Origin of the sequence: Neofamilia massiliensis (assembly GCF_001299475.1) — a bacterium.
GTDB lineage: Bacteria > Bacillota > Clostridia > Tissierellales > Peptoniphilaceae > Neofamilia > Neofamilia massiliensis.
This window is the reverse complement of record NZ_CYUJ01000003.1, coordinates 1-57,671: the sequence shown is the minus strand read 5'-3', so window position 1 is coordinate 57,671 and position 57,671 is coordinate 1. Positions and strand designations below refer to the sequence as shown.

Genomic DNA, 57,671 nt, shown 5'->3' with positions numbered 1-57,671 from the left:
TGCTCATGTTAAAGATGAAAAAGATGGCATAGGCTACGACGCTTTAAATGGAGAATATGTAGAAATGATTAAGGCAGGAATTGTAGATCCAGCTAAGGTAACAAGATCTGCTATCCAAAATTCAGCATCAGTTGCATCTATGATTTTAACAACAGAAGCAGCAGTTGTTGATATTGAAGAAGATGAGCCACAAATGCCAATGGGACCTGGACCAGGCATGTATTAATAAAAATGAATTTTTAGACGACTTAATTTATTTTAGGTCGTCTTTTTTCTCGCTTTAGAATTTTTACTTTTTGTTGTATAATAGAAAAGGAAGAAAGTGGATTTTTATAATATTACTAATAACAGCTTGCATTTATTGCAAAACTTTGTTATAATTTCACTTTGGAAAAATATTCCTTGCCCGTTATGGGCCACAAGACCACAAGGAGGTGACACGTATGAAAAATTATGAAGCTATAGTAATTTTTTATCCAGATCTTGAAGAAGAGGTTAGACAAGCTACAATTGATAGATTAACTAATATCATCGAAACAAATGGAAAAGTTGAAGACGTTGAACACTGGGGAGATAAGAAATTTGCTTACCCAATTCAATATCACAACCACGGATACTATACTCTATTCAAATTCCAAGCTGAACCTGAAACAGAAAAAGAGTTTAACAGAATAGCTAGAATTTCAGAATCTATTATTAGACAAATGACAATTAATCTTGATAAGTAGAATTAGGAGAATGATATGAATAAAGTAGTTCTAATTGGAAGATTAACCAGAGATCCAGAGTTAAGATACCTAACAACAGGTTCAAACACAGCAGTTGCAAGGTTCACTTTGGCTGTAGATAAACAATTATCTAAGGAAAAGAAGTTAGAAATGGAATCTAGAAATCAGCCAACAGCTGATTTTATAAATATAGTAGTTTGGGGCAAACTTGCAGAAACTTGTTCAAATTACCTAGCTAAGGGTAGACTTACAGCAGTAAGCGGTAGAATTCAAACTGGCTCTTATGAAAAAGATGGCAGAAGGATTTACACCACTGAAGTTGTAGCTGAAAATGTTCAATTCTTAGAATGGGGAGATAGCCCTAACAGATCTTCTAGAAATGACAGTTATGATAATTTAGACAACAATTATGATAACTCTAATTCTTCAGATGATATGTCTGATATAGAAGGTTTCTATACTATAGATAACGAAGATATTCCATTTTAAAGTATAGGAGGATAAAATGGGAAGAAGATTTAGACCTAGAAGAAGGGTCTGTGCTTTTTGTGCAGATAAAAACAACGTAATTGATTACAAGAACGTTGATCAATTAAAAAAATTAGTTTCTGACAGAGGTAAGATTTTACCAAGAAGAGTTACAGGAACTTGTGCTAAGCACCAAAGAGAAGTAACTACTGCTATAAAAAGAGCAAGACAAGTTGCACTTTTACCATATAGCGCAGACTAATTAAATAAATTTACTAAGAAAACCAAGAAGTCGTTCTTGGTTTTTTTGTAAGAAGAAAACCCCCAGTTAGACTGGGGGTTCAGTATAGCTTTAGCGATGAAAAACCAACAAAAAACCTCCTATGATATATAATTAAATTGTAGTTCGCCAACTGCAATAAAAAATATCAAGGAGGTAAGAAAATGTCATCAATAAATGACAAACATAGTTTATCACATACAAAATGGAACTGTAAATACCATATAGTATTTGCACCAAAATATAGGAGAAAAGAATTTTACGGAAGCAAAAGATTAGAAATAGGACAAATACTTCGAGAATTATGTAGCTGGAAATTAGTAAACATAATAGAAGCGGAAGTATGCCCAGATCATATTCATATGTTAGTAGAAATACCACCAAAACTATCAGTATCAAGTTTTATGGGATTTTTAAAAGGAAAGAGTAGCATAATGATATATGAAAGATGGGGAAATTTAAAATATAAATACAGAGGAAGACAGTTTTGGTGTAGAGGATATTATGTAGACACAGCAGGTAAAAATGCAAAAGCAATCCAAGAATATATCCAAAACCAATTAAAACAAGATCAGTTAAGCGAACAACTAACATTTGATGTAGTTGACCCTTTTAAAGGGTAGCAAGTAGAAGTTGCAAGTGGCGGACTAACCAACGCCATTGAGGCGTGGCTGGTAATACAGGCCCTTTGGGCCGCATGAGAAAAACCCCCGGCTACGCCGGGGGATGATTATTGTACATATTTTTCAAAAAGAAAAGTTTCTATTTTTCAATCTAAATAAGTAACTTTATAATAAATTTAATTTGTGTTAAAATTATAAAGAGGTGAAGAATTGGTTATTGAAGCAATTATTTTAGGAATTTTATTAGGTAAACTTAGGTCTGGAAAAATCTCAAACTTAGAAGACTTAAAATTTAAGGCTCTTATGCCCTTACTTGGAGTTTTCATTTTTGATTTAGTCCTAAGATTTTTTATTGTCAAGTCAACTAGCACCTTGGCAGCAAAACTTTTTTCCTTTTATCCCTACTTTAATTTACTCATATATCTTTTTATAATTTTTATTTTAGAAATCAACAAAAATCTAAAATACTTGCGAGTAGTTGAGGCAGGCTTTGTTCTAAATTATTTGCCAATGATAGCAAATGGAGGCAAGATGCCAATTTTAAAAGACGCTCTTTTAAGTATTAATAAAACCAGAGAAATTGATTTATTAATAAAAAACCAATTGTTGACTCATTCGCTAGTAAATGAAGCTACTAGATTTAAGGCTCTGTGTGACAACATTCCTATAAAATATTTCCTTCCTAAAGTTATTTCCTTGGGAGATATTTTTTTAGCCTTAGGCCTAGTTTTGTTTATTAGCTATTTTATGACTAGAGGCAGAGATTATGCTTAATAAAATAAAAATAATTTTGCTAGTAGTTTTACTTATACTTGGCTTATACTTAGGATTTTCATATTTGACCTACAAGAATTTCTCAACTGATATTGTACTTGAAAATAATAAAGTTGAAGAAAAAATTAAAGATCAAAATATTGAAGAAAACTCTTACGATAAAAAAATCGATGAAGAAGTCGAAGAAATTAAAGAAGATCTTCCTACTTTTAAAGAGATAACTATAACTGCTGCTGGCGATATTATGACTCACATGCCTATAATAAAAGCCCACTACACAGAAGGCCTAGGCTACGATTTTTCCAATCCCTTTAAGTATGTAAAAGATTTAAATACTGGTGCCGATTTAAAAATGGCAAATTTAGAAACAGTAATAAGAAATGATAGAGAGCCCCAAGGGTTTCCAACTTTTAATGCCCCTTATCCAATAATTTATGGCATTAAATCAGGAGGTTTTAATCTTTTATCAACTGCCAACAACCATTCCTATGACCAAGGAAGGCAAGGAGTTTTAGATACAATAGCTCATATAAAAGAAGCTGGCTTAGATTATATGGGAACTAATGCAACAGCTGAAGATGATAGGACGAGACTTTATGATTTTGATGGTCTAAAGCTTGGCCTTATGTGCTATACCTATGGTCTAAATGGTTTTACAGCAGAAGAAGACTTTCTTGTTAATATAATAAACTTAGACATGATAGCTGAAGATGTAAAACATTTAAAGGACCAAGGAGCTGATAAAATTATTTTATTTGTCCATTGGGGAGTAGAGTATAGGACAGAGCTTTATGATGAATTGCAAAATCTTGGCCACGAAATTTTAGACCTTGGTGTTGACTATATTTTAGGGTCTCATCCTCATGTCGTTATGCCAGTTGAAAGATTCGACAATGGCAAGTTTATTGTTTATTCTATGGGGAACTTTTTATCCAACCAGAGAAAAGAATTTATTCCTAGCCAAAATACTGAAGAAGGACTTTTTGTCCGCTTTAAACTAGAGAAGAATTTTCAAACAGAAGAAGTTTCTCTAAAGGATTTTGAATTAATTCCAACTTGGGTTAACAGATATTTTACAGACAAGTGGTATTATGAAATTATTCCTATAGACCAGGCACTTAATGGCCAAGTTCAGGGACTAGAAGTAGATGAAAATTTAAGAAATAAATTGATAGATGCAAAAACAAAGGTAGACAATATTTTAAACAAGTGATGGAGGCAGGTTATGACAGGCTTAATGAAAGCTATATCCCAAGTTAGGGTGCAAGATATTATAGATATACTAGTAATTAGCTTTTTTATTTATAGGTGCCTAGACTTTCTAAAAGAAACAAGGGCAGAACAGTTAATTAAGGGAATTGGACTTTTATTAGTCCTAACTAAATTAAGTGAATGGTTGCAATTATTTACAGTAAATTATTTGCTATCAAATATTTTAACAGTTGGAGCCTTTGCAATAATCGTTGTCTTTCAACCTGAACTGAGAAGGGGACTTGAATATTTAGGGAGGTCAAGAATTTTTCCAAAAAATATTGCTGATGCCCAAACTTCAGAGGCAACGAAGACAATTGAGGCAATTACATCTGCAGTTGCATCTCTATCTAGGCAAAAAATTGGAGCGATAATAGTAATTGAAAGAACAGTAGGTCTTAGAGATTTAATAGAAACAGGAACTGAAATCAATGGAATTGTCTCACCTGAACTTTTAATTAATATTTTTATACCAAACACCCCACTGCACGATGGGGCAGTAATAATTAGAAAAAATCAAATACTTGCAGCTGCATGTTTCTTACCTCTTTCTGAAAATATGACTATTAGTAAGGAACTAGGAACTAGACACAGGGCATCATTAGGTATTTCAGAAAAATCAGACGCTCTTTCAATTATCGTTTCTGAAGAGACTGGAGTAATTTCTATAACTGAAAATGCTGAGCTTTCTAGATACTTAGACATAGAAACTCTAAAGACAATTTTAGAGGGAATATATTTGCCAGAAAAAAACGAACAAAGTAACTTTTTGAACTTATGGAGAAATACAAATGGATCTAAAGGACAAGATAAACAAGAATAAAATTTATAAAATAGGTATATCTGTAGTTATGGCCATATTTTTATGGTCTTGGGTAATTGGTGTTGAAAATCCTGAAATTGAAATTCCCTATAGAGGCATTGACGTAGCCTTTGAAGGAGAAGGTTATTTAAACAAAGAAGGCCTATCAATAATTTCTCCAAAAAATCCTAAGGTGAATATTTCAATTAAGGGAAACAAGTCTGATTTAAACTCAATTGACAGTCACAACATTAAGGCTTCAATTGACTTACAAGGATTAAAAGCTGGAGAAAATAAGGTTCCAGTAGATTATTCTCTTCAAGGGCAAACTGGAAACATTAGAATTATAAATGTAGACCCAGCTACAATTTTAGTAAAGCTAGATGAAATTATTAGCGAAAACAAAAAAATTGATATAGAAATTTTAGGCGAACTTCCAGAATCTTATACCCTAGGAGAAACTAGGGCCTTAAATTCTTTTGTAAGAGTAACTGGGCCTTCTTCTGACCTGGCTCAAGTTGACAGGGTAGTAGCCTATGCAGATGTTTCTAACAAGACTGAATCTTTTATGGTGAAATCTAAATTAGCATTTTTAGACAAAAACGGCATAGAGCTAAATAACATTAAGACAAATGTTACTAGCGCTGAAGTTGAAGTCCCAATTTATAAGATAAAGTCTGTACCTATAAAACTTAAAACTTATGGTGCCCTAAAGCCTAATGAAAGATTGGAAAACATTAAAGCTCTTCCTGAAAATATTGTTATACGAGGATCAGCAGCCAATGTTGATAAAATTAAGGAAATAGAAAGTGAAAGTATAAATATTTCAAACCTAGTTGAAGATAGTAATTACAAGGTAAAATTAAAACTTCCAGATGGAATAAGTCTTCATGAAGATATTGATGTTAAAGTTTCTTTTGACCATATTGTAAACAAAGAAGAAATTAGAAAAATACCTATGGATCAAATAAATTTTGTAGGAAAAAACTCTAAGCTAAACTACGAAATAATATCTGATTTAAAAGAAGTTAATGTAACTTTACTAGGCACAGATGAAGATCTAAAGAACCTTTTAGATACTAATATTAATCTTTCATTTAATGTTACAGATCTTGAACTTGGTGACCGCTTAGTAGAAATTCAAGCTAATACTTTAGAAGGAATTAGAGTAAAAAGTATTGATCCAACAAGCCTTACAATTAGAATTACAAATGAACAAGCTATTGAAGGTGAACAAGTTGAAGGAGAAAATAAAGATTCTGAAGTTGATGAAAATTTACCAACTAACCAAGTTCCATAAGGCGAAAAATTTAATAAAGCCTTGATAAAAGATAGAATTGGGAATAGAATAAGAGTATTAAGATTTTTTGGAGGTAATCAATGAAATTTGTAGGAGAGGGACTAACTTTTGATGACGTACTGCTTTTACCAGGACCATCAGATGTCATGCCAAGGGACGCTAACTTAAAGACCTATTTAACAAAGAAAATCCAATTAAATATTCCACTAATGGCTGCAGGAATGGACACAGTAACTGAAAGCGAAATGGCTATATCAATTGCCAGACAAGGTGGTATTGGAATCATTCACAAAAACATGACTATTGAAGAACAAGCTAGACAAGTTGATAGGGTAAAAAGATCAGAACATGGAGTTATTACAGATCCATTTTATTTAAACAAGGATGATACTTTACTTGATGCAGATAAACTAATGGGTCACTTTAAAATTTCAGGTGTTCCTATTGTAGATGAAAATATGAAGTTAGAAGGTATATTAACTAACAGGGACATTAGATTTGAAACTGACTTTAGTAAAAAAATTGACCAAGTAATGACCAAGGAAAACTTAATTACTGGTAGTGTTGATATTACAATGGAAGAAGCCTTAGAAAAAATGAAGGCACATAAAATAGAAAAATTACCTTTAGTAGATGAAAATTATATGCTTAAAGGCCTAATTACTATAAAGGATATTTCTAAATCAAAAGAATATCCAAACTCTGCAAGAGACTCTAGCGGCAGACTTTTAGTAGGAGCTGCAATTGGTGTAACTGCAGATATTCTTGATAGGGTACAGGCTTTAATCGATGCGAAAGTTGACGTACTAGTTATTGATACAGCCCACGGCCATTCACAAAACGTAATCAACCACGTAAAGATGTTAAAAGAGCACTTCCCTGACATTCAACTTATTGCAGGTAATGTTGCAACTGGTGCTGCAACAAAGGCTTTAATTGAAGCAGGAGCTGACTGCGTAAAGGTTGGTATTGGACCTGGATCAATTTGTACTACAAGAGTAGTTACAGGTATTGGTTCGCCACAACTAACTGCAGTTATTGAATGTGCAAAAGTTGCTAATGAATATGGTATTCCAATAATTGCTGACGGTGGTATAAAATATTCAGGAGATTTAACTAAGGCCTTAGGTGCAGGTGCAAATGTGGTAATGGTTGGATCGCTTTTAGCAGGAACAGAAGAAGCACCAGGTGAAGATATAATTGTTGAAGGTAGAAGATTTAAAACTTATAGGGGCATGGGCTCATTAGGAGCTATGGACTCAGGATCTTCTGACAGATACTTCCAAGACAAAAACAAAAAATATGTACCAGAGGGTGTAGAAGGAAGAGTAATTTATAAGGGCAAAGCAGAAGATGTAATTTACCAACTTATGGGTGGATTAAAATCAGGTATGGGTTATGTAGGCGCAAAGGATATTCCAGACCTACACGAAAAAGCTACCTTTATAAAAATTACAAATGCAACATTAAAAGAAAATCATCCACACGATATTACAATTACTAGAGAATCTCCAAATTATACAAACAAATAAAGGAGGCACTATGAACTCAGTAGGAAAAATAATATCACTTATTATTTCTATAGTCTTATCTGTATGGATTATAAAAATGGCTTTTAAAGTATTGGGAAATATAGTAGGAGCCATTGTTGGGGTAGGAGTTATAGTTTTACTAGTATTCTTACTAAAAAAACTAAATGAAGATAGACAATAATAAGTTCATTCTTTAAAAAGATTTTAATTTACAACAAAGCAGGTTTTTAAGCCTGCTTTTTACATATTTTTAATTATAGAAAGGACTGCTAATGGAAACTTATGAAAAGAATTATTTAAAAATAAAAAGTGACTTTCCAATTAAAGTATTAAACTCTTCAGCAACCGATGAAGACTTAATTATTAATCTTGATTCAAGAGTAGTAAACTTAAGTTTTGCAGGGCTAGAAAAATTTTCTGTAAGTAGATTTCAATTAACTGAAGTAAAAAACATATTAATTAGACATTCTCTAAAAGAAAATTTTAAACTTGGAACTATTCATTTTTTAAGAGTCATTGATCTAAATAGTTCTCTTTTAAACTTTTCTATTGACCTAAATGAATTTGAAATATATATAAGTGAAAAACAATTTTATGTTAAAGTCCAAATAAAAAAGGCCTTAAATAGACCTTAATTTAAACAATACATTTCTATAGCTTTTTCAAAAATACTTATACTTGCAGGTAGGGGATCGGACTTTTCTCCATCAATATCAGTTTCAATAACTGTATCCATAGATGCAATTGAAACATTTTTGCACTTATAGTATTTAATATATTCATTATTTTTCACCTTACCAGAAATAACATCAGGTAAAATTGACATCTTATCAAAGAGAGTTGATTCTTTAACTATAAATAGATGGAGGAAGCCATCATTTTTTTCTATGTCATTAATTAAAGGAGTGCCATAAATCGCCGAAGACAACATGACAATTAAATGGCTAAAATCGCCAACTAAATTTTCACCATCAACGTCCACTTCCATTAGGTAGTGGTTGTTTTTTATTGCATCTCTAGCAATATTATAGGCATATGCCCAACCTGAAAATACAGATTTTGATTCAGGACTGACGTTGTGAATTGACTCTGGAATATCGCCAATGGAAAAAATCATATTAAAGTAGTTGTCATTAAACTTTCCAACATCCATTTTAATGGTCTTGTCGACCTTTAATCGTCTAACTGCCAGCCTTATATTTTGTGGGTAGCCTAAAATTCTAGATACTCCATTAAAGGTTCCACCAGGCAATACTCCAAGAATTGGTCTCTTGTTAGGATCAGCTTCCATTAATGCCTTAGTAACTTGATTAATTGTTCCGTCACCACCTACAACAAAAATAGAGTGATAGCCTTCATCACAAGCATTTTTGGCAAATAGATAGGCATCATTAGGATTTTCAGTTTTCATAGATTTAATACAATCAAAATATTCAACTAACTTTTTTCTCAACAAAAAATTTATCTCTTCTCCCTTTTCGCTACCAGCAACAGGGTTGTAGATTATTAGTACCTTTTCCATTTTTCTTCCTTAAATTAAAATTACTGACATAATTATAACATAAAGAGCATTTGCCGACCTTAGATAAGAAAATTTTTTAAATAGATTTCACAAAATAATAATATTTAAAAACAAAAAGCCCTAAAATCATTTAAGATCTTAGGGCTAAAAATTATTTATCTATTTTGTTATAAGCAAGGGCAAGGTCTGCTCCAAGTTTTGCGTTATTAAATACAAGTTTAATATTTGCATCTAAACTTCTACCTTCAGTTAGTTCAACTATCTTTGCTAGTAAAAATGGAGTAGAGTCTTTGCCTTTTATTCCTGCAGCTTTTTCTTCTTTTAAAGCTTGGTTAATTATTTTATCAATTTCTTCGTGAGGGATTTCATCATCTTTTGGAATTGGGTTGGCTATAACAAAACCACCTTTAAGTCCTAAAAGTTTTGAAATATAAATTCTCTTTGCTATATCTTCTACATTGTCATCTCTAGTTACTAACTTGTGGTCAGATAGAGAAGAGTAGAAGGCTGGCATATAACTGGTTTTATAACCAATTACTGGAACTCCTTTGGTCTCTAAATATTCGAGAGTTCTTGGAATATCTAAAATTGCCTTTGCTCCTGCACAGACAACTGCAACTGGAGTTTGAGCTAGTTCTTCAAGGTCAGCAGAAACGTCCATAGAATCTTCAAAGCCCCTGTGAACTCCACCAATTCCACCAGTAACAAAAACTTTAATTCCAGCTAAGTGGGCAGCAATCATTGTAGTGGCAACAGTAGTTGCACCAAGTTGGTCCTTGGCTAAAACTTCAGCTAAGTCTCTTCTAGAAACTTTTCTAACACCTTCTGCTGTAGCTAAAAGCTTTAAATCTTCTTCCTCTAAACCAATTTTGATTTTTCCGTGCATAATGGCAATAGTTGCAGGAACTGCTCCTTTTTCTCTAATTATCTTTTCAGTAGCCTTGGCCATTTCAACATTTTGTGGATATGGCATGCCATGAGAAATAATAGTAGACTCTAAGGCAACTATAGGTTGTTTTTTTTCTTTGGCTTCTTTAACTTCTTTACTATAAACAAGTAGGTTTTCTAAATTCATTATAACAATCCTTTCTCAATTAATTTTTTTCTTTCTTCTTCTAAAACTTTATCTGTCAAATTTTTTCTAACTGTTTCTGGAACCTGAACTGTTTCATAGGCATTAGTCAATGCCAACTCAATTGTCTTCTTCATATCGTAGTCCATTAAGAGGCCATAGATTATTCCAGCAGAAAAAGAATCTCCAGCTCCAGTAACATCTAAAACCTTGTCAGCTAGGGGAGGTTTAAAAAGCATTCTCTCTCCATCCTTGTTTTGATAAAGACAAGATTTAGTAGACCTGGTCACAATAACATTGTCAAGCCCTTTGGCAATCCATTTGTCAGCTAAAAGTAAAAAATCTTCTTCAGTTTTAATGTCTTCTGAAAAATATGCAGCTGACTCATCTTCATTAGTTATTAAAAAGCTAAGTCCCTTTAAATTTTCTGGAAGTCTTTCCATCTTTGGACTTGAAACAGTAATTACAACTAGGTCAATTTCATTGGTCCTTGAAAATTCTATTACATAGCTTACAACATCCTTAGGAGTATTTAAATCCAAGATAATAAGCTGGGAATTTTTTAAAACTTCTTCATAAGACCTTATCCACTCAACAGTCATATGCTCATAAATATCCATATCAGCCAAGGCCAAAATCAAGTCGCCATTTTTATCTAAAAGGGCAGAGTAGGATCCAGTTTTAGCATTGGCAAAGGTGCTAACATAGTCGAAATTCACAAAAGATCCAGACTGATTTTTTATTAAATCAAAGTCGAAGTCATTAGCTGCTACACTTAAAATGTAGGGGACAAAACCTAGCCTACCTAGGTTTTCACAAACATTTCTACCAACACCACCAACAAAGGCCTCAGACCTAGCTGGATTAGAAGTTTCAAAGATAAGGTCGCCTTTAAAATAATACTTTCTGTCTACATTCATTCCACCTATACAAACAACACCAGAGCTAAAGTCACTTAAAATATAACCTCGGCCCAAAATAATATTTTTCTTATTTAGGCTGGAAATTATACTGGCAATAGTTGACCTAGTTAAATTAAGTTTTTGTCCTAGTTCTTTTTGACTAATGTAGGGATCAGCCTTAATAAGATCTAAAACAGCTTTTTCGTTTTTATTCAACTAACAGCCTCCTTAAAAACAATTAACAAATGTCTTATTTTAAACATATGTCTATTTTAAAGCAAAAAAAATAAAAATACAAGAGAAAATAAAAAATTTTGTTATAATAAATACGGAGGGAAAAATGAAAATAATATTTGCACCAAGTAAAGAAATGGATCTTAGCAGGGGAGAAAAAACTTCAACTAGCTTTTCAAAAAATACAGAGAAAATAATTTCTAGTCTAAAGACCTTAGACGATACAGAATTAAAAAAACTTTATAAGGTTAGTGACAAGGTCTTAGAAGAAATAAAAGCCTATATAGAAAACTTTGATAAGGACCTTAGTTTTAAGGCCTTAAATATGTACAAGGGCCTGGCCTATAAGTATTTAAACAAAGAAGACCTGAAGGAAGAGGCCATAAATTATTTAAATGATCATTTATTAATCCTATCAGCCTTTTACGGCCCAATAAGTCCAGAAACATATATAAAACCTTACAGGCTAGACTTTAATACACCAATAAAAGTAAACGGAAAAACTTTAAAAAATTTATGGAAAGATGATTATAACAAGAACTTCAAAGAAGGCGAGATTATATTAAACCTAGCATCAAATGAATTTTCCTCTTTAATAGATAGAAAAAAATTTATCTTCTATGATTTTGAATTTTATGAAGACAAAGATGGAATATTAAAAAGCCATTCAACCACATCAAAAAAGGCCAGGGGCTTAATGGTCAGATACTTAGCCAGTGAAAGAATTGAAGATATTGAAGCGATAAAGAGCTTTAATATTGACTCATATAAGTATAGGGAAGACCTGTCAGAAGAATTTAAATTTGTATTTGTAAAATAGCAATAAAAAATCCAGGAAAAATTTATCCTGGATATTTTTTATATTTCTCTATATTTAGAATTTTTATTTAAATCATCTGGTCTCATATTATAAATCCCATCAATTAAATAAGTTCTAAAGGTCCCGCTTCCGTCTAAGTCATTAAGTCTAGTATAGGCAATTTCACCAGCTAGACCAAAGGCAGAAACAGCTGCTGCTGTAGCTTTAAAAATTTTATCTTTGTTTGAAGAAATAAAAGCCGAAATTAAGGCCGAAAGCATACAACCACTACCTGTAATACTTGTCATTATTGGATGGCCGTTTTCAATTAAAATACTTCGGTCTCCATTAGTAACTAAATCAACAGGACCTGTTACTACTAAAGTACATTGTACTTTCTTTGCATAGGATTTTATGGTTTCTAAACTGTTTAGGATAGAATTTTCACTAACTTGGTCCAGAGACCTTGCATCGACGCCATTTGAAAAATTTTTTTCTAAAATTAATGTTTTTATTTCAGAAATATTTCCCTTAACAACAGAAAATTTAATTTGTTCTATTAGCCTTTTACAAACATCAAACCTATAAGAAGAAGCACCAACTCCTACAAGGTCTAAGACCACTGGATGGGACAATTCATTAGAAAGTTTTCCTGCTAAAAGCATAGAAGGAACTAGACTGTCATTAATAGTTCCTAAATTAATATTCAAGCCATGAGAAAGCCTTGTAATATCAGCCATTTCCTTGTATTCATTGGCCATAATAGGCGACGCTCCTGCAGCAAGCAAAATATTTGCACAGTCATTTGCTGTAACAAAATTTGTAATATTGTGGATAATAGGCTTTTTTATTTTGACATTTTCTAAAAATTCCCCAAACATTAAGGTCTCCTAAAAAGAAAGTGAATTTTGTAAGTTTGCTAAGACTTTTGACTTTTCTAAAGAATAGAGAATAAGGCCTGCAAAAACTGCGCCAACTGCAGTTGAAATTAAAAATAGAACAATATAAACGTAAAAGCCTATATCTCCTGTAGATTTTCCCATAAATAAAATTGCTACAGGGTAGGCAGCAAGGCCACCTAAAATTCCAGTTCCAAAAACTTCGCCAATAACAGTTGGAATAAGGCTTTTAGTTTTTTTATAAACTAGGCCGCAGACAAAGGCGCCAAACATTCCACCAGGGAAAGCCATTAAAGAGCCAATACCTAAAAGATTTCGTATTAAGGCTGCAGCAAAGGCAACGCCAACTCCGTAGGCAGGTCCTAAAAATACTGCACACAAAACATTAATCATATGTTGGACTGGGGCACACTTAGATCCAAAAACTGGAAAAGAAAACAGACTGCCAACAACTGCCAGGGCACAAAACATTGATGCCAAGGCTAACTTCTTTGTATTATTTTTATTCATTAAAATTCTCCTTTTAAAATAGTTGGAAACGTCAAAATCAGCAACGTTTCAATAAAATCTCTAAGAGATATTTTTACTTGCGGTCGATACTTTATGGTATCCTCTCACGCCGGAACACGGCTTCCCATCGCTGATATACTAAACCAAGGGCGCTCCACCTCAGTTAGACAATTTCCTCCTTCCTTAAAAGTAATAAAAAACAGGGCTAATACCTAAGTGGTCTAGACCTGTAAAAAATACAAAAATATAATTCCTACGGCGGCATTATCCACATCAGGTATAAGGGTCGAAGTTAAAAACTTCCTCTCAGCCTGTAAAACAAGCTCCCCTGTTAATCATATAAAATTCTATACCTAAAAGGACAATAAAGCAAGGGAAAAATTAAACTTCACCAAGAGAAAAGTAGTCCTTATAGCCATCCATAAGATTTGTAAAAAATAAAACATCTTCTTCTCTGTAAATATCTATATAAATTTCAGTTCCATAGTGGGCACTAGAAAGATTACATCTGTCATTTTTAAAATTTATAGTAAAGAACCTAGTCATCTTATTATAAGTTTCCTTATCAAGCTGAGAAGAATCAAAAATTGCCTGGAAAAATTCTTCAGAGACTAGGCCAGAGATGGCAACTTCATTTTTACCATACTTGTTAGGAACAAGACTTCCTAATTTTTTAGCAATAGAAATCTCTTCAAGTTCATCTTTCCAGCAGACAATTTCAAAACTATCGCCAAGACAAATAAAATGTTTAATTAATTGAACCCACCAACTTTGATCAACGTACCAATCAATCATTTGTAAGTCAAATCGTTTCATTATTTTCCCTCAACATATTTTCTATAATCTTATTTTTTACGCATAAATAATGTAAACCCATTAATTACAATTGCAGCTAAAGTCAAAAACAAAAGGGCAGTAGACATTGTAGGTAAAATATCCATAAGGCCAGCCCAGTCTTCATTTACAACTCTTTGGCCAGCATCCCTATAAAAAGCAAGTAAGGTCAGACAGGTAAGGGCCATAGAAATAAACCTATAAAGAGAAGAATCTCTGTTTTTATAAAAGTTATAAAGATTTAAACAAGCAAAAACTATTGCTCCAAGTCCAAAAAATAACCACATAATCTTACCTCCAAAAATTAAAATTATTTTTCTTCAAAATCAACAAGGGCAAGGCCCATAGTAAGGACAAATAAAAATCCTGCAAAGAGTCCATAAAGTGGTCTTTCTTTAAAAATATTTAAAGAAGCCAAGGCAACTAAACAATACAAGTATATAGCAAGCCAAAAAATAAATAAGGCTGGATCTGTAAGTTTAAAAGAAAGATGGTCTCTCTTTCTAATCAATTCTTTAATTAAAAAGGAAAAAATATAAATCCATAAAAGTACAAAGGCCACAAAGGCAAAATAATCATCAGTCAGTTCATTTAGTTTTAAAGAAATAAAACTAAAGGCACCAACAGTTAAGACACTTAAGACGCCAATAATAATTGCTGCAAGAATATTTTTCACTACTGAAGTCTGATCTGACTTCCAATACTTTTTAGAATAATAAACTAAAGAAGGAGTTTCAAACATATAGCCTAAAAAATTTACCCAAATTACAGACATAAAAGTGTGTTGGTTAATGGAAAGATTAATATCAACACCATCCCAAACCCAAAAACCACCAGATAGGCGAATAGCTGCTACATCTAAAAGTAAGTCCATTGAAACTACAAAAAAACCAGACAAAAGAGCAGTTTTAAAATCACTTAAAGAAAACTTCTTAGCCAGCCTTAAAGAAAGCACAGCAACAGCACCCCACATAAGCCCGCCAAAAAACGGAAACTGATAAGGCTCTACACCGACCATAATATAATATAGATTAGAGTAGTGGTAAATATCAGTTAAAAAAACAGCTAAAAGCTCTAAAGCAAAACCAGCAATAGCCGCAGAAATAAAAAGACAAAATTCCCTCCAAGACTTTTTCTTAAAAAGGTCAACTAAAAATATAGCCACAATGATATAACAAATAATCTCAAAAGCATTTATCCAATTCATAAAAATCTCCTTGGTTAGTAGAATTTAAATAGCGAAAATATATCTATGTTTAAAATAATTATAACACACAGCTAATTATTTAAACATTGATAATTAACCATCAAATCTAAAACAATCATAACCACCGGCGTAGTCGGTGGTTTGCTCTGCCCCTATAAGGGGCTTTTACCTGCTGTGCACCTTGTGCACACTGAATGTCTATCAATCGCACTACTTTTTCAACTAGCGCTAAAGCGCCTCATTCCATTATTTACATTTTTTTCTCCAGTAAATGGATCCATATATTCCTTTATACTTATTTGGTCTTTTGTAAAATCTTCTTTTAACTGATTTTGGATATATTCTTGAATTTTCTTCGTGTTCTTTCCTGCTGTATCTACATAATAACCTCTACACCAAAAGTTTCTATTTCTATACTTATATTTTAAATGGGCATGGCGGTAAAATATCATTAAGCTACTTTTTCCTTTTAAGTATCCCATTATTTCTGACACGCTATATTTTGGTGGTATCTCTAGCAACATATGAACTTGGTCTATGCATAACTCTGACTCTATTATTTTTATTCCTTTTCTAGTCAGCAAATCTCTTAAGATTTTTCCTATATCTGTTTTTATTCTTCCATAAATTATTTGTCTTCTGTATTTTGGTGCACATACTATATGATATTTACAATTTCATTTTGTATGTGATAAACTATTATTATCCACGTGGGTAACTCCTTTCATTTAATTAGATTGATAGACAAATCTATTTTAACATGATTGGAGTTTTTTTACTTGAAGCTAAAGCTAATTATTCCCCCAGCATAGCTGGGGGTATTTATTGTGGTAAACCCACAATAAAAAACCGTAAGCAGGTAACTTACGGTTTAATATCTTTATATCTTTTATTCCCATTCTTCTTTTCAAAACGTCCGATATATCCCAAACCATTCAAAATACTAGGTTCTATTTTTTAGAGTATCACTAAATCCATCTAATTATAGGACGTTTTCAAGTTTTTAGTCCCGTCCCAGTCCCAGTACCAGACAAATATTGTTTTAATATAATATCTCTTTTTGTATTCCAAACTCTTTAAAAGCAAAAGAACAAGTAAAGAGTCAAGACAAGGGTAAAAAGTCCATATTAGGGCAAATAAAAAGCTTTAAGCCAGATGACAAAGTAAAGTCAAATAAGAAAGACCATAGCAAAGGTACAGAGAGATAAATATCGGCAGTCTTCGGACTGTCTTTATTTTATTGCTCAGTTTACCACACTAAATTATATAATTGAAAGGGATCTGTGTTATATGCTATAATTAGGTAGTTAATCTATACATGTAGAAAGGTAAAATATAGAATTGGAGAATAATATGGGATTTTCATATAATAAATTATGGAAGTTATTAATAGATAAAAATATGAAAAAAGCAGACTTACAATGTGCAATAGCAACAACTCCCAAGACAATAGCAAAAATGGGAAGAGACGAAAATGTAAGTTTGGAAACATTAGGAAAGATTTGTGAGTATTTTCAATGTGATATTGGAGATATTATTGAATACAGAAGAAAGAATGAAGAGGAAAGCAAATGAGATTTATTGGTGGCAAAACGCTGATTATACCATATATACTAGAATTAATTAAAGAAAAAACAATAGATGTAAAAAGTATATCAGATGTATTTGCTGGTTCGGGAGTTGTATCTCGTGAATTTAAAAATCTCGGATATGATGTTATATCTAACGATTTGATGTATTTTTCTTATGTGCTATTAAGAGGAACAGTTGGGATAAATTCTAAATTAGAATTTAAGAACCTTAATATATCAAATCCAATAGAATATTTAAATAATCGTAATTTTGAAAATATAAATCTTCATCTAGAAAATTGCTTTATTTACCAAAATTATAGTCCTAAGGGCGGAAGAATGTATTTCACAGAAGAGAATGCTTTAAAAATTGATTTAGTTAGGACTCAGATCGAAAATTGGTATAATGCATCTTCTATTAATGAAGATGAATATTTTTACTTACTTGCCTGTCTAATAGAAGCAGTTCCATTTATCAGCAATATAACAGGAGTATATGGAGCTTATTTAAAACACTGGGATAAAAGGGCGTTGAATAATTTAGAATTAAAAAATGTAGGTTTATCAATTAATAATTCAGTAGGACAAGCATATAATGAAGATTCTAATAAATTAATCGAAAATATAAAAACAGATTTAGCATACTTTGATCCACCATATAATCAAAGGCAGTACTTGCCCAATTATCATGTATTAGAAACAATAGCTAAATATGATGCTCCTAGAATAAAAGGAGTAACTGGATTAAGAGATTATTCTGAACAAAAAAGTGACTATTGTAGAAAAGACTCAGTTTTCAATGCTTTTGAAGATTTAATCAAAAAGACTAATTCGAGATATATTATTCTTAGCTATAATACAGAAGGTTTGTTATCCCATGATGAGATTATTAGTATTTTAGAAAAATATGGAAAGCAAAGCACTGTGGATTATAAATTTATAGATTATAAAAGATATAAAAACGCACATACAAATAAAAATAAAAACTTAAAAGAAATATTATATTTTGTAGAAAAGGAGTAATTATGAGCGAGAATTATATAAAATCACCATTTAATTACATTGGAAATAAGCATAGGTTATTAGCTCAAATATTGCCTCTATTTCCTCAAAATATAGACACTTTTTATGACGTTTTTTGTGGTGGCTTAGATGTTTCTGTTAATGTTAAAGCTAATAGGAAAATAGCTAATGATATAAATTATTTTGTAATTGAAATTTTAGAAATGTTTAAAAAGACTGATAGCAAAGAGTTGTTAAGAAATATTGATGATGTAATAAGTAAATTTAATCTATCGAAGGAAAACAAAGAATCATATTATGAATTTAGAGAATATTATAATAAAAACAAAGACCCTCTTTTGCTATATGTTCTGATGTGTTATTCCTTTAATTACCAGTTTAGGTTTAATTCAAATCATGACTATAATAACCCTGCTGGAACTAATAGGAGTAGCTTTAATGAAAATATGAAAAATAGACTTACTTCTTTTAGAGACAAACTTTTCAACATAGAATTTAGCAATAAGAATTTCAAAGAATTTGATTTCTCTAAAATTAAAAGTTCGGACTTTGTATATTGTGACCCACCTTATAGAAGCTCTGTAGGTTCATATAATGATGGTAAAAGAGGATTTGAAGGCTGGACTCTTGATGATGATCTAGCTTTATTTGAGATATTAGATGAATTAAATGATAGAAATATTAAGTTTGCATTATCAAATGTATTTTTTAATAATGGATTAGCTAATAAAGAGTTACAAGAGTGGAGTGGAAAATATAAAGTTCACTTGTTAAAGATAAATTACTCAAACAGTAATTATCAACGTAATAAGCTAGGCGAAACCAAAGAAGTTTTGATTACAAATTACTAGGAGGAAATATGGCAGAAAGAACATTAGGCTGGATACAAAATCCATCAAGTTTTGAAAATTTAAAAAATGTAGTTTCTGTTTTTGATAAAAATACCGATATATACAAGGAAATCTTAAATACTAAACTTCCTAAATTAGTAAAAGATTTAGATTTACAAAATAAACTCATTTCAGAAATGAAAAAAGATCCACTTGAAATGGACTATGTTTTATTAAAAGGTCATGGTATAAAATCAGGTCAGAAAAGAGCTGATGCTGAGTGTAGTGGTATTGTTCAAGCTGCTATTACAACACAAGGTGGTAGAGCTTATACAGATGATTGGACTGCTGATGGATTTTTAAGATGGGGAATATCCATAGGACTTTTAGATTATGATACAGAAAATGATACAGTCTCTATAACAAAACTAGGAGAAAAGTTTGTAAAATCTAATTCTGAAGATTCAGATAAAGAAATACTAATTTCAGCCTTTTTGTCATACCCACCAGCTGTAAGAATTTTAACTTTATTGGAAAGTGGAGACCATTTAACAAAATTTGAACTTGGTAAGCAATTAGGTGGACTTGGAGAAGCTGGTTTTACATCAATTCCTCAAGATTTATATATTCAAGCAATAGAACTTGCTTCTGAAACAGACAAAGTAAGTATTCGATCAAACACAGAGGGATCAGCTGATAAATATGCAAGAATGATTTCGGGCTGGTTATCTAAAGTTGGACTTGTGCAAAGAATTGGAAAAGAAGTTTCAACTAAAATCGGAGGTGTTGAATACAAGGTCAACATAGGCCATTCCTATAGAATTACTTTGAATGGTATAAAAGAACTTAAAAGAGCAAGGGGATTATCTTCATATCCAAAGACTGATAAAATTGTTTATTGGCAAATGCTAGCAACCAAGGGTAAAGATAGAGATTATATTAGAAACAGACGTGGATATACAATTAAAGCTATTAACAACAGAGAAAGAAATTTAGAAGATATTAAGGCTTATTTATTAGAAAAAAAATATTGATGAGAGCATTACAACTATAGAAGACGAACTAAAAGTTATTGAAGCAATGGGTCTATCACTTAAACATAGTAGGAATGGTTATGTAATTGATGATAACATTATAAAATTAGAAATACCTAGAACTAAGATTTCTAAGACAAATGTACTAGAATTAAAGGATAAAGTAAGAGATAAATTAAAATATGTTGACCACAGATATCTAGCACTAATTGATTTAGCTTATGATGGAACTGCAAATCGAGATTTTGAAATTCAAACAATAGACCTTTTAATTAATGAGCTTAAATTTAAGGGCGTACGTCTTGGAGAAAGCAGAAAACCAGATGGAATTATATCTTATGATATTAATGGCGTTATTATAGATAATAAGGCTTACTCTACTGGATATAATTTACCAATTAATCAAGCAGATGAAATGATTAGATATATTGAAGAAAATCAAACTAGAGATAAAAAAATAAATTCAAATAAATGGTGGGAAAGCTTTGATGACAAAGTTAAAAATTTCAACTATTTATTTGTATCATCTTTCTTTAAAGGAAACTTTAAAAATAATTTGAAACATATAGCTAACAGAACTGGAGTGAATGGTGGAGCTATAAATGTGGAAAATTTACTGTATTTTGCAGAAGAATTAAAAGCTGGGAGATTATCTTATGTTGATTCATTTACGATGTATGATAATGATGAGATATATGTAGGAAATATTATTGATTATAGCAATGTTAAAATAGCTGCTGAAGAAGAAAGTCATTATTCGATTTAATAACAGGGATTATTTTTATTAAAAATAAAATTTAAGTGGAGGATTAAATTTTGAAATACGCTCAATATTACAAATGTGCTTTGCAAGTAAATCCAAGCGCATACTCTCAATATCGCGGGAAAGACAAAATGGAAGAATCAGAATATAATACACAAATCTTAAATATATGTAAAGAAGAAAATATTAGAGTAGTTGGTTTAGCAGATCATGGTTCAGTTGAAAGAGCAGAAAATCTAAGAAAACTTCTAACAGATAATGGTATTTTAGTTTTTCCAGGATTTGAAATATCTACGGCAGAAAAAATTCATATAGTTTGTCTATTCTCTCCAGAAACAGATGCTAATGAGCTAAACCGTATTCTAGGACAATTAGGAATGCCAGAAATAAAAAATGGTACAGAAAAAAGTAATTTATCCTGCATTGATATAGCTAAAAAGATAGCTGAAAATGATGGATTTTGGTATGCTGCACATATAACTAGTGATAATGGAATTTTAAAGCTAGGTCAATTACAACATGTGTGGATAAATGAATTATTAATAGCGGCTCAAATTCCAGATAGTGAAGAAAAAATAGATCCAAATTATAAAAATATAATTAAGAATAAGGAACCGCAATATAAAAGAAAAAATGCTATTGCATATATAAATGCTAAAGATATTTGTAATCCAATAGATTTGAAACTTGAGACAGCAACTACGCTAATTAAAATGTCTGAACTAACCTTTGCTTCATTTAAGTCAGCGTTCACAGATCCAACATCAAGAATTAAGCTTAATAGTTCTATAAAAACCAAATATAAAAGTTATATTTCAAGAATATGTGTAAAAGGCGGTTATTTAGATGGGCTGGAGCTAGATTTCTCTGATGAATTAAATACTATAATAGGTGGAAGAGGTACAGGAAAATCAACTTTGATTACTTTTATAAGATATGTATTAGGAAACTACTCATATGACAAAGAATTAGAAAAAGAAATTGAAGACATGATTAAGAATAATTTAGGGACCTCTGGAGAAATAAATATTTATTTATCTTCATATTCACTTAATGGGCAAAAATATAAGTTAGTAAAAAGATATAATCAAAATACTACTGTATTTAATGAAGATGGCAGTTTGTCTGAATTAACTGTTACAGATCTTTTGCCTAAGATAGAAATTTATGGTCAAAACGAATTAATCGATGCAATTAAATCTTCAGAGACAATTACTAATATTGTTAAACGTTTAATAAAAATCGATGATAAAGTTTTAAATAAAAAACGTATGTACTATAAAGAATTGCAAGAAAACACTCAAGAGATAAAACTAGTTAACGATGAAATTAAGAAATTAAGTGAAGATTTAGGAGCATTGCCTAAAAACATTGAAAAACTATCAAAATATAATGAAATAGGATTTGAGGAGAAATTAAAGCCTATAGTAGAACTTGAAAAGGAGAACAGTTATATTGAGTCATTAGTCAAGAAAATTTCCTCCTATAAAATTAACATAGAAAGAATTAACGTTACTGATGATTCAAGTGATTCGATACAATTTTATACTAAAGTAAAAAATAAGGTAGAAGAATTCAATGATAAAGTCCTTATCTGTGAAGAAACTATTAAAAATGAGTACGAGAATTTAATGTTAAATTCCAATAAAGTTGTTGAAGACTGGAGTGAGTATAAAAATAATAAAGAAAGTGAATTCTCAAAATTAATAAGTAAAATAGAAGGCATACAAGATAAGACCAACATTGAAGTTGTAGAAGAATACAGGAATTTAGTTAGTATAGTAGAAAATTCTAGACCAAACAAAGAAAAAGAAGAGATTCTTTTATCTAGAAAGACAGAGTTGTTAGAAAAAAGAAAAAACATTTTAGAAAAATGTAAAGAAGCCAACAGTAATTATGCTAGAGATTTGGAGAAAAAGGTTGCAAAGATTAATAAGAATAAATTTGATAATAAAATTAAAGTGACTGCATTTCCAATTCAAAATAAAGAAAAATTACTTACTAAACTAAAAAAGATAGAAGGGATAGGAGATAAATCAATAACTGGTATTAGCGAGTTTGATGGTTTTGATTGTATAACTTTTATTGAAAATATAAAGAAAAGACCTACTGAATTATCTGAAATTTACAGTATTACTAGCAATACTGCAAGTAAAATATTAACTATGGATGAGAATAGTTTATATGAAATTGAGGAAATGCAACTAGATGACATAACTGAGATATCATTAAATGTCAATGGTACCTTTAAAAACATGAGAAATTTATCAAAAGGTCAGCAATGTACAGCTTTATTAAACGTATTACTAGTTGAAAATACAGATCCATTAATCATAGATCAACCGGAAGACAACCTGGACAATTCATATATTGCAGAGAGCTTTGTGGATTCCATAAGAAAATTCAAATCAGATAGACAATATATATTTGCTACGCATAATGCTAATATTCCAGTCTTTGGAGATGCTGAACTTATTGTAACATTAAATGAGGAAGATGGAAAAGGAAAAATTATTGATAATGGTATAGGTTCTATTGACTCGAATAATGTGAAGCAACATGTAATAAAACTCCTCGAAGGTGGAAAAGAAGCATTTGAGATTAGGGAAAAGAAGTATAAAATATAAATCATCTCTCTACTTCCTTATCCGTATAATTCTCATAGTTTTTCATACACTGATTCAACTCATAAAATAAATCATTTGACTTAGAATACTCTTGCATAAGAGTGTTCTTTTTTTCTTGCAATTTATCGAGGTTTGATAGTATTTCTTTTGTATTTGGTAGCTTTTTATATCTTTCTAATATTTCTTTAGCAGCTATTTTATAGACAGAAAGTTCACTATAATACTCATCTGCAAATTGCTTATCTTCAGGATTTTTCTTGTGGTATTTATAGATTTCACGATACTTATTTATAGTATTTATATTTTCCATATCTTGGGATAAACTCTTCATATCAGTTTCAATTTTCTTTATTTTATTTAACAATTCTTGTCTATCATCAGCAGATTTTTTGATTAGATCATCGAGTTGAGTAATTGAATTAATTCCTTGTTCTCTAAGTTTAATTATTGAATCAGCCATAGTTTTGATATTGTGTTTTCTTGCCCAAACTTCATAGCCTTTAGAGAATTGAGCTTTTTCATTAGTAGATATATCAATAACATTTCCTACTCGTTTTTTAATAGGATTAGCTTTGTTTTTAATAGCTAAATCTATTCTTTCTTTGATTTTTTCCTCAGTATAATCTTCTCCGATAGTCTTAGCTCTTGTAAATCTTTTCTTATCTTTATGACGAAAAGCAATGTGTTTACCAAACTTAATTTCATAATCAAGAGATTTCATATTTTCTAAAAATTCTTCCCACGAGTTAGACTTATTAATCATTCTGTCTATATCAAATTGCAGTTTAGACTTCCAAGAATTTCCTTTCTTGTTTTGGTCATATTCGTACCAAGACTTACCAGCAGTTTTATATTTTCTTTTGTAAACTTCATAGTATTCATCAATGACTGAAAGCTTATTTTCTTTACATAATTCGTCACTTTGATACCTGATTTTGTGGTAAGATTTTTTGTTAGATTGGTAGCATTTGCCAGTCTTGTATTTAACATTATTAAAGATTATATGGTTGTGGATATGCCCTCTATCTATATGAGTTGCAAAAACAAATTCATAATCTTCTTTTAAAATTTTCTTACATAATTCCATTCCAATTTCGTGAGCTTTTATAGGATCAACCTCTCCTGGTAGAAAAGATTGGATTAAATGTCTAGCCAAAACTGTACCTTTAGTATCATTATCTTCTCGTGTTGTTATAAAGTGTATAAGAGCAGTATATGGATAACATTTAAATGAAGATACCAAGACTTTTTCATCAGTTTTTTCACTCTTAGTTATATAGTCTATTGCCAAATTTAGAGTTGATTTTATAGGATGTATTTTTGTAATTGCCATACTAATCACCATAATTTCCTTTTGACTTATTAAGAAGTAAGGAATGGATCTGCCATATTTCTTTTGATAATTTTTCTATCTGTTTATTCATTGATTCGATTTCATTTTTGTAAATAATTCCAGTTGTATTAGTAGCTTTTGCAATTTGGTTTATATTATTTGTTGCATTTGAAAGTAGCCATTGTAGGTTTCTAAATGGTTCTAAATCTACAACATATATCTCTTTTTCTAATACACATTTTCTAAGAAAATGGGACATTGTTTTACAATTTGCAAGTTTCATTTTCTTTTCAAAAATTTCTTTTTCTTCATCTGTTAAATATATTTTAAGTTGATTTTTTCTTGTTCTATTATCCATAATTTTCTCCTTTGCTCATATCTTTTGGGGTCTTAGGGTTCTCCCTAACAAGGTAAAAATCATAAAATTATATAGCCTTAAAAGCTATTGATTTTTTGATTTTTTCGTAAGTGAGTACTCACTTACTGTGCTTGCTATTATTAACAAGTCTTTAATTTGATTTTCCATAATTTTTCAAATAGAAATTAATAAGTGTAACTGTAACTTATAAAATAAAAACTTCCAAAATTAGGCAAGCTTGTTTTAAGAGTCTGTTTCAACCCCTTATTATCAAGCCATTAATTAATGTAATCCTAATTTAAGAAGATTTATAACGGTGGGTTACAAGTTACAAAGTTACATTTATATCTTTCACTTGATTTGCTGTATCTATTTTTAATTGATTTTCTTTTTGCCATTCTTCTGGCAACAAATTCTTATCAACTTCTATAAAGTCAGTTTCATTTTCTGTTTTCTTTTCATAATATAGTTTTACTGGGATTGAGACTCCACTTGGTGATATTCTCTTGGTCTTTGATGACCTAACTGGAATCCATTCTTGGAAATAATTATCCATAATCTCTGAAAAAGATTTTGATTTTATTTGGTAGCCTTGCATGGTTAGTTCTTTGAAACAAGTTATATTAGGATCTGCACTTTTGGGCTTATATTCTTCTAAGAAATATCTAATATCTTCCACATCTGGGTTTAGATATTTGAATTTTTCTTGCTCCTTATACAAGTCTTTTAGAAGATTTTTTGGTATAGTCCATGAGTGAGTCTTGTTTTTAAAAATTTCATATCCCAAGGCCAGTGCCTGATTAAAATCTTCTCTTATGCTAGATATATATTCTTTGTCTGAGATTTTTTCTTTATTATTTTTATCAGGATATATAGTCCTTATTCTTTTATTCGGGTTACATTCAACAGGTAAATATCTTCTTTCTCCAGTATGGTCATTAAGAAAAGTTCTTTCGTTTAATGTACCTATGAAGATACAAGTTCTTGGCACATCTGTTGCATATTTTTCGTAAGGTATTCTTATTCTATCACTTAGTTTGGATAAAAAAGATTTAGCTTCATTAGCCGATTTTGCATTTCTTAAAGCAACAAATTCTTCAATTTCAACAACAGTTTTACCCATAAGGTTCATGACAGCATCCTTACCTTGAATGTTTTCTATTGTACAAAACCAATCATCTGTTATGGACAAATATCTTGCAAAAGTCGATTTGCCTATACCTTGCCCACCAACTAAAACAATCATCTCATCAAACTTAGATCCTGGATTAAAAATTCTTTTTATCATGCCCAATATCATATGTTCCATTATCCAATTGTTAAGCTCTGTATCATCTGCTCCTAAATACTTTGGTAAAAGTTTTCTAATGGCATTCTTATCTCCATTCCATTTTAGATTTTGAAGATACTGCTTTGGCGGACTCACTTCATATTGGTGAGATACAAAACGAATAGCTTCCCACATTTTATTGGCATTATAATTAATTCCAAAATGTTTTTCTATCTCTAAGCCTAATCTATTGTTCAAAGAATCATCCCAAAGTCGTATTTGATTTTCCTTTATATTTCTTTCTCCGATAATTTTCCCCTGGAATTTTATTTCATTGGTAAATTTATCAAAGAATATTTGTCCATCAATTATTTTTTGGTTTTGGCAATATTTTGGATTTAAAATAGCAGTTACAATATTCCCAGTAATTTGTCTAACCGTCCCTTTATCTGTAGTTTGCAAGTCTAAAAAAGCGTAAGTCTGATCTATTTCTGGGAATTTTAATTTAATATCTGTCATAAGGCTTACTCCTTTTCTTTTTACAAGTAACTAATCTCTTCAAATTTTTATATTTATTTTTCATTTTATCCTCCTGTCTGGTATAAATAAGACTCCTGTGGTAAAATGAACTTGTCTAGAGAACACTTCTCACAGGAGTGTATGCCTTTACTCTTTGTAGTAGGGGCTTTTTTCTTTTTTGATTTCTTCATATATTTCTAAAACATAGATTAAAATATCAGCTTCATCGTCATCTAGTTTTCCAAACTTTTTAATAACTTTTGCTAGTTGAAATATTTCTTTGGCTATATTATCAGAAAGTCTGTAATCACTTACCAACTTAACTTCGTGATTTAATAACATTTGAATAAAATAATCTTGCTTTTTAAGTCCGCTTATTTCAATCTTTTTGTTTATTAAATCATATTCTTCTTCAGAAACCCTGAAATTTAAAATGCGATTTCTCTTTCTATTTTTCTCTTTATTTTTCGTTTTTTTAGAAATATCATCTAGTGAATGTCTTCTAAACATCTTTATCGTCCTCTTCTAATAAATCTTTCCAGTCATTTGCCTTATTATGTCTTACTTGTGTTAAAGACAAAGCCATTTCTTTTTGCTTGCTAGGGAAAAGATGAGCATATCTATAGGTGATGTCAATGGATTCGTGTCCAACCCTATCAGCTATTGCAGTTGCAGAAAATCCAAGTTCAATTAAGAGTGAAACGTGAGAATGCCTTAAATCATGTATTCTAATTCGTTTTACTTGAGCTTTCTTAGATCCCCTATCCATTTCATGGTGTAGGTAGCTCTTAGAGAAATTAAATATTAAGTCTTTTGGTTTTAACTTATAAAAGCTATCTATATATTCTTTGATCTCATAAGTTAGAAATTCAGGCATAACTATTGTCCTTATGCTTTTTTTAGTTTTAGGAGCAGTTATTACATTTTTCCCATTAATCCTTTGTAAAGATTCATCAATTTTTAATGTATGCCTTTCAAAATCAAATTTCTCTTTTGTTAAGGCTAATAATTCTCCCATCCTAAGACCACACCAATATAACAGTTCAAAGGCATAGAATGATTCAGGTTTATCTTTAATAGCTTCTATAAATCTTTCATATTCATCTTGTGTCCAAAAGAGCATTTCGTCAGCTTCTTTTTCTCCCATAGAACCAACATCACGAGCAACATTAGTTTTTAAATTGTAGTACCTACAGGCATGATTTAAGATACTAGATAACTGGGCATGAATAGTTCTCAAATAAGTAGGAGAGTAGTTTTTCCCATTCTTATCCTTAATCTTCATAAGCTCATTTTGCCATTGAATTATGGTTACATTACTTATCTCATTAAGCATTAGATCACCTAGATAAGGAAGTATTTTTTGATTTACAATTGCTTCTTTTGTCCTCCAAGTATTTTCTCTTATTCTTGGTTTTCTATCTCTCTTATAAAGTTCAAAAAACTCCCTAAAGCTCATCTCAATCGATTCAGAATGTTGATTTAAAAATTCTTGTTCCCATTTTAAAGCTTCTTTTTTCGTTGAAAATCCACGTTTTTTCTTAGTTAATTTTTCTCCTTTCCAGTTGGTGTAATTAAATTTACAAAACCAAGTCTTGTTCCCACTTTCATCTCTAAATGCTGGCACTCTAAACCTCCTTTGTATTTGTTGGTTTATAGCAATACTTTTCCATAAAGTATTCTCTATTTACCTTTCCTCTTTGCACACGATAGCCTAATTTAAGTAGATCTTGATTCATATCATTTATTATTTGATATGCAGTTGTCCTACTTACATCAAGAAATTCTTGCACATCTTTTGCATTCATAAAAATACCTTTCATAATGTCCTCCTTTTATAGTTTGTAAGGTTCTACATCCTCAAAAAAGGCGAGCATTAATTTTTATATCTTACATTTTCCGTTCATTATCGAACGGTATGTATATATAATAACAGTTCATATTTGTTCTGTCAAGTTTTTTCTATTTATTTTTTTCTAAAATATTCAGATGCTTGCAGATATTTGTAACAGAACAGTTTTGTTGAGCTTTTGTTCGTCTTGTGATAAAATATTTATAGTTATTATGAAATAAGGAGGAGTTAGTTTGATTTCTGGAGAAAAATTAAAAAAGTTAAGACTTATGAGAAACTTAACTCAAAAAGAACTTGCCATTAAGTCTGGATTGACAGATGCTGCTATAAGAAATTACGAACTTGGAAATAGATCTCCAAGTAAAGAACAATTACAAAAAATATCTGAAGCACTTGGTTGTGATATATCAGCATTGATCGATCATGAACCTAATTCTATTTTTGAAATAATGCATATAATATTTGATTATGAAAAAGATATGAAGTTTAGACCATTAGCAGACGATGGAGAAGTCACAGGACTATTATCAAATGATGTAGACTTTAATAATTTTCTAATAGAATGGAATGAAATGAGAAAAAAGCATTACAACGATGAAATAACAGACGAAGAATTTGAAGATTGGAAGTTATCTTATCCTAAAAAATCAAGATTTTTAAAATAAAAATAATAAATCTAGAATATAAGATAAATAACATGAAAACCATACAATTTATAGGAAAGGCGATTTAAAGTAGTGAATAAAATAGAAAAGAATAAGCTTACAATACCAATCTATCTTAATACTAAAATAGTTTTTGATATGTTAGCTACAATTGAGGATGGCTTTGCAGATGTTAAAAATGTTCAAACTTCAAAAAATAAAAATCAAGTAAATGATATAGAATCAAATATAGGCACTAACAATCTATTCGCGTTTTTGAATATAGGAGTTCGTGGAAATCATAAAGGTACGTCAAATGATGGTGAAACTATTATTGAAGAAAGAACCCACACTCCAGTTTCTTTGTTCCAGCAACTAAAAGAACAATTGGAGAATGCAAAGTTTATTAATCGTGACATTAATAACTTAAATATTGGAGATTTTGTTGAAGTTCAAGGAACTCTGAAAAACAATCCAGTTATTGATATGTTATCTGGATTCAAAGAAATTATAACTTTAGCAAACTTATTTACTGATAACAATCCTAAAAATAATAAAAACAGAAAAGGAAATGTGTTGACAGATAAAAGGCTAAACTCCCAAATAGATGGTTTAATTAAAGGGCTTCAAGCAGATGGAAAAAAAGATATAATTTGTGAAGCAGATAAAATTAATATAATCCTTCCAACAGATGAAAATTACTTTTTAAATAATAATATGAGTGAAGTTACCGATGGAAACTATAAAATATTAGGAAAGGTTATTAAAGTTTGTATGGATGATGGGGAGATAAGCCTACTTAGAAATACAGTTTTTTCTAAGCTCCAATTAGATAAAATGAAAGAATTTCAAGAATTTTTTTCTGATCCATCTTTAGATCAATTCGTTGGTGAGGGCGGAATTAAAACTGTAATAAGTGCACCAGTTATTATGGTAATACCTATTGCAATATACATTTAGCTTTAAAAATTTTAATTAAATTAAATTACGTTAATTTGACCCTTCTCTAGAGAAAAAGAATAATAAAATGAACGCAAAAAGACCGCAGTTTTTAAACTACGGTCTTATTTTGCCCAAATGTAAACCACTTGGAACTATTATTTAGTTTATTCTTTTTTACTTCCAGTACCATTTGAGTACCAGCAGCCATTTTTCATTCTCTATATAGCTTGTAATTAAGCCATTTTAGAAAATTTTGCTACTATTCCCATTCAATTGTTGCTGGTGGTTTTGAGCTTATGTCGTAGACAACTCTGTTTATATGGTTGACTTCGCTAGTAATTCTAGTTGAAACTTTTTCTAAAACTTCAAATGGAATTTTTACCCAGTCAGCAACCATAAAGTCGTTGGTTTTTACTGCTCTTAGGGCTAGGGTGTAGTCGTAGGTTCTTTGATCGTTTTTTACTCCTACTGTTTGGATATTTGTTATTATTGCAAAGTACTGGCTGATTTCTCTATCAAGGCCTGCTAGGGCAATTTCTTCTCTAAAGATATAGTCAGCTTCTCTTAGAATATCTAATCTTTCTTTAGTAATTTCTCCCATTACTCTTACTGCTAGTCCTGGGCCAGGGAAGGGTTGTCTGTGGACTAAGTAGTCAGGCATCTCTAACTCTTCTCCCAGTCTTCTGACTTCGTCTTTGAATAAATCTTTTAATGGCTCTACTAGGTCTTTAAAGTCAATTACATCTGGTAGACCACCTACATTGTGGTGAGATTTAATTACTTGGTCGTCTTCTTTGCCTGATTCTATTATGTCAGGATAAATTGTTCCTTGGGCAAGGTAGTCTACTGAACCAACTTGTCTTCCAACTTCTTCAAAGACTCTTATAAATTCTTCGCCAATTATTTTTCTCTTCTTTTCTGGATCTGTGACACCTTTTAGTTTTCCTAAAAATCTTTCTTCTGCATCTAGTCTAATGAAGTTTAGGTCTTGATCTTTAAAAAATCCTTCAACTTCGTCGCCTTCATTTTTTCTCATTAGTCCAGTATCAACAAAGACACAGGTTAGGTTTTTGCCTATGGCTTTGGAAATTAAGGCTGCACAAACTGATGAGTCAACTCCACCTGATAGGGCAAGGAGAACTTTTTTATCTCCAACTTGGTCTTTAATTTTTTGGATTTGGGCTTCTTTAAAGTTTTTTACTGTCCAGTCTCCTTGGCACTTGCAAATATTATAAAGGAAGTTTTTAATTAGCTCTGTACCATTTTCACTTGTTGATAGTTCTGGATGGTATTGGACTAGGTAAAGTGATTTTTCTTCGTTTAGTGCTGAGACAAAATCTCCGTCTTTTGTTTGTTGGATTATTTCGTAACCTGGTCCAAGGTCAGATGATTTTATAAAAAATGAAGTCCAAACCTTAGAAGGGCTGTTAATATCTGCTAACAAGTTGTGTTTACTTGTGTTTTCAATTTCTACAAGGTCATTAAGGTCTTGGCAACTTTCAATTTTGCCGCCGTTATTTTTTATTATTTCTTCAATTGCATAGTTTATTGCAAGTATTGGAAGTTTTGTTTTTCTTAATTCTTCTATTACTAATTTATGCTTGTCAGTTAAATCTTTGCCTGCTTGGCCAATTAAAATTATGCCAAGGGGCTTATTTTCTTTTATATGGTCAAGGGCTTTTTTATAGGGAATAACTTGACAATATACATTAAGATCTCTTATTCGTCTAGCTACTAGCTGGCAGTGTTGACCACCAAAGTCTATAACTGTTATTTCTTGATGTTTCATTTAAACCTCCTAAGTATTTATATTTACAATATTATCACTTTATTTTTTTTCTTTCAATAAGGCGAAAAAGTTTTAGGAAAATTTTCATTTTTCTTAAGTAAACTTGCTTTTATTTGTTATAATAAGGAGTGTAAGAAAAAGGAGGGTAAGTATGAATAAAAAAATTGGAGTTTTTGACAGTGGTTTAGGAGGACTTACTGTTTTAAAAGAATTGTACAAGGCAATGCCTGCTGAAGACTTTTATATTTTTGGAGATACGAAAAACGTTCCCTATGGGACTAGACCAGGGGAAGAAATCGAAAGCCTTTCATATTCTGCTTTTAAAAAATTAGAGAATTTGGGTTTAAAAGCTTTTGTTATAGCATGCAATACTGCTACTGTTTATTCGTTAGAAAAAATTTCAAAGTCCACTGACATTCCTGTTGTAGGTGTTATTGAGCCAGGAGTAATGGCTGCTTTAGAAAATGATCTGGAAAAGGTTTTAGTGCTTGCAACTGAGGCGACTATAAGGTCAGGACTTATACAAAAATTATTAAAGGCAGGCAAACCTTCTATTGAAGTTGAAGGCATTGGCGCTCCAAAAATGGTTTTAGCTGTAGAAAATGGTTTAGGGAAAAGTGAAGAAGGAAGAAAAATTGTCTACTCTTACTTAGACCAAGCTACTATTGATCCTGACGGAGTTATGTTATCTTGTACTCATTTCCCAGTTTTGCAAGACTTTGTAGTTGACTATTATAAGGAAAAGGGTAAGGATATAAAAATTATTGATCCAGCGAAAAAATGTGCTGAGATAATTAAAGGAGAGCTTGCAAAAGAGGGAATGTTAACTTCTGAAAAAGATAAGGGCAAGGTGGAATTTTTTACTTCAGGTGACACTGAATCGTATAAAAAAATTGGAAATGTAATTTTAGGAGATACTTTGACAATTGATGAAGTTAAAAACTTATAGCCATGTGGATTTTAAGTAATAATCCATGGATGATTTACTTATTAAAAAAAGAAACTCATATAGTATTAAAATAATTATAGAAAAATTTTTCTATTTGACTTTAGCAGCCTCTTTATTGAGGCTGTTATTTTTTATAATGTGTTGTATAATCTATTTATAAAATGAGGAGAGTGAAAATGAAAGATTTAAACAAACTTAATTTATTAACTGACTTCTATGAACTATCTATGGGCAATGGATTTTTACAAACGGGCCATGAAGATACAATAGTTTATTTTGATGTCTACTTTAGAAAAATTCCAGACGATGGAGGTTATGCAGTTTTTGCTGGTCTAGAAAATGTCGTAAACTATATTGAAAACCTATCTTTTGATGAAGATGAGATTTCTTATTTAAGAGAAAATCACAATCTTTCTGAAGAATATTTAGACTATCTAAAAAACTTTGAATTTAAATGCGACATTTGGTCCTTTGAAGAAGGGGAAACTGTTTATCCTAACGAACCTTTAATGATTATAAGAGGTCCGATTATTCAAGTTCAACTAATGGAGACTTTGATCTTACTTACTATTAACCACCAGTCTCTAATAGCTACAAAAACAAGAAGAATTGTAAATGCTGCTGAAGGTAGGGCAGTTTCAGAATTTGGCTCAAGAAGAGCCCAAGGTTATTCTGCTTCTCTTTATGGAGCTAGGGCATCTTATATTGGAGGAGCTATTGGAACTTCCAATACCTTGGCAGGAAAGATGTTTGATATTCCAGCCTTGGGAACAATGGCCCACTCCTGGGTACAGTTTTTTGATAGCGAATATGAAGCCTTTAAGGCCTATGCAGAAACTTATCCAGAAAATTGCAATCTTCTTATTGACACCTATGACGTTTTAAAAGAAGGCCTGCCTAATGCCATTAAAGTTTTTGATGAAGTTGTTGTTCCAAGTGGTCACAGGCCAACAGGTGTTAGAATTGACAGTGGGGACATTGCCTACTTAAGCAAGCAAATTAGAAAGACCCTTGATGCCCATGGCTATGAAGATGTAAAAATTATGGTTTCAAATTCCTTAGATGAAAAAATAATTAAGTCTCTCTTAGACCAAGGAGCCCAAATCGATTCCTTTGGTGTAGGTGAAAGACTAATAACTGCAAAAAGCGATCCAGTTTTTGGTGGAGTATACAAACTTGTAGCTGTTGAAAAAAATGAAGAAATCATTCCAAAAATTAAAATTAGCGAAAATGTAGAAAAAATTACAACTCCTGGCTTTAAACAAGTCTATAGGTTTTATTCAAATAAAGATGATGCTCCACTGGCTGATTTAGTATGTCTGCACGATGAAAAATATGAAGATACAGATTCTGTTGAAATATTTCATCCAAACTTTACTTGGAAGAGAAGAACTCTTACCGACTATCAGGCAGTAAAAATGTTAAAGAGAATTTATAAGGACGGAAAACTAGTCTACAAACTTCCAAGCCTTAATCAGATAAAAGAAAAATCTGAAAAAGCAGTTGCTAGACTTTGGGAAGAACAAAAGAGATTAGAATATCCTCACGAATATTATGTAGACTTGAGTTTAGATCTTTGGACATTAAAAGATAAATTATTAAAGGAAAAAAGATAATGATAAAGAAAAACTTCTGCCTAAGAAAGTCTTAAGCAGAAGTTTTTTTATTGTTCATTTAGTGTTATTGACTCTATTAAGTCTATATTTTTAATATTTCTTGGTAGCCTATATTTGCCAGGTTTTATTTCATCTAAAAGATTTGCATCTTCTAAGAGATTTATAAAAGTTGTGGTATCTTGGATTAGGCCAGCTTCTTTTAATGTATTAGACACTTCAATAGGTCCATCTTCTTCTTTTATTTCAAAAGTAACCAAGTCGATTGTTTCTTCTTTTTCAACATTCTTCGAGGAAATACTTTCGTTAACTGTTTCAGTGTGAGTAATTTCAGAAATCAAATCTCTATTTCGAATATCTGATGGGACTTCATAGGTTCCAGGCTCGATTTTATCAATTAACTTAGTTGATTCTAACATCATTTTAAAAGAAGTAGGGTCATTTATAAGACCTGCAGCTAGAATACTATCACAAACTTCGTCTACACTTTGGTTGGCTTTAATTTCAAAAGAAACTATTGATCCCTTCGATTTCAAAAATTCTTCTTCAGCTTGGATTTGTTCTTCGCTTGGCCTGCCACCCTTGTAGATAATTTTTGCAGGACTTAGATCTACAACTTCTTCTTCGCTATTTAAATTAAGTTTTTTGCTTATGAAATTTTCGTTATCAATTATTCCAACATCAAAAAGATTATTTAGTTTTGAAAAAACAAACAATCCTAAAACTGCTATAATTATTACATAAGACAACTTTGAAAATAGATAGCTAAGGACGTCTAGGAACTTATTAAATATATTTTTCATTTTTATCCTTTCAAATTAAAGTGAATTTTCTTAAAAGTTACATTATAATTAATACAATAAGTATTTTATCACATTTTATCTTAAAGTAAAAAGAAAGACTATAATTACACTAAAATTTTTTAATTTTCATATAAAATTTTAAAAGAGAAGTTTGTACTTATAGAAAAAATCTTTGTGGTATTATAAAAGTGACAGATAAAAGGAGAAGTTAATGGAGATAAAAGATTTAACAAAAAAAGCGATTTTAATAGGCATATATTTTATTTTAATAAACATAAACCCAATTGGTTTTGGGATGATCCAATTTAGAATAGGAGAGGCCATGTCGGTAATTCCATTTTGTAATAGAAAGTACGTTGGAACTTTTATATTGGCAGCAGGCCTTGCAAATATTTTTTCGCCTCTTGGCATAATCGATATTGGAGTTGGAATTTCCTGTGCAGCAATAACTTATGCTATTTCTAAATATGTAAAAAACAAACATATAAATGCGGCGATTTTTTCTTTAATATCCGGCCTTTTTGTTGGACTGGCCTTGTATTATACTTCTGGCTTAAATTTTTTTATCTCTTTTATTTCAATAAGTCTTAGCCAGCTAATAATAACAAATGTTGGAGTTTATATTTTTAGCCTAAAACAATTACAAGAAATAATTATGGACTAAAGGATGGAAAATGAAAGAAATAATAATTAATGAAGACCAAAAAGGTCAGAGGATAGACAGGTATCTTAGAAAACTTTTAGGAAATGCCTCACTGTCTTTTTTGTACAAGCAACTTAGAAAAAAGAATATAGTAGTTAACGATAAAAAGGTAAATGAAAAATATATTTTAAAAGAGAATGACCTAATAAAAATATACTTTTCTGATGAAACTATAGAAAAATTTAAGACCAAAGAAAAGATTCCTAAATCAAATGTAAAAATAAATGTAGTCTATGAAGATGAAAATATTATAGTTATGAACAAGGAAGCAGGACTTCTTTCTCACGCCGCTAAAAAGAATTATAGAGAAGACAATTTAGTTGATGGAATGACTTCTTATTTAATAAAAAAAGGAGACTACCAGCCTAAAAGATCTTCTACCTTTAGTCCAGCTCTAGCAAATAGACTAGATAGAAATACATCTGGCTTAATTATTGGAGCTAAAACCTACGCCGCCTTACAAGAATTAAATAGGGTTCAAAGGGAAAATAGCTTAGATAAATTTTATAAAACTATTGTAGTCGGAAAAGTTGATGGAGAAAAGATCGAAAAAGCTTACTTTGAAAAACTAGCAGACAAGGACAACCAAGTTAGAATATCTAAAAATAAAACTGAAAATAGTAAAGAGGTTGTAACTGGTTACAAGTCCTTAAAGACAGGAGAGAGATATAGTCTTCTAGAAATAGATTTAATAACTGGTAGAACACATCAAATTAGGGCCCATCTAGCTTATTTAAAAATGCCATTAGTTGGAGATAGAAAGTATGGATTAGCTAGAATCAACAAGTATTTCAAAGACAAGTATGGACTTAAAAACCAACTACTTCATTGTTATAAGTTAGTTTTCAATGGTTTTGAAGGTGACTTTTCCTACTTAAATGGAAAGATTATAGAAATAGAAAACACTGAGATTTTAAATAGAATTATTAAAGGAGAAATAGATGAAGAAAATTAAAATTTTTGCTGAAGATATTAAAACTGCTGATATAAGCTATTTTGACTATGCCAAAAATAAGATAGACAATTACAAAGACTATCCTATTTGCAAAGTTGGAAATAAAATTGTAGACTTGCGAGAAAAGATAGAAAAAGACAAGGAAGTTGAATTTTTAGATATTTCTTACAAATGGGGAAATAGAACCTATACAAAAACTTTGAGTTTAGTTTTTGCTATGGCTTTAAATCGTCTGTATCCTCAAATAGAGGCAGACCTAAATCACTATATAGGGGCAGGTCTTTATATTGACTTTGCAAATAGACAAGGACTTAGAATAGAAGAAATTGAAAAAATAAAAAAAGAAATGGATGACATTATTGCAGCTAACTATGAAATTAAGACTTACACTGTTTCTAAAAATGAAGCTATTGAAATTTTTAAAGACAAAAATCCAGAGATAATAAGACTTTTATCTACAATTGAAGAAGACATTGATGTTGGAATTTGTCAGTGTCAAGAATTAATAGACATTAATTATTCAATTTTAGCTCCAACAACTGGCTATATTTCTAGCTACAAGTTAATGAACTATTATCCTGGACTACTACTAATTTCTCCTAATATTAAAAACAATTTCGATGCTTCTAACTACAAGGAGATGCCAAAACTTGCAAAAGTCTTCCAAGATTCAACTGACCATTATAAACTTTTAGGGCTAAATAAACTTGCAGATATAAATGAAAAGATTTTATCTGGCCAAGCAAAAAAGATAATGCAAATCTCAGATGCAATTTTCACAAAAAAAATAATGGATATTGCAAGTAAAATACACAACGACAAGGACATAAAAATGGTGTTGATTTCTGGACCTACTTCATCTGGCAAAACTACTTTTACTGGCAAGCTAAAAATTTATTTAGAAGCTCTTGGCTATTCAACAATAATGATTTCTATGGACGACTACTTTGTCGATAGGGAAAAAACTCCCTTAGATAAAAATGGAGAATTTGACTTTGAGTCACCTTATGCAGTTGATCTCGATCTTTTTAATAAGGATATGTACAGGCTTTTAAACCAAGAAAAAATTTATAAAAGAGAATTTGATTTCCTAACTGGCCTGGGCATGTACAAGGATGAAGAAATTGTTCCTGATGGCCATACAATTATTATGATTGAAGGGATTCACGCCCTTAATCCTCTAATATCAAAATTAATTCCAGAAAAAAATAAGTACAAGGTTTATATTTCCGCTTTGAACCAAGTTAACTTAGACTCCCATAATAGAGTTTCAACAACTGATGGAAGACTAATTCGTAGAAGTGTTAGAGACCACAACTTTAGAGGTTACAGTATAGAAGAAACCTTTAAAATGTGGGACAATATTGGCAAGGCTGAAGAAAAATATATTTTTCCATTCCAAGAAAAGGCAGATGCTTTAATAAGCTCGTCTCTACCTTATGAGTCAGCAGTATTAAAAAAACATATCGTTCCAATGCTAGAGACAATTGAAGAAGACTCTGAATATTATAGCGAAGCTAGGAACGTTTTGGAAACTTTAAAATATGTTGTATCAATAGATGATGATAAATTAGTTAGCAGTGAGTCTCTTTTAAGAGAATTTATAGGTGATTAAGATGAAATATGCAATAGGTATTGATCTGGGAGGCACTGGAGTAAAAGGCGGCTTAGTTGATGAAAATGGAAAAATCATTAAAAGTCTTTCAACTAAAACTTCTAAAGTAAACAAAGAAGTTATAAGAGCCATAGCTGATTTAATAAATGATCTAAAAACGGATTTGCCAATTGAAGGAGTAGGAGTAGGCTCACCTGGAACAATTGACTATAAAGAAGGCAAGGTTCTTACAATTGGTGGCAATGTTGAAGGCTGGATTGGCATGAATATAAAAAAAGAATTAGAAGCCATCCATCCAAATTTAAAATTTAAAATAGACAATGATGCCAACTGTGCAGGCCTTTGTGAAATGTGGCTTGGAGCAGGGAAGGGATATGATTCTGCCTTGGCTATAACTTTAGGGACAGGTCTTGGAGGTTTTATTTTCTACAAAGACCACATTATTAGAGGAGCAAGGTATAGGGCGTCAGAACTTGGTCACACAATTCTCTATCCCAATGGTAGACTTTGTGCTTGTGGTCAAAGAGGCTGTACAGAAAGATATGTTGGCGGAACTGGTTTAGAAGAAACATATTTTGAGTTTTCAGGTCAAAGAAAATCTGGTTTTGAAATTATGGAATCCTTTAAAAGCGATCCTTATGCAAAGATGACTGTAGAAAAATTTGTCGACGACTTGGCTACAGCAACTGTTTCTTTTAAAAATTTTTTCGATCCAGAAGTTTTTATAGTTGGTGGAGGAGTTATTAATTCCTCACATATTTGGTGGGATGATTATTTAAGAGCCTACCAAGAAAAAATAAATTCCTTTGATCAAATGCCTATAGTAAAAGCAAAGTTTTTAAATAACGCAGGAATTATTGGAGCTGCATCTTTAATTTTAAATGAATATGAATAAGTTAATTATAAGAGAAATAGGTTATGACTTTAATAGGGACAATATTAATGATTTTAAAAATCTAGCTGCTAGGGATAGGTTGAAGACAATTTTTATCTTAGCCAACTATTCTCAACTGGACCATATGAGAAAAGCCCTTGCAGAAGCAGTAGGTGGAGTTTCTATTAAGAACATCCTAACCTTTGATGACCTAGTAAGTGATTTTAAAGCCCCTAAGAAAAAATATATATCAAGAGAAGAGGGGGCATGGATAATAAAAAAGATTTTAGAAGATGAATCTTATACTTATTCGTCATCTCTAGGCACAGCCAAAGAAATTTTTAATTATCTTTTAGATTTAAAGTCTCATGAAATAGACAGCGAAACTTATAAATCTCAAGTATACGAAGACTTAGATTTAAAAAATCTAGCAAATATATACAAGACCTACGAAGATTTTTTAAAGAAAAATTCATTAGAAGATGATATAGGCCTATATTTTGACGGGATAAAAAATCTAAAGAATAGCCAAAAAATTAAAGACTACGACATTGTCATAAACGGTTTTATTGAATTTAGAAGGCAGGAGCTTAAACTAATTAAAAGCTTAATGGAAATGGGAAATCAAATCACTGTCCAGTTTCCTTTTTATACCAAAAGACCTAATAGGAAAGTAATAAAGACAAGGAAGGACCTTGAAGCCCTATCTTTTGTAATTGACGAGACCTTTGAGGCTTCTAATGTTAACCTTGGTCTAGATATATTTTCAGACCAAGAAAAAACTTTTGACATAGAGACTATAGTTTTGCCAGCAGCTAATAAGCTTGAAGAAATTAAGCAGGTTATAAATTACATTAACAAAAACCTAGCTGATATACCCTTAGACCAAATTTCTCTAATAATTCCAAATGACTATGAAAATATTTTAAAAACCCTTGGCAAGGAAGAAAAGCTAGATCTAAATATTATGAACGAAGAAAAGCTAAGGTCCTTGCCTTTAATTTCTTCTATTTTAAATTTTTTATATTTTGTTAAAAATGATGAAAAGAAAAAACTTATTTCTTGTTTTTACGATGACAATTTAAACTTCAATAATTATACTGACAAAAATATAAATAAAAATGAATTTGTAGGAGCCTTAAGAGAATTTGACTACAAGGGCTTGTATTACAAGTATAAAAACATTGATTTAGACCTTAAAAAATTTTTAGAAGGACTTAAGAAAGAGCTTAATGTTTTTAAGAATGAACCTATTGATTATTTAAAAAATAATTTTTGTGAGGAAAACTTTAAAGGCGAAATCTTAAAGAATTTTATAAAAAACCAAGATGAAAAAATTTTATCAGATTATTTACAGGCCGTAGATGCTTTGGGAAAAATTTTATTCAAAGTTGAAAACTTTAAAAACATATTAAACCTTAACATTGACGATACTTTAGATCTATTAATAAATTATTTAGAAGACGAAAATTACTATGCTTCTAATAAAACCCAAGGCCTCCAAGTTCTAAAGGCGGTAAATTCTATAGGTATAAATACTCCCTATAAAATTATTTGTGGTTTAAACTACGATTATCCAAAAATATCTACTAAAGGCTACTTGTATAGCGACAAGTTTAAAAACTTTCATAAGAAGTTAAACTTTAAAGTTGAAGACTATTATGAAGCCTACGATAATAGCATACTTTTATACTCTCAAACTGTTTCATTTGCAGAAAATTTAATTTTTTCCTATATTTTTTCAGATATGGATGCAAAAGACTCAAGGTCTGTCTTGTTAAATGATACTCTAAAGAGAATTAATGCTGACTATTTAAGCGATTATGCAAGTAAGGACTTTCCAATAAATTTTCTAGGCCATGAAGACGATGACTTTAATCACTTATCAAAGAGTCAGGCTTTAAATATAAATAGGCTTACAGATCTTTATGAAGAGAGAAAAGATTTTAGTCCAAGTCTTAATGGATTTGTTGAAGCTATTAAAGAGAAAGATTTGTACTTTCACAGGTCAGAGTATTCGCCAAAAATGTTAGGTTACTACAATGACTGTCCATTTAAATACTATATGGCCTATATATTAAAATATGAAAGCCTAGACCTAGATTACAAAGACAGTTTTTTTATAGATAAGGGAAATATCTATCACAAGGTTTTAGAAGAATTTTTTAAGGAAGATGACTATAAATTTTTATCAGATGAAGAAATGGAAGAAAGGCTAGTTAGAATAATTGATGACATTGATGCTAAAATGGATTCTCAATTTAAGCTTCAAGACTATCAAAAAGAAATTTATAAAAATTATCTTTTCGCCTATATAAAAAAAGACCTAGCCAACCAAAAAGCTTTTTTAAAAGATTTTTGGGCCAGATATTTTGAAAAAAATATAAAAAACACCTATGACAAGATTAATATTTACGGCAAAGTTGACAGAGTTGACCTAGGAGATGATGGATCATATATAATTTACGACTACAAGTCTCGGGCTATACCGACAAAAAACTCCTTTGCAGAATTTAAAAACATCCAGCTTTCTCTTTACGGCCTTATCCTTGGCCAAGAAAAACTTGCTGGCATAAGTTATGGATCAATAGAAAACGAAAGACTGGCAAACTTTCTATTTAAAAAAGAATATCTAAAAAAAGGCGAGGAAGATACAGAGATAGAAGAATATTTTTCTCAGCTAAAAACTTTAGTTGAAGAAATTGATTCGAAGATTCAAGAAGGAGACTTTATGCTAAAGCCTATTGATGATAGAACATGCCAAGTGTGTCCTTATGGACTAATATGCAGAAAAGAGGACCTAGGAATTAATGAAATTTAATAAAGACCAAGAGCTTGCTATAAACACCATAGACGAAAATGTTTGTGTTGTAGCTGGAGCTGGAACAGGAAAAACAGCAATTTTAACTCATAGGTTTATAAATATAATAAAAAAATCTCCCTTAGAACCTAGCCAGGCCATGGAAAAAATTTTAGCCATAACCTTTACCAAGAAGGCAACTAAGGAAATGGTCGACAGAATTTCTAAGGAGATTAATATATTAGAAAGTGAAGATCCTAGATTTCAAGGTCTATATAAAAACATAGGATTTTTAAATATTTCTACTATAGACAGCTTTTGCCAAAAAATCATTAGTGAAAATTCCTTTAAACTAGGTCTGCCCTCTGATTATAAAATTATTGAAGAGGCAGAGGCCAATCTTATTTTAAATAAGGCATTGGAAGAAGTCTTTGATAAATATTTACAAAGTGACCAGACTTTGACCAAGTATTTAGTTGAAAAAAACTATGCCAAAAAAGATTTTTTCTTATACGAACTTAGAGACATTTATAAAAAAATAAAAGCTAAGGGCTACGACTTTGATGAGCTATTAGAAAAAAATCCACTTTATAATTTAGAAGATTTTAACTTAGATATTTTTCTCTTTAAAGTAGCAGAAACAGTAGAGAGTTTAAGAGAAGAAAAGATAATTAACGGCAGAGATAAAATAGTCAAAGATATTAAAAATGGCCTTCTTGACGATTTAAAAACTGAAGACCAAGAAATAATCAAGGCAGGCCTTTATGAACTAAAAAAAGGCCTTGATAATCTTTCTAAAAAATCTGATGTAGACTTTCTTCAAAAGGACTTAAAGCTTATAATTTTATCTTACGAAAAAGATGACTTAGTTTATTATGAACTAATAAATTCTATGCTTAAAGATCTTGATAGGATTTATATGGAAGGGAAGAAGATCAAGGGACTAGTAGAATTTTCAGATCTTTTATATTATACAAATGTCCTTTTAGATGATAAAAAAATTTTAGACGAGATAAAAAATAAATATAGTCACATTATGATAGATGAGTTTCAAGATACAAACTCCTATCAAAAAAAGATCTTCTATAAAATTTCCACAGATAAAAATCTTTTAGACAGAAAAAATCTATTTGTAGTAGGGGACCCTAAGCAATCTATTTATGGCTTTAGAGGTTCTGATTTAAATGTCTTTAAAGAAGTTAGGGAAGACATAGAAAAAACTGGTGGAAAAATCATAGAATTAAAAGAAAATTATAGGTCTTCTCATACCTTAGTTAATTATGCTAATGACTTATTTACAAGACTAATGGCGAAAGACTATACAAACTTAGAAGCAAAAATTCCTTGGGCTAAAGATGACTTGTACAATAAAAAAATTGAGTATGTAAACATTGTAGCTGAAGAAGGAGACCAGCTAGAAGAAGGAGAAATTGTAGCTAGAAAAATTTTAGATTTACAAAACCAAGGACGAGACTTATCTGAGATAGGTGTCTTGTTTAGGTCGTCTACAAAACTGGCTGAACTTGAATACTATCTTTCAGCCTATAATATTCCTTATATAAATCCAAAGTCCAGAAACTTTTATAATAAGAGAGAGATTTTAGATATAATTTTATTTTTTAAGTTCTTAAATAATCCAGAAGACTCAGAAAGCCTTTATGGTCTTTTAAGAAGTAATTTTTTTATAATAGACGATAATAGTCTTTTTAAGTTAGCCAAAGCTTCTGACAAGAGCCTAAAATATAACCTCTTTAATTATTCAGGAGATGATGGAGATTTAATATTTGCTAGGGGCGTTTTAGAAAATATTTTATCTATTAAAAATAATGTTTCTATATATGAAATTTTTAAAACTTTTATTAACAACTGTAACTACTATGAATTTTTAACTATAACATCTTCTACAAAACAAGAAATTGAAAATGTAAAAAAGTTTGAGGAAATGATCCTTATATTTGAAGAAAACAACTCTTCTTCTATAAATGAATTTTTAGACTTTCTCTTGTTAGAAGAAAAAGGCGATCTAAATGAAGCCCTAGTTTTATCTACTAAAGGCGCAGTTAATTTAATGACTATTCATGGATCCAAAGGTCTTGAATTTAAAAGTGTAATTTTTTATGATAGCCAAAATAGTCCAGCAAAAGAAAAGAACTCTATAATTTTAAACGATAAATATGGTTACGGAATAAGGACATCAAAAGATAGTCAAGCCTTCTCCTTGGTCCAAGATAAAAACTTCTTAGAAGACCTCGAAGAAAGGGATAGACTTTTATATGTATGTGTAACCAGAGCCAAGGAAGATTTTATATTTATATCAACTAAAGAAAATCTAAGATCAGCTGATGACAATAGTTTTTTAGCCTTACTTGAATCATTAGAAGATTATGATTATAAAATAATAAAAGATATGCCAAAACAGATTTTAGGAAAAAAAGAAATCAGAAAAATATCTACTGATGAAAGTGAACTAAGAGATAGTAAACTTAGGCCAAAAGAAAAAATAAAAACTACAAGTAGTATTTCAGCCTATATGGTCTATAAAAGATGTCCAAGAGAATACTACTATAAATACAAGCTAGGCCTTCAAGATGAAATCAAAATTTCTACTGACTCAGAAGAAGATTTCTATAATTATGAAGATGAATTGAAATTTAAAGATGAGTTCCCACTATCACCTACAGAGTATGGCAGCCTAGTTCACTCTATAATAGAAGAAATTGAAATCTATACAGATATTAATGATCTAATTGCTTTAAAACTAAAAGATTATAGTGTAGATAATGATCTTAGAATTATTAAAAGGTTGGGAAAAAACCTTAGGTCTTATAAAAACAATATAATCAAAGGAGAGAAGTATTTTGAGTTTCCTTTTATTTTAAATTTAGAAAGTGGATTTATCCAAGGAGCTATAGACCAGTTAATTCTTTCAGAAAATGGAATAATAATTGTAGACTTTAAAACTAATAGATACGGAAAAACTTTTGATTTGGCAAAGACTTATAAAGATCAAATTTTAATTTATTCATTAGCAGCTGAAGAAATTTTTTCCAAACCAATAAAGGGATCTTATTTATTATTTTTAGAAGCTAATGAATTAGTTGAAATTACATTAGTTAAAGAGGAAATAGAAAAATTGAAAAAAGATTTAAACTACTTCTTGAGATTTATAAGAGACAATGATAGTATAGACAAGTACAATTATTGTCAGACTTGTAATGACTATTGTAAATACAAAGATTTATGTAACAGGTGATAAAATTATTATGTTTTATAAAGACTTGGCTATAGAGGACTTACAGCTACAAAGTATAATAGAAATAGGCCTAGAACTTTCTAGAGAACTAGACTCAATTACAAATCTTCTTAAGGATAATTTAGATGAGCTAGATTTATTTCTAACTAATAATTCTTACAGAGGCAAGGCTCTTGATAGTAGAATTGCTGATTATCTATTTAAAAAATTAGAATTCAGCGAAAGGTTTATCGACTTATTTGAATCAGAGTTGGAACAAGTCACTAATTATGATAGATCAAATGGTTTTTTAGATATAAATGATGAATTTATAGACCAAGATATTTTTAATAAAGATATAAATTTTTTTTCTAGAATTAAAATTGAAGAATTTATAGAAAACATTGAAGATGTTAGGTCTATTATTGATGATATTACTAACAGTTTATTTATGCAAAAATCTAATAACTCTTTGGCATCTAGATTAATGATGTAAAAAACAACCTTAAAATTTAGGGAAATAGCATTTAATATTGTAAATAGATAGCTATTATGCTAATATTTATATATTGTATTTAACTTATGAATGGAGGAAGATTATGACAACATTATTGTCAATACTAGTGTTAGTTTCAAGTTTAACACTTATTATTTTGACACTTATTTCAGAACCAGCAGAAAATAACATGGCTGCCATTATGGGCGGCGGTGCTTCTGAATCATTCTGGGAAGGAAACAAGGGAAATAGTAAAGAAGCAATGATTAATAGGGCTAATATTATAGCAGCTATTGTACTAGCTATTTCTCTAATATTACTAGCAAGAGCGTAGGAGGAAGAAATGGATTTTTTAAATTATTTAGCACCAATAGTTGGAGTAATTGCTTTAATTTTTGCTTTTTCTAGAATCAGCTTTATTAATAAGATCGATGCTGGAAATGATAGAATGAAAGAAATTTCTGGCTATATTCATGATGGTGCTATGGCATTTTTAGGCAGGGAGTATAAAGTTATAGGAATCTTTACCCTTGCTATGATTATTATTTTATTTTTTGTAGGTGGAAAAACTTTTGCTCTACCACTTACTTTTGTATTTGGAGCTGCATTTTCAATTTTAGCTGGATACATTGGAATGAACGTTGCTACTAAGGCAAATGTTAGAACTTCTAACTCAGCTATGCAAAGTGGTATGGCTAAAGCATTAGACGTTGCTTTTTCAGGTGGAGCAGTTATGGGAATGTGCGTTGTTGGATTAGGAATTATTGGAATTTCTCTTTCTTACTTTTTATCTGGAGGAAATACTGATGTTGTTTATGGTTTCTCTCTAGGTGCATCTTCAATTGCATTATTCTCAAGAGTAGGTGGAGGTATTTATACTAAGGCAGCAGACGTTGGAGCTGACCTTGTAGGTAAAGTTGAAGCAGGAATTCCAGAAGACGACCCAAGAAACCCAGCAGTAATTGCAGATAACGTTGGAGACAATGTTGGTGACGTAGCTGGAATGGGAGCTGACCTTTTCGAATCTTATGTAGGAGCTTTACTTTCAGGATTAGTTTTAGGCTTATCAGCTTATAACACAGCTGGTGTAACTTATACATTTATCCTAGCATCAGTAGGTATTTTAGCTTCTATTTTTGGATGCTATACTGTAAAAGGTGACAAAGACCCACAAAAAGCATTAAACATGGGAACTTATGCTGCTTCAGCTGTTACTTTAATTGCAGGAGCAATATTCTCACTAATTCTATTAAAATCACTTAGACCATTTATTGGTGTTGCAGCAGGTGTTGTTGTTGGACTTGTAATTTCTAAATTAACAGAAGTTTATACATCAGCTGACTACCAAGCAGTTAAAAAGATTGCTCACGACTCTCAAACTGGAGCATCAACAAATATTATTTCTGGGTTAGCAGCTGGAATGATGTCTACAGTAGGACCAATAATTATTATTGGAATTGGAATTATTGTTGCATTTACAGGAGCTGGAGGAAACACCAACACACTTCAAGGTCTTTATGGTATTGCAATTGCAGCAGTAGGCATGCTATCAACTGCTGGTATTACTATAGCAGTTGACGCTTATGGACCAATTGCTGACAATGCTGGTGGTATTGCAGAAATGTGCGAACTTCCAGACAATGTTAGAGAAATTACTGACTCTTTAGATGCAGTAGGAAATACAACAGCAGCAATCGGTAAAGGATTTGCTATTGGATCAGCTGCACTTACAGCTCTATCCCTATTTGTTTCTTATACTCAAGCTGTTCAACTACAATCAATTGACGTTACAAAACCAGGAGTAATTGCTGGTATGTTTATTGGTGGTATGCTACCATTTGCTTTCTCAGCTTATACTATGAATGCAGTTGGAAAAGCTGCCAACTCAATGATTGAAGAAGTTAGAAGACAATTTAAGGAAATCCCTGGAATTATGGAAGGAACTTCTATACCAGAATATGCAAAATGTGTAGATATTTCTACAGCAGCTGCCCTAAGAGAAATGATTATCCCAGGATTAATGGCTATTATTTCTCCAGTAGCAGTAGGATTGATTTTAGGATCAGAAGCCCTAGGTGGAATGCTAGCAGGTGCACTTGTATCAGGTGTACTAATGGCAATCTTTATGTCAAATGCTGGTGGAGCTTGGGATAATGCTAAGAAATATATTGAAGAAGGCAAATATGGCGGAAAAGGAAGCCCTGCTCATGCAGCAGCAGTTACAGGAGACACTGTAGGAGATCCATTTAAAGATACTTCAGGTCCATCAATTAATATTTTAATTAAACTTATGACTATTGTATCTCTTGTATTCGCTCCATTATTTGTTGGATATTTTGGTTTATTCTAATTAAAAATTTAAAACACTCTTCTTAAAAAAAGAGGAGTGTTTTTTTGTTATGGACATTTATTTATGGTATAATCTTTTAGAGGAAATAATGGAAAAAACGATTAAAGACTTAAAAATAAATTATTTAGACCAAGGAGACTTTGACAATATTGCAGTCTTTCTTCACGGTTGGGGAGCAAGTAAAGAGACTATGGTCCCAATAGCAAATCTAATAAAAGATAGGTACAGGGTAGTCTTAATAGATTTACCTGGTTTTGGTATGTCTGAAGAGCCGAAAGAGGTTTTAAATTCATATGACTACGCAGACTATATTTTAGACTTAATTGAAAGTCTAAATATTACAAAGGCTAGCTTTTTTGGTCATTCTTTTGGCGGAAAGATTTCATCTATAATAGCAGCCAATCATCCAGAAAAAGTCGATAAGCTTATTCTAATTGATTCTGCTGGATTAATTCCAAAGAGAGGAATCTCATATTACTTTAAGGTTTATTCATACAAGGCCATAAAGAAATTTTATAAGCTTCTACCAATAAAAAACAAAGAAGAAAAATTAGAAAACTTTAAAAAAAGTCGAGGCTCAGATGATTATCAAAATTCCTCTGGAATTATGAGGAAAATTATGGTCACTGTAGTTAATGAAAACATCGCTGAAGATTTGAAAAAAATTAAGGCAGATACCTTATTAATATGGGGAGAAGACGACGATGCAACTCCCTTATATTTAGGGAAGAAATTTGAACAACTAATTCATAAAAGCGGTTTAGTTGTTTTAAAAAACGCAGGACATTTTTCCTACATAGACGACTATGGAACATTTTCTGCTGTAATTAATTCTTATATGTAAGGAGATTATATGATAAGCATTATATTATTATTACTTATTGGAGTATATGTTTATATAGATCCAAAAAAGAGATGTCTTAGCTCTCTTCATCTTTTACAACTTGTCGGTTATGATTTAAATAAATATAAAAATTGGTTGAAGGAAGATTCTTATAAGATGTTTTCTCTTGACCCAATAGTAAAAGAAGATAAGACGCCTCTTGTTATGACAGATAGGGCGAAGAGAACTCTTCAAAGACATAAAACTTTAAACTTATTTTTATTTATTGCTTTACTTGCTATAAATATTATTGTGTTAAAAGCAGATTTAAACAATAACATTGCCTGGACTATTATTTTAATAGTAGTAGGCCTTCTTATAGTTTTTTTCCAACCAAGTATAATGATTTGGTCAGCTAAGTTAAACCAAAAAAGAGAAGATAAAATAAATATGGGCTTCTACAAGCAGGCTCAAAATAAGATTAAAGGCCTAGAAAATCTAACAGTAGTTGGAATAACAGGTTCCTATGGAAAAACTTCAACTAAATTTATCACCTCTACAATTTTAAAAGAAAAATATAAGGTACAAGATACACCGTCATCTTATAATACTCCAATGGGCCTATCAAAAGTTATAAATAATGAACTAACTGAAGATAAGGAAGTTTTTATTGCAGAAATGGGAGCATATTGTAAGGGGGAAATTAAAGAGTGTGCAGACCTAGTTCAACCTCAAATAGGGATATTGACGTCAATTGGACCTGCACATTTAGAAACGTTTGGCTCTATAGAAAATATTATAGCTACTAAATATGAATTAATTGAATCCTTGCCTGAAGATGGAATTGCTATATTTAACTATGATGACGAGAATTTAAAGGAAGTTGCTGAAAAAACTAAAATAAAAAAATACTACTTTGGACTTGATATCATAGATAGACTAGATGTCTATGCCAAGGACATAGCAGTTTCTGAAAAAGGGTCTAGCTTTACTTTAGTCATTAAAGATCTAGGTCGAATACCTTGTCAGACAAAAATTTTAGGTAGACACAATATTAGAAATATATTAGCAGGAGCTACAGCTGCTTTTACCTTAGGTTTGGACCTAGATCAAATAGCTTTAGGTATTTCAAAAATTGAGCCGATTGACCACAGGTTAAGCTTGATTGATTCTCCTAATGGGGTTATTATTATAGATGACGGATTTAATTCTAATCCTGCTGGAGCAAGGGCTGCTTTAGAAGTCCTTAATGAATTTAAAAACGGAAAGAAAATCATTGTAACTCCTGGAATGATAGAACTAGGAGAACTAGAATATATAGAAAATAAAAAATTTGGTCAAGAAATTTCAAAAGTAGCTGACTTGGTCTTTTTAATTGGTAAAAAGAGGACAACAGCAATTAGAGAAGGGCTAATAGAAGAAAATTTCACTGATGATAATATATTTTCTTGCGATTCTTTAAATGAAGCTACTGAAATTTTTTCAACAATGTTAAATCCAGGTGATGTTATTTTATTTGAAAATGATTTGCCTGATAATTACAGCGAGGAGGAATAGGGATGCTAAATGTTGGTGTTCTAATAGGTGGTAGAAGTGTAGAGCATGAGGTAGCAGTTATAACTGCCATGCAAATGATCGAAAACTTAGACAAATCAAAATACAAAGTATATCCAATTTATATAAGCAATACTGGGAAATGGTTAGTTGGACCAGGCTTAGATAAATTTGAAACTTATAAAAAAAGAGATTTTTCAAACTGCAGAGAGGTATTTTTAATGCCTACATATGGATCAAAGACTCTTTATGTTCTTGAAGACAAGGAAGTTTCTGGAGGTTTATTTGGCAAAAGAGAATCCTACAAGTCACTTAAAAAGTATTGTGACCTTGATGTAGCTATACTTGGCCTTCATGGAACCAATGCTGAAGATGGAACTATTCAAGGACTTTTAGATACTATTGGTCTTCCATATACAGGAGGAGATGTATTAGCTTCATCTATAGGAATGGACAAGGTATTAATGAAGGATGTTTATAAGCAAAATAATATACCAACAGTTAATTACTACTGGTTTTATAGAGATAGGTGGAAAACTAACAAAGACCAAGTTATTGAAGAAGTTGAAAAACTTTCCTATCCTCTAATGGTTAAACCTTCAAATCTTGGTTCTAGTATAGGAATTTCTAAGGCTATAGATAGAGATAGTTTAATTCAATCAATAGAAGTAGCTATTAATTATGATAACAAAATTATAATTGAAGAAGCAATTGAAAACTTAAGAGAAATTAATTGTGCAGTCTTAGGTAGAAATGATGATTTAATAACATCTGTATTAGAAGAACCAATTGGCTGGAAAGATGTACAAAATTTTCAAGATAAATACAGCAAAGACTCTAAAACTACCAGAAGAATACCTGCAGATGTTACAGAAGATGTAAAAAAACAAATTGAAGATTTAGCAAAAGAAGCCTTTAAAGTTATTAACTGTGCTGGAACAGCTAGGATAGACTTTTTGCTTGAAGACAATGAAAAAGTTTATGTAAATGAAATAAATACCCTACCAGGATCTACAAGCTACCATCTTTGGGAAAAAGTTGGAATAAGTTTTAAAGAATTAATGGACAGACTTATTGAAATAGCTTTAAAAAACCAAGAAGAAAAAGATAAAAACCTAGTTACATTTGAATCTGATATTTATCTAAAGACATCTTATGGAACAAAAGGTGGATCAAGCTTAAAATAATAAAATAAATTATACAAGGGAGTTCAAACTCCCTTTATTATTGGAAATTTTTAATAGAAGTTTTTTCTAATAAATTTTGTAAAATTTATTAGAAAAGCATTAAAACTATTTAACTTATCAGAAACTTATATTAAAATAGGAATAAAGAGATAAAATTATTAGCAAGATTAAGGAGTAAACTATGCTAAATATAGTATTTGTCGAACCAGAAATACCTTTTAATACAGGAGCCTTGGTAAGAACATGTGGCCTTACTTCTTCTAAACTCCATCTAGTTAAGCCTTTAGGTTTTGATATGGAAGATAAGAAAGTTAAAAGAGCAGGCTTAGATTATTGGGAATTAGCTGTAATTGAATATTATGATTCTTTTCTTGACTTATATAATAAGTATAAAGACAAACATAATTTTTACTTTGCTACAACAAAAGCAAAAAAGAGATATACTGATGTTTCTTATAAAGAAGGCGATTTTATAGTTTTTGGTAAAGAAACTAAGGGCTTATCAAAAGAAATATTAAACCTTGAGCCTGATCACAATATAAGAATACCTATGCTAAAAGACTATGGTAGATCTTTAAATTTGGCAAATTCAGCAAATATAATACTATTTGAAGCGTTAAGACAATTGGATTTTGAAGAACTGGAGTAAAAAATGGCAAATATTTTAGCTGCTTTAGGAGGTCTAGGTTTATTTATTTACGGAATGAACCTAATGGGAGACTCCTTGCAAAAAGCTGCAGGTAAGAGATTAAGAGAAATTTTAGGTTTTTTAACAAAAAACAAGTTTATGGGAATATTACTAGGAACTGTAGTAACTATGATTATCCAATCATCAAGTGCCACTACAGTAATGGTAATAGGTTTTGTTAACGCTGGATTAATGAACTTGACCCAGGCCTTTAGTGTTATTATGGGTGCCAATCTTGGTACTACAGTAACATCACAAATTATAGCTTTTAGGCTTACAGACATTGCTCCAGTAGCAGTTGCTATTGGTGTTGCTTTAAAACTAGCCTTTAAGACTAGTAAGAAAAAAGATTTAGCAGATATAGTAATAGGCTTTGGATTATTATTTGTTGGATTAAATATGATGAGCCAGGGTCTAATACCTTTACAAAATAGTCCTGTTTTTGCTGAAATGATTGTAAAATTAGAAAACCCAATTTTAGGGGTTTTTGTTGGGTTTTTAATTACAACTGTTTTACAATCTTCAAGTGCAACCATGGGTATCTTACAAGCTACTGCTATGCAAGGCCTAATTCCATTTCCAGTAGCTTTCTCCATCATTCTTGGAGAAAACATTGGTACAACTACAACTGCAATGATTTCTTCAATAGGAGCAAGTAGAAATGCAAAAAGAGCAGCGCTTCTACACTTTTTATTTAATGTAATTGGATCAATAATCTTTTTAGCAGGACTTAGAATACCAGTAACCAGACTCGTTCAAAGCCTAACTCCAGATGATATAGTTAGACAAATAGCAAATGCCCATACGATTTTTAATCTTACAAATGTTTTAATTCAAGTCCCATTTGCTAACTTACACATAAAAATTGTTAAGGCCTTAGTAAAGGGCGAAGACACTGTAGAAGAAAAATCATTAAAATACCTAGATGTTAGAATGATCGAAACTCCATCAGTAGCAACAAATCAGTTATTTAAAGAAATTGACAGGATGTTTGAGTTTGCAGAAAGCAATATAATTTTATCAAATGACGCCTTAGTTAATAAAAAATTTGATCTTATAGATAAGATCTATTCAATAGAACAAACCATTAACTATTTAAATGAACACATTACAGAATTTATAGTTAGATTAAATAAAACTGAAATCTCTGATGAACAAAGAGCCCTAAATGATATATTTTTATATGCTCTAAGCGATATAGAAAGAATAGGCGATCATGTAAAAAACATTAATGATTCAGCAGTAACAAGTAATGATGAAAGTATAAACTTTTCTGATGTTGCTAAAGATGAACTTAATTATATGTTTTCTTTAGTATTAGAAAATATTAAAGTAGCTAAGGAGTCATTTACTGCCCTTAGCCAAGAAGATGCAAAACTTATATTTAAAATAGAAGACGAAATAGATAGATTAGAAGAAACATATAGAAACAGCCATATTGAAAGACTATCTGATGGGACTTGTGACATAAAATCTGGCGTAATGTTTTTAGATGTAATTAGCAACCTAGAAAGAGTTTCTGACCACTGCGTAAATATAGCTAATTATGTAGTAGATTATAACAAACAAGAAAGACTTGCTAGTGACATATAATCTCTTCTGTGTTCTACATCATTTAAATTTGAGGAAATTGGAGAAGATGAATTTTTGAATAATATAGCTGGATACTTTTATAAAGGATTAGGAAAAATATTAGAATTAATAACAACGGCTTTGATATTTATATTAGAGCTTATTGTTATGCTTATAGATAATGTAAAGAAACTTTTAGGTGTTTTTACACTCTTATTTGTTTTCTTTTTAATAAACCCTTTACTGTGGACTTTTATAATCTTAAATCCTTTAATATTGGTTTTGTTAATTATATTATTTATAGTACCCTTACTTGGCAGGGGATTAATATCCTATTTAAAGTACATTCAATATATTTCAACAGAATACTTTTATGACAAAGCCGATTATTATTTATTAGGAAAAGATAATAGAAGAGGCTCTTTTGGATCTTATAAAAATGAATACTTTAGACAACAAGAAGAAGCTAGGCGAAAAGAATCTCAAAGACGAGCCGAACAAACACAAAAAATGTGGGAAGAAATGTTTAAGGATTTCTATGAAAATATGAATAGCCAGGGTTATAACGGAGGCTATTATAGAGATTACAATAATAATCAAAACTATAATCAAGGAAATTTTTACAATCCAACTAATGATTTTATTGATAAATATGAAGCATCATGTAGAACATTAGAACTTGATCCAACAGTGGATAAGTATGAAATAAAACTAGCTTATAGAAAAATGGCGAAAAAATATCACCCTGATATAAACAAGGCTGAAGATGCAACTGAAGTCTTTCAAAAAATTAATGAAGCCAATGAATTTCTATCAGATGAAAATATAGAAAGATACAAAAGACTTAAAAATATAAATTAAAAATAAAGAAAGAGAGTCAGCAAATAATAGCAGGCTCTCTTTTAAAATAAAAAGAGTGTTGATTATTAAATCAACACTAGTAAGTTTAAAGCCAATATATTTATATTGCTCTATCTACTTTTCCACTCTTTAAACATTTAGTACAAACATTAATCTTTTTAGTTGTTCCATTAACAACAGCTTTTACTGATTGTACATTTGGTGACCAGGACTTACGGCTCCTTCTATGAGAGAATGAAACTTGATTACCAAACATTTTACCTTTTCCGCACACATCACATTTTTTAGACATATAGTCACCTCCATAAAATTATTAACATTAGTATATTAGCATAAGATAAACACAAATACAAGAAAAAGTAAAGAAAAAATGAAAAAGACTAAAAATAAAAAAGTATATGATCATTATAATATAGAAAGAAATCGCTGATTTTAGAGAAAGTTGTTTGAGGTAAAGAAGAAAATCTATAAAAAAGAAAAAAGTTTTCTAAAAAAAGTTCTTGACAAAAGAATAGTGGCTTGGTAAGATAAATAAGCTGTCTCGAAAGGGAATGTAAGGTTAAAGTAAAGAAAATTAAAAAACTTTAAAAAAGGCCTTGACAAGATAAAATAGATTTGATAAGATAATCAAGCTAACCTTTTGGGAAAGCAAGAACCAAATAAATTGAATATAGTGTGAGAACGAAAAAAACACACAAGCGAAATAAAAGCGAACAAAGTCAGTTTTTAGATGAGCTTAAAGATTAAATGAACAAAAATTTTTTTGGAGAGTTTGATCCTGGCTCAGGACGAACGCTGGCGGCGTGCCTAACACATGCAAGTCGAGCGATGAAAGAAAAGCAGATCTCTTCGGAGTGACGCATTTCTGGATTAGCGGCGGACGGGTGAGTAACACGTGAGCAATCTGCCATACACATTGGAATGCCTTGGGAAAATTGGGTTAATACCAAATTAAACCATGGAGTAGGATTACTTTAAAGGTCAAAGATTTTCGGTTGAATGATGGGTTGGGGTTGATTAGGTAGTTGGTGAAAATAAAGGTTACCAAAGGCCATGATCAGTAGCCGGCCTGAGAGGGTGAACGGCCACATTGGGACTGAGACACGGCCCAAACTCCTACGGGAGGCAGCAGTGGGGAATATTGCACAATGGGGGAAACCCTGATGCAGCGACGCCGCGTGAGCGAAGAAGGGATTCGTCTCGTAAAGCTCTGTCCTATGGGAAGATAATGACGGTACCATAGAAGAAAGCCCCGGCTAACTACGTGCCAGCAGCCGCGGTAATACGTAGGGGGCGAGCGTTGTCCGGAATCATTGGGCGTAAAGGGTTCGTAGGCGGTAATGCATGTCAGATGTGAAATCTTGTGGCTTAACCACATTGAGCATCTGAAACTGCATAACTTGAGTGAAGGAGAGGTAAGTGGAATTCCTAGTGTAGCGGTGAAATGCGTAGATATTAGGAGGAATACCAGTAGCGAAGGCGACTTACTGGCCTTTAACTGACGCTGAGGAACGAAAGCGTGGGTAGCAAACAGGATTAGATACCCTGGTAGTCCACGCCGTAAACGATGAGTGCTAGGTGTCGGGAGTCAAATCTCGGTGCCGCAGTTAACGCAATAAGCACTCCGCCTGGGGAGTACGTACGCAAGTATGAAACTCAAAGGAATTGACGGGGACCCGCACAAGCAGCGGAGCATGTGGTTTAATTCGAAGCAACGCGAAGAACCTTACCAGGACTTGACATACTAGTGCCAAGTGTAGAGATACACTGTTTTCTATGAAACACTAATACAGGTGGTGCATGGTTGTCGTCAGCTCGTGTCGTGAGATGTTCAGTTAAGTCTGGCAACGAGCGCAACCCCTGTGGCTAGTTACTAACATTTAGGATGAGGACTCTAGCAAGACTGCCGATAAGAAATCGGAGGAAGGTGGGGATGACGTCAAATCATCATGCCCTATATGTCCTGGGCTACACACGTGCTACAATGGTTGGTACAGAGAGCAGCAAAACAGCGATGTCAAGCAAATCTCAAAAAGCCAATCTCAGTTCGGATTGTACTCTGCAACTCGAGTACATGAAGTCGGAGTTGCTAGTAATCGCGAATCAGAATGTCGCGGTGAATGCGTTCCCGGGTCTTGTACACACCGCCCGTCACACCATGGAAGTTCGAGGGGCCCAAAGTAGGTGAGCTAACCATATGGAAGCAGCCTCCTAAGGCAAATTGAATGACTGGGGTGAAGTCGTAACAAGGTAGCCGTACCGGAAGGTGCGGCTGGATCACCTCCTTTCTAAGGAGTATATTCT

General features: G+C 31.2%; 55 protein-coding genes, 1 rRNA gene, 1 pseudogene and 1 riboswitch (1 of these 58 running past the window's edge). Of the genes and pseudogenes, 39 read left to right on the top strand and 18 right to left on the bottom strand.

What is annotated here, in order from left to right:
• The 12 genes from groL to BN2667_RS04785 form a co-directional block, all read left to right on the top strand.
• Positions 1-226: the end of a chaperonin GroEL gene (groL, locus tag BN2667_RS04835; protein ID WP_054252220.1), read on the top strand. The gene continues 1,394 nt to the left of window position 1, outside the view; the window shows 226 of its 1,620 coding nt (coding positions 1,395-1,620); the start codon falls outside the window, past its left edge; the stop codon is at positions 224-226.
• A 217-nt stretch (positions 227-443) separates the two neighbouring features.
• A complete protein-coding gene (gene rpsF, locus BN2667_RS04830; protein ID WP_054252219.1) occupies positions 444-728 on the top strand; it encodes a 30S ribosomal protein S6 in 285 nt (94 codons plus the stop codon).
• Positions 729-743: 15 nt separating this feature from the next.
• Positions 744-1,217, top strand: coding sequence for a single-stranded DNA-binding protein (locus tag BN2667_RS04825; RefSeq protein ID WP_054252218.1), 474 nt, complete (start codon positions 744-746; stop codon positions 1,215-1,217).
• Positions 1,218-1,233: 16 nt separating this feature from the next.
• Complete coding sequence (gene rpsR / locus BN2667_RS04820) at positions 1,234-1,458, top strand: 30S ribosomal protein S18 (RefSeq protein ID WP_054252217.1); 225 nt, start codon at positions 1,234-1,236, stop codon at positions 1,456-1,458.
• A gap of 191 nt (positions 1,459-1,649) precedes the next feature.
• Positions 1,650-2,099 (top strand): IS200/IS605 family transposase, encoded by a 450-nt coding sequence (gene tnpA, locus BN2667_RS04815; RefSeq protein WP_154865171.1) that lies wholly within the window; start codon positions 1,650-1,652, stop codon positions 2,097-2,099.
• Positions 2,100-2,309: 210 nt separating this feature from the next.
• A complete protein-coding gene (locus BN2667_RS04810) occupies positions 2,310-2,873 on the top strand; it encodes a DUF5317 domain-containing protein (RefSeq protein WP_054252215.1) in 564 nt (187 codons plus the stop codon).
• Positions 2,866-4,086 (top strand): CapA family protein, encoded by a 1,221-nt coding sequence (locus BN2667_RS04805; protein ID WP_054252214.1) that lies wholly within the window; start codon positions 2,866-2,868, stop codon positions 4,084-4,086. The genes BN2667_RS04810 and BN2667_RS04805 overlap by 8 nt, the downstream gene beginning before the upstream one ends.
• 12 nt (positions 4,087-4,098) lie before the next feature.
• Positions 4,099-4,947 (top strand): diadenylate cyclase CdaA, encoded by an 849-nt coding sequence (gene cdaA / locus BN2667_RS04800; RefSeq protein ID WP_054252213.1) that lies wholly within the window; start codon positions 4,099-4,101, stop codon positions 4,945-4,947.
• Positions 4,916-6,226 carry a CdaR family protein gene (locus tag BN2667_RS04795; protein ID WP_054252212.1) on the top strand — a complete coding sequence of 437 codons (1,311 nt, stop codon included), beginning with the start codon at positions 4,916-4,918 and terminating at the stop codon, positions 6,224-6,226. The genes cdaA and BN2667_RS04795 overlap by 32 nt, the downstream gene beginning before the upstream one ends.
• Before the next feature lie 80 nt (positions 6,227-6,306).
• Positions 6,307-7,758 carry an IMP dehydrogenase gene (guaB, locus tag BN2667_RS04790; protein ID WP_054252211.1) on the top strand — a complete coding sequence of 484 codons (1,452 nt, stop codon included), beginning with the start codon at positions 6,307-6,309 and terminating at the stop codon, positions 7,756-7,758.
• A 10-nt stretch (positions 7,759-7,768) separates the two neighbouring features.
• A complete protein-coding gene (locus BN2667_RS09330; protein ID WP_156191364.1) occupies positions 7,769-7,939 on the top strand; it encodes a hypothetical protein in 171 nt (56 codons plus the stop codon).
• 91 nt (positions 7,940-8,030) lie between these two features.
• Positions 8,031-8,393 carry a hypothetical protein gene (locus BN2667_RS04785; protein WP_054252210.1) on the top strand — a complete coding sequence of 121 codons (363 nt, stop codon included), beginning with the start codon at positions 8,031-8,033 and terminating at the stop codon, positions 8,391-8,393.
• Here BN2667_RS04785 and BN2667_RS04780 read toward each other — a convergent pair.
• From BN2667_RS04780 to BN2667_RS04770, 3 genes are all read right to left on the bottom strand, one after another.
• On the bottom strand, positions 8,390-9,280 hold the full coding sequence (locus BN2667_RS04780) for a diacylglycerol/lipid kinase family protein (protein ID WP_054252209.1): 891 nt from the start codon (positions 9,278-9,280) through the stop codon (positions 8,390-8,392). The two genes, BN2667_RS04785 and BN2667_RS04780, sit on opposite strands and share 4 nt — an antisense overlap.
• 151 nt (positions 9,281-9,431) lie before the next feature.
• Positions 9,432-10,355, bottom strand: coding sequence for a pseudouridine-5'-phosphate glycosidase (locus BN2667_RS04775; protein WP_054252208.1), 924 nt, complete (start codon positions 10,353-10,355; stop codon positions 9,432-9,434).
• Positions 10,355-11,470 carry a carbohydrate kinase gene (locus BN2667_RS04770; RefSeq protein WP_054252207.1) on the bottom strand — a complete coding sequence of 372 codons (1,116 nt, stop codon included), beginning with the start codon at positions 11,468-11,470 and terminating at the stop codon, positions 10,355-10,357. Before BN2667_RS04770 ends, BN2667_RS04775 begins: the two co-directional genes overlap by 1 nt.
• Before the next feature lie 124 nt (positions 11,471-11,594).
• Between BN2667_RS04770 and yaaA the strand changes: the two genes are divergently transcribed.
• Positions 11,595-12,308 carry a peroxide stress protein YaaA gene (yaaA, locus tag BN2667_RS04765; protein ID WP_054252206.1) on the top strand — a complete coding sequence of 238 codons (714 nt, stop codon included), beginning with the start codon at positions 11,595-11,597 and terminating at the stop codon, positions 12,306-12,308.
• Between the two features lie 38 nt (positions 12,309-12,346).
• On the opposite strand, the gene thiM is transcribed toward yaaA, so the two are convergent.
• The 6 genes and pseudogenes from thiM to tnpA (BN2667_RS04735) form a co-directional block, all read right to left on the bottom strand.
• On the bottom strand, positions 12,347-13,168 hold the full coding sequence (gene thiM / locus BN2667_RS04760; RefSeq protein ID WP_054252205.1) for a hydroxyethylthiazole kinase: 822 nt from the start codon (positions 13,166-13,168) through the stop codon (positions 12,347-12,349).
• A gap of 9 nt (positions 13,169-13,177) precedes the next feature.
• On the bottom strand, positions 13,178-13,696 hold the full coding sequence (gene thiW, locus BN2667_RS04755) for an energy coupling factor transporter S component ThiW (protein WP_054252204.1): 519 nt from the start codon (positions 13,694-13,696) through the stop codon (positions 13,178-13,180).
• A gap of 233 nt (positions 13,697-13,929) precedes the next feature.
• Positions 13,930-14,036, bottom strand: a riboswitch (TPP riboswitch).
• Positions 14,037-14,077: 41 nt separating this feature from the next.
• On the bottom strand, positions 14,078-14,512 hold the full coding sequence (locus BN2667_RS04750; protein WP_054252203.1) for a hypothetical protein: 435 nt from the start codon (positions 14,510-14,512) through the stop codon (positions 14,078-14,080).
• A 29-nt stretch (positions 14,513-14,541) separates the two neighbouring features.
• The gene (locus BN2667_RS04745) at positions 14,542-14,817 is read right to left on the bottom strand and encodes a hypothetical protein (RefSeq protein ID WP_054252202.1); all 276 of its coding nucleotides are present in this window, start codon (positions 14,815-14,817) and stop codon (positions 14,542-14,544) included.
• Between the two features lie 23 nt (positions 14,818-14,840).
• Positions 14,841-15,737, bottom strand: coding sequence for a carotenoid biosynthesis protein (locus tag BN2667_RS04740; protein ID WP_054252201.1), 897 nt, complete (start codon positions 15,735-15,737; stop codon positions 14,841-14,843).
• Between the two features lie 218 nt (positions 15,738-15,955).
• A pseudogene (gene tnpA, locus BN2667_RS04735) lies at positions 15,956-16,465 on the bottom strand (IS200/IS605 family transposase).
• Between the two features lie 625 nt (positions 16,466-17,090).
• On the opposite strand from tnpA (BN2667_RS04735), the gene BN2667_RS04730 reads away from it, so the two are divergent.
• From BN2667_RS04730 to BN2667_RS04710, 6 genes are read left to right on the top strand one after another with little or no spacing between them, the layout of a single operon-like run.
• Positions 17,091-17,312 carry a helix-turn-helix domain-containing protein gene (locus tag BN2667_RS04730; protein WP_054252200.1) on the top strand — a complete coding sequence of 74 codons (222 nt, stop codon included), beginning with the start codon at positions 17,091-17,093 and terminating at the stop codon, positions 17,310-17,312.
• Entirely contained in the window at positions 17,309-18,331 is a 1,023-nt protein-coding gene (locus BN2667_RS04725; protein WP_054252199.1) for a DNA adenine methylase, read from the top strand. Before BN2667_RS04730 ends, BN2667_RS04725 begins: the two co-directional genes overlap by 4 nt.
• Positions 18,332-18,333: 2 nt before the next feature.
• Positions 18,334-19,182 (top strand): DNA adenine methylase, encoded by an 849-nt coding sequence (locus BN2667_RS04720; protein WP_054252198.1) that lies wholly within the window; start codon positions 18,334-18,336, stop codon positions 19,180-19,182.
• 8 nt (positions 19,183-19,190) lie between these two features.
• Positions 19,191-20,195 carry a restriction endonuclease FokI recognition domain-containing protein gene (locus BN2667_RS09435; protein WP_202903566.1) on the top strand — a complete coding sequence of 335 codons (1,005 nt, stop codon included), beginning with the start codon at positions 19,191-19,193 and terminating at the stop codon, positions 20,193-20,195.
• Positions 20,196-20,241: 46 nt separating this feature from the next.
• The gene (locus tag BN2667_RS09430; protein WP_202903565.1) at positions 20,242-20,961 is read left to right on the top strand and encodes a restriction endonuclease FokI C-terminal domain-containing protein; all 720 of its coding nucleotides are present in this window, start codon (positions 20,242-20,244) and stop codon (positions 20,959-20,961) included.
• A 50-nt stretch (positions 20,962-21,011) separates the two neighbouring features.
• Positions 21,012-23,585 (top strand): TrlF family AAA-like ATPase, encoded by a 2,574-nt coding sequence (locus BN2667_RS04710; protein WP_054252197.1) that lies wholly within the window; start codon positions 21,012-21,014, stop codon positions 23,583-23,585.
• A gap of 1 nt (position 23,586) precedes the next feature.
• Here BN2667_RS04710 and BN2667_RS04705 read toward each other — a convergent pair whose 3' ends face one another.
• From BN2667_RS04705 to BN2667_RS04680, 6 genes are all read right to left on the bottom strand, one after another.
• The gene (locus BN2667_RS04705; RefSeq protein ID WP_054252196.1) at positions 23,587-24,918 is read right to left on the bottom strand and encodes a relaxase/mobilization nuclease domain-containing protein; all 1,332 of its coding nucleotides are present in this window, start codon (positions 24,916-24,918) and stop codon (positions 23,587-23,589) included.
• Position 24,919: 1 nt separating this feature from the next.
• Positions 24,920-25,276 (bottom strand): plasmid mobilization protein, encoded by a 357-nt coding sequence (locus BN2667_RS04700; protein ID WP_054252195.1) that lies wholly within the window; start codon positions 25,274-25,276, stop codon positions 24,920-24,922.
• Between the two features lie 328 nt (positions 25,277-25,604).
• Positions 25,605-27,065, bottom strand: coding sequence for a VapE domain-containing protein (locus tag BN2667_RS04695; RefSeq protein ID WP_054252194.1), 1,461 nt, complete (start codon positions 27,063-27,065; stop codon positions 25,605-25,607).
• Between the two features lie 147 nt (positions 27,066-27,212).
• Positions 27,213-27,575, bottom strand: coding sequence for a plasmid mobilization protein (locus BN2667_RS04690; RefSeq protein ID WP_054252193.1), 363 nt, complete (start codon positions 27,573-27,575; stop codon positions 27,213-27,215).
• The gene (locus BN2667_RS04685) at positions 27,568-28,692 is read right to left on the bottom strand and encodes a site-specific integrase (RefSeq protein ID WP_054252192.1); all 1,125 of its coding nucleotides are present in this window, start codon (positions 28,690-28,692) and stop codon (positions 27,568-27,570) included. The genes BN2667_RS04690 and BN2667_RS04685 overlap by 8 nt, the downstream gene beginning before the upstream one ends.
• A gap of 1 nt (position 28,693) precedes the next feature.
• Positions 28,694-28,888: a hypothetical protein gene (locus BN2667_RS04680; protein ID WP_004835545.1), complete on the bottom strand. Its 195-nt coding sequence runs from the start codon at positions 28,886-28,888 to the stop codon at positions 28,694-28,696.
• 262 nt (positions 28,889-29,150) lie between these two features.
• On the opposite strand from BN2667_RS04680, the gene BN2667_RS04675 reads away from it, so the two are divergent.
• Both BN2667_RS04675 and BN2667_RS04670 read left to right on the top strand, forming a co-directional pair.
• A complete protein-coding gene (locus BN2667_RS04675; RefSeq protein WP_054252191.1) occupies positions 29,151-29,582 on the top strand; it encodes a helix-turn-helix domain-containing protein in 432 nt (143 codons plus the stop codon).
• 72 nt (positions 29,583-29,654) lie between these two features.
• On the top strand, positions 29,655-30,521 hold the full coding sequence (locus BN2667_RS04670) for a DUF6414 family protein (RefSeq protein ID WP_054252190.1): 867 nt from the start codon (positions 29,655-29,657) through the stop codon (positions 30,519-30,521).
• 241 nt (positions 30,522-30,762) lie between these two features.
• Here BN2667_RS04670 and guaA read toward each other — a convergent pair whose 3' ends face one another.
• Positions 30,763-32,292, bottom strand: a complete 1,530-nt coding sequence (gene guaA, locus BN2667_RS04665; protein ID WP_054252189.1) for a glutamine-hydrolyzing GMP synthase — start codon at positions 32,290-32,292, stop codon at positions 30,763-30,765.
• Positions 32,293-32,443: 151 nt separating this feature from the next.
• Here guaA and murI point away from each other — a divergent pair, with 151 nt between their 5' ends.
• Both murI and BN2667_RS04655 read left to right on the top strand, forming a co-directional pair.
• Positions 32,444-33,241 carry a glutamate racemase gene (murI, locus tag BN2667_RS04660; protein ID WP_054252188.1) on the top strand — a complete coding sequence of 266 codons (798 nt, stop codon included), beginning with the start codon at positions 32,444-32,446 and terminating at the stop codon, positions 33,239-33,241.
• Positions 33,242-33,417: 176 nt separating this feature from the next.
• Positions 33,418-34,857, top strand: a complete 1,440-nt coding sequence (locus BN2667_RS04655; protein ID WP_054252187.1) for a nicotinate phosphoribosyltransferase — start codon at positions 33,418-33,420, stop codon at positions 34,855-34,857.
• Between the two features lie 47 nt (positions 34,858-34,904).
• Here BN2667_RS04655 and BN2667_RS04650 read toward each other — a convergent pair whose 3' ends face one another.
• Positions 34,905-35,657 carry an MltG/YceG/YrrL family protein gene (locus tag BN2667_RS04650; protein ID WP_054252186.1) on the bottom strand — a complete coding sequence of 251 codons (753 nt, stop codon included), beginning with the start codon at positions 35,655-35,657 and terminating at the stop codon, positions 34,905-34,907.
• A 211-nt stretch (positions 35,658-35,868) separates the two neighbouring features.
• Here BN2667_RS04650 and BN2667_RS04645 point away from each other — a divergent pair, with 211 nt between their 5' ends.
• The 15 genes from BN2667_RS04645 to BN2667_RS09505 all read left to right on the top strand — a co-directional run bounded on the left by BN2667_RS04645 (position 35,869) and on the right by BN2667_RS09505 (position 55,367).
• Positions 35,869-36,321 (top strand): QueT transporter family protein, encoded by a 453-nt coding sequence (locus tag BN2667_RS04645; protein WP_054252185.1) that lies wholly within the window; start codon positions 35,869-35,871, stop codon positions 36,319-36,321.
• Positions 36,322-36,331: 10 nt separating this feature from the next.
• Positions 36,332-37,315 carry an RluA family pseudouridine synthase gene (locus BN2667_RS04640; protein WP_054252184.1) on the top strand — a complete coding sequence of 328 codons (984 nt, stop codon included), beginning with the start codon at positions 36,332-36,334 and terminating at the stop codon, positions 37,313-37,315.
• Positions 37,302-38,930 (top strand): nucleoside kinase, encoded by a 1,629-nt coding sequence (locus tag BN2667_RS04635; RefSeq protein WP_054252183.1) that lies wholly within the window; start codon positions 37,302-37,304, stop codon positions 38,928-38,930. Before BN2667_RS04640 ends, BN2667_RS04635 begins: the two co-directional genes overlap by 14 nt.
• A gap of 1 nt (position 38,931) precedes the next feature.
• Positions 38,932-39,825, top strand: coding sequence for an ROK family protein (locus BN2667_RS04630; protein ID WP_054252182.1), 894 nt, complete (start codon positions 38,932-38,934; stop codon positions 39,823-39,825).
• Entirely contained in the window at positions 39,818-42,625 is a 2,808-nt protein-coding gene (locus tag BN2667_RS04625) for a PD-(D/E)XK nuclease family protein (protein ID WP_162200278.1), read from the top strand. Before BN2667_RS04630 ends, BN2667_RS04625 begins: the two co-directional genes overlap by 8 nt.
• The gene (locus tag BN2667_RS04620; RefSeq protein WP_054252180.1) at positions 42,615-45,857 is read left to right on the top strand and encodes a UvrD-helicase domain-containing protein; all 3,243 of its coding nucleotides are present in this window, start codon (positions 42,615-42,617) and stop codon (positions 45,855-45,857) included. The genes BN2667_RS04625 and BN2667_RS04620 overlap by 11 nt, the downstream gene beginning before the upstream one ends.
• Positions 45,820-46,332, top strand: a complete 513-nt coding sequence (locus BN2667_RS04615) for a hypothetical protein (RefSeq protein ID WP_154865156.1) — start codon at positions 45,820-45,822, stop codon at positions 46,330-46,332. Before BN2667_RS04620 ends, BN2667_RS04615 begins: the two co-directional genes overlap by 38 nt.
• Positions 46,333-46,435: 103 nt before the next feature.
• The gene (gene secG, locus BN2667_RS04610; RefSeq protein WP_054252178.1) at positions 46,436-46,666 is read left to right on the top strand and encodes a preprotein translocase subunit SecG; all 231 of its coding nucleotides are present in this window, start codon (positions 46,436-46,438) and stop codon (positions 46,664-46,666) included.
• A gap of 9 nt (positions 46,667-46,675) precedes the next feature.
• Positions 46,676-48,682: a sodium-translocating pyrophosphatase gene (locus BN2667_RS04605; protein ID WP_054252177.1), complete on the top strand. Its 2,007-nt coding sequence runs from the start codon at positions 46,676-46,678 to the stop codon at positions 48,680-48,682.
• 49 nt (positions 48,683-48,731) lie between these two features.
• Positions 48,732-49,526 (top strand): alpha/beta fold hydrolase, encoded by a 795-nt coding sequence (locus BN2667_RS09325; RefSeq protein ID WP_242848715.1) that lies wholly within the window; start codon positions 48,732-48,734, stop codon positions 49,524-49,526.
• Positions 49,527-49,535: 9 nt separating this feature from the next.
• Positions 49,536-51,062, top strand: a complete 1,527-nt coding sequence (locus BN2667_RS04595; protein WP_054252176.1) for a UDP-N-acetylmuramoyl-tripeptide--D-alanyl-D-alanine ligase — start codon at positions 49,536-49,538, stop codon at positions 51,060-51,062.
• 2 nt (positions 51,063-51,064) lie between these two features.
• A complete protein-coding gene (locus tag BN2667_RS04590) occupies positions 51,065-52,246 on the top strand; it encodes a D-alanine--D-alanine ligase family protein (protein ID WP_054252175.1) in 1,182 nt (393 codons plus the stop codon).
• Between the two features lie 181 nt (positions 52,247-52,427).
• A complete protein-coding gene (locus BN2667_RS04585) occupies positions 52,428-52,895 on the top strand; it encodes a tRNA (cytidine(34)-2'-O)-methyltransferase (protein WP_054252174.1) in 468 nt (155 codons plus the stop codon).
• Between the two features lie 3 nt (positions 52,896-52,898).
• The gene (locus BN2667_RS04580; RefSeq protein WP_054252173.1) at positions 52,899-54,527 is read left to right on the top strand and encodes a Na/Pi cotransporter family protein; all 1,629 of its coding nucleotides are present in this window, start codon (positions 52,899-52,901) and stop codon (positions 54,525-54,527) included.
• Positions 54,528-54,581: 54 nt separating this feature from the next.
• On the top strand, positions 54,582-55,367 hold the full coding sequence (locus BN2667_RS09505; RefSeq protein ID WP_054252172.1) for a DnaJ domain-containing protein: 786 nt from the start codon (positions 54,582-54,584) through the stop codon (positions 55,365-55,367).
• A gap of 100 nt (positions 55,368-55,467) precedes the next feature.
• Here BN2667_RS09505 and rpmB read toward each other — a convergent pair whose 3' ends face one another.
• Complete coding sequence (gene rpmB / locus BN2667_RS04570; protein WP_054252171.1) at positions 55,468-55,659, bottom strand: 50S ribosomal protein L28; 192 nt, start codon at positions 55,657-55,659, stop codon at positions 55,468-55,470.
• 468 nt (positions 55,660-56,127) lie between these two features.
• On the opposite strand from rpmB, the gene BN2667_RS04565 reads away from it, so the two are divergent.
• Positions 56,128-57,655: ribosomal RNA gene (locus tag BN2667_RS04565) — 16S ribosomal RNA — on the top strand.
• The last annotated feature ends 16 nt before the right edge of the window (positions 57,656-57,671 follow it).

Coding starts and splice junctions, on each gene's coding strand:
- rpsF (WP_054252219.1), top strand. CDS start 444: ATGAAAAATTATGAAGCTATAGTAATTTTTTATCCAGATCTTGAAGAA.
- BN2667_RS04825 (WP_054252218.1), top strand. CDS start 744: ATGAATAAAGTAGTTCTAATTGGAAGATTAACCAGAGATCCAGAGTTA.
- rpsR (WP_054252217.1), top strand. CDS start 1,234: ATGGGAAGAAGATTTAGACCTAGAAGAAGGGTCTGTGCTTTTTGTGCA.
- BN2667_RS04805 (WP_054252214.1), top strand. CDS start 2,866: ATGCTTAATAAAATAAAAATAATTTTGCTAGTAGTTTTACTTATACTT.
- cdaA (WP_054252213.1), top strand. CDS start 4,099: ATGACAGGCTTAATGAAAGCTATATCCCAAGTTAGGGTGCAAGATATT.
- BN2667_RS04795 (WP_054252212.1), top strand. CDS start 4,916: ATGGATCTAAAGGACAAGATAAACAAGAATAAAATTTATAAAATAGGT.
- guaB (WP_054252211.1), top strand. CDS start 6,307: ATGAAATTTGTAGGAGAGGGACTAACTTTTGATGACGTACTGCTTTTA.
- BN2667_RS09330 (WP_156191364.1), top strand. CDS start 7,769: ATGAACTCAGTAGGAAAAATAATATCACTTATTATTTCTATAGTCTTA.
- BN2667_RS04785 (WP_054252210.1), top strand. CDS start 8,031: ATGGAAACTTATGAAAAGAATTATTTAAAAATAAAAAGTGACTTTCCA.
- BN2667_RS04780 (WP_054252209.1), bottom strand. CDS start 9,280: ATGGAAAAGGTACTAATAATCTACAACCCTGTTGCTGGTAGCGAAAAG.
- BN2667_RS04775 (WP_054252208.1), bottom strand. CDS start 10,355: ATGAATTTAGAAAACCTACTTGTTTATAGTAAAGAAGTTAAAGAAGCC.
- yaaA (WP_054252206.1), top strand. CDS start 11,595: ATGAAAATAATATTTGCACCAAGTAAAGAAATGGATCTTAGCAGGGGA.
- thiM (WP_054252205.1), bottom strand. CDS start 13,168: ATGTTTGGGGAATTTTTAGAAAATGTCAAAATAAAAAAGCCTATTATC.
- thiW (WP_054252204.1), bottom strand. CDS start 13,696: ATGAATAAAAATAATACAAAGAAGTTAGCCTTGGCATCAATGTTTTGT.
- BN2667_RS04750 (WP_054252203.1), bottom strand. CDS start 14,512: ATGAAACGATTTGACTTACAAATGATTGATTGGTACGTTGATCAAAGT.
- BN2667_RS04745 (WP_054252202.1), bottom strand. CDS start 14,817: ATGTGGTTATTTTTTGGACTTGGAGCAATAGTTTTTGCTTGTTTAAAT.
- BN2667_RS04740 (WP_054252201.1), bottom strand. CDS start 15,737: ATGAATTGGATAAATGCTTTTGAGATTATTTGTTATATCATTGTGGCT.
- BN2667_RS04730 (WP_054252200.1), top strand. CDS start 17,091: ATGGGATTTTCATATAATAAATTATGGAAGTTATTAATAGATAAAAAT.
- BN2667_RS04725 (WP_054252199.1), top strand. CDS start 17,309: ATGAGATTTATTGGTGGCAAAACGCTGATTATACCATATATACTAGAA.
- BN2667_RS04720 (WP_054252198.1), top strand. CDS start 18,334: ATGAGCGAGAATTATATAAAATCACCATTTAATTACATTGGAAATAAG.
- BN2667_RS09435 (WP_202903566.1), top strand. CDS start 19,191: ATGGCAGAAAGAACATTAGGCTGGATACAAAATCCATCAAGTTTTGAA.
- BN2667_RS09430 (WP_202903565.1), top strand. CDS start 20,242: ATGGGTCTATCACTTAAACATAGTAGGAATGGTTATGTAATTGATGAT.
- BN2667_RS04705 (WP_054252196.1), bottom strand. CDS start 24,918: ATGGCAATTACAAAAATACATCCTATAAAATCAACTCTAAATTTGGCA.
- BN2667_RS04700 (WP_054252195.1), bottom strand. CDS start 25,276: ATGGATAATAGAACAAGAAAAAATCAACTTAAAATATATTTAACAGAT.
- BN2667_RS04695 (WP_054252194.1), bottom strand. CDS start 27,065: ATGACAGATATTAAATTAAAATTCCCAGAAATAGATCAGACTTACGCT.
- BN2667_RS04690 (WP_054252193.1), bottom strand. CDS start 27,575: ATGTTTAGAAGACATTCACTAGATGATATTTCTAAAAAAACGAAAAAT.
- BN2667_RS04680 (WP_004835545.1), bottom strand. CDS start 28,888: ATGAAAGGTATTTTTATGAATGCAAAAGATGTGCAAGAATTTCTTGAT.
- guaA (WP_054252189.1), bottom strand. CDS start 32,292: ATGAAACATCAAGAAATAACAGTTATAGACTTTGGTGGTCAACACTGC.
- murI (WP_054252188.1), top strand. CDS start 32,444: ATGAATAAAAAAATTGGAGTTTTTGACAGTGGTTTAGGAGGACTTACT.
- BN2667_RS04655 (WP_054252187.1), top strand. CDS start 33,418: ATGAAAGATTTAAACAAACTTAATTTATTAACTGACTTCTATGAACTA.
- BN2667_RS04650 (WP_054252186.1), bottom strand. CDS start 35,657: ATGAAAAATATATTTAATAAGTTCCTAGACGTCCTTAGCTATCTATTT.
- BN2667_RS04645 (WP_054252185.1), top strand. CDS start 35,869: ATGGAGATAAAAGATTTAACAAAAAAAGCGATTTTAATAGGCATATAT.
- BN2667_RS04640 (WP_054252184.1), top strand. CDS start 36,332: ATGAAAGAAATAATAATTAATGAAGACCAAAAAGGTCAGAGGATAGAC.
- BN2667_RS04635 (WP_054252183.1), top strand. CDS start 37,302: ATGAAGAAAATTAAAATTTTTGCTGAAGATATTAAAACTGCTGATATA.
- BN2667_RS04630 (WP_054252182.1), top strand. CDS start 38,932: ATGAAATATGCAATAGGTATTGATCTGGGAGGCACTGGAGTAAAAGGC.
- BN2667_RS04625 (WP_162200278.1), top strand. CDS start 39,818: ATGAATAAGTTAATTATAAGAGAAATAGGTTATGACTTTAATAGGGAC.
- BN2667_RS04620 (WP_054252180.1), top strand. CDS start 42,615: ATGAAATTTAATAAAGACCAAGAGCTTGCTATAAACACCATAGACGAA.
- BN2667_RS04615 (WP_154865156.1), top strand. CDS start 45,820: ATGACTATTGTAAATACAAAGATTTATGTAACAGGTGATAAAATTATT.
- secG (WP_054252178.1), top strand. CDS start 46,436: ATGACAACATTATTGTCAATACTAGTGTTAGTTTCAAGTTTAACACTT.
- BN2667_RS04605 (WP_054252177.1), top strand. CDS start 46,676: ATGGATTTTTTAAATTATTTAGCACCAATAGTTGGAGTAATTGCTTTA.
- BN2667_RS09325 (WP_242848715.1), top strand. CDS start 48,732: ATGGACATTTATTTATGGTATAATCTTTTAGAGGAAATAATGGAAAAA.
- BN2667_RS04595 (WP_054252176.1), top strand. CDS start 49,536: ATGATAAGCATTATATTATTATTACTTATTGGAGTATATGTTTATATA.
- BN2667_RS04590 (WP_054252175.1), top strand. CDS start 51,065: ATGCTAAATGTTGGTGTTCTAATAGGTGGTAGAAGTGTAGAGCATGAG.
- BN2667_RS04585 (WP_054252174.1), top strand. CDS start 52,428: ATGCTAAATATAGTATTTGTCGAACCAGAAATACCTTTTAATACAGGA.
- BN2667_RS04580 (WP_054252173.1), top strand. CDS start 52,899: ATGGCAAATATTTTAGCTGCTTTAGGAGGTCTAGGTTTATTTATTTAC.
- rpmB (WP_054252171.1), bottom strand. CDS start 55,659: ATGTCTAAAAAATGTGATGTGTGCGGAAAAGGTAAAATGTTTGGTAAT.